Source organism: Nocardiopsis coralliicola (genome assembly GCF_054779695.1).
In genome coordinates, this window is sequence record NZ_BAAGXT010000030.1 from 1 (window position 1) to 57,671 (window position 57,671).

Below are 57,671 nucleotides of genomic sequence, written 5' to 3' on the forward strand. Positions count from 1 at the left end.
ACCCGCCGGCGGGCGCGGCGGGCCGCGCACCCCCTGCTGCGGGCGGGCAGCGGCCCGGGCCGCCGCCGGCTGCTCCGGGCGGATACGGGTACGGACCGGGCGGGCGTCCCGGCGGAAGGCTGCAGATGCTGCCGCCGAGCGGGGGCGGGGCTCCGCCGCCACCGCCGCCGAGCGCTCCACCGCCGCCGCCGGACGTGACGCGCGGGCTGCAGCGGCCGCACCCGGTGACGGTGCTGTTCCAGACGCTGCTGGCGGGGGTGCTGTTCCTGGCGCTGCCCGGGCCGTTCCTGCTGAGCTTCGGCGCGGGCTGGGTGTTCCTGCTCGCCGTGTCGGTGACGTTCGCCGGCGCCGCCTACGCGCTGGTGGCGTGGTGGAACAGCGGCTTCGAGATCCGCGGCGACCACCTCGTCGTGCACGGTGGGCTGATCCGCCGCTCCGCCCGCGAGGTACCGCTCAGCAGACTCCAGGCCGTCGACGTCGTACGGCCGCTCCTCGCCCAGGTCTTCCGCGTCGCCGAGCTGCGCATCGAACTCGCCGGCGGCGACGCCGGCGAAGTCCGGCTGCGCTACCTGTCCCGGCCCGCGGCCGAGCGGCTGCGGGCCGCGCTGCTCGCGCACGCCGCCGGCCTCGCCGGCACCACCCCGGAGGCGCCCGAGACGCCGCTGTACAAGCTGCCGTTCGGCCTGCTGCTCGGCGCGCTCGCCTTCCGGCTGCCGGTGATGGGCGCCTTCCTGCTGTTCATGGCGCTGATGGCGGCCGGCCTCGCGTTCTTCGAGCCGGGCGTGCTCGGCGGCGCGGTACCGGTCCTGCTCGGCCTGTTCCGCGGCTTCATCGGCCCGCTCGTCCGCTACACCGACTTCTACGCCTCGCTCTCGCCGGACGGGCTCCGGCTGCGCTACGGCGCCTTCCAGGCCCGGATGCAGACCGTGCCGCCCGGACGCGTGCAGGCCGTGCGCGTCGTCGAGCCGCTGCTGTGGCGGTCGCTCGGCGTGGCCCGGGTCGAAGCCAACGTCGCCGGCTACGTCGGCGAGCGCCAGATGGACTCCTCGACCCTGCTGCCCGTCGCGCCCCGAGCCCTGGCCTACGCCCTCGTCGACGAGCTCTTCGGCGGGGACGCGGCAGGCGTTGAGCTGCACCCCGCCCGAGGGCAGCGCGGTGCGGCGGCGGGCCACGGCGAGCGGCTCTTCGCCACCCGGCGCGGAGTGCTCTGCCGCACCACCGAGTACGTGCCGCTCGCCCGCGCGCAGAGCATCCGGATGACCGCCGGCCCGCTCGCCCGCCGCCGCGGCACCGCTGCCGTGGCCGTCGACACCCCGCCCGGGCCGATCCGCGCCCAGGCGCCCGGCCGGGCGGCCGGTTCGGCGCGCGCCGCAGTCGACGACATGGCGCGCCGCGGCCAGGAGCTCCGCAGCGCGGGGTCCGGCCCCGAGCGGTGGGCGACCCGCGCGGGTGAACGCCGACCCGGTCACGGTCGGTAAGCTGGGCCGACAGTGTCCGGTACCCGCCCCGGGACCGGAACCGGATTGCGCGAGGACTGCAGATGGGCGTACCCGAGGACACACGCCAGCGGCCGGCGCGGCTGGCCGTGGGCGTCATCGGGCCGGGACGCGTCGGCTCCGCGCTCGGCGCCGCACTTGAGCGGGCCGGGCACCGCGTGGTGGCGGCCACCGCCGTCTCCGAGGAGTCCCGCCGCAGGGCCGCCGAGCGGCTGCCCGAGGCCCGCATCACCGACGCCGCCGCCGTGGTGGACGCCGCCGACCTGGTGCTGCTCACCGTGCCCGACGACGCGCTCGGACCGCTGGTCCGCGGGCTCGTCGAGACCGGTGCGCCGGTGGAGGGCACGCTGCTCGCCCACACCAGCGGCAGCCACGGCTACGGCGTGCTGTGCACCGCCACCGCGGCGGGTGCGCTGCCGCTGGCACTGCACCCGGTGATGACCTTCACCGGCCGCGACGAAGACCTCGACCGCCTGGCCAGCTGCACCTTCGGCGTCACCGCGCCGGAGCCGCTGCGCACCGTCGCCGAGGCGCTCGTGGTGGAGATGGGCGCCGAGCCCGTCTGGATCGACGAGGAGCGCCGCAGCCTGTACCACGCGGCGCTCGCCGGCGGCGCCAACCACCTGGTCACCCTGGTGGCGGAGAGTGCGGCGCAGCTGCGCACGGCCGGGGTGGACGACCCCGGGCGAATGCTCGGTCCACTGCTCGGCGCGGCCCTGGACAACGCACTCCGGCTCGGCATCGACGGGCTGAGCGGACCGGTGCTGCGCGGCGACGCGGAGACGGTCGCCGGCCACCTGTCCGAGCTGCGCACCCATGCCCCGGAAGACGTTCCCGCCTACATCGCCCTGGCCCGGCTCACGGCCGGCCGGGCGATGGACGCCGGCCTGCTCAAGCCGCACGACGCGGAGCGCCTCCTCGACGTTCTCCGCGCGTAGCGGTGCCGCCGGGTGCAGGCGCCATGCCTCCGCCCCCGCCCCTCGGAGCCCCTGCCCGCCTGCCGGTGCTGCCGGAGGCAGCACGCAGGCGACCCGGATCCGCTCCTCCCCATCGGAAGCTCAAGCCGACTGAAGGGCATTCCCCAGATGACCCCACCCGCCCCGCGCGCCCCCGTCGTCGTCCGCACGCCCGCCGAGCTGGACCGGATCCGCGGCGAGCTGGGCAGCATCGCGCTCGTGCCGACCATGGGCGCGCTGCACGCGGGGCACCGCGCCCTCATCGCCGCCGCCCGCGAGCGGGCCGACTCCGCCGTGGTGAGCATCTTCGTCAACCCGCTCCAGTTCGGCCCCGGCGAGGACCTCGACCGCTATCCGCGCACCTTCGAGGCCGACCTGGAGGCGTGCGCCGAGGAGGGCGCCGCCGCGGTCTACGCACCCGCGGTGGAGACGGTGTACCCGGGCGTGCAGCGCGTCACCGTGGATCCGGGCCCGATCGGGGAGGTCCTCGAAGGCGCCTCCCGGCCGGGCCACTTCGCCGGCGTGCTGACCGTGGTCGCCAAGCTCTTCCACATGGTGGGCCCGGAAGCGGCGGTCTTCGGCCAGAAGGACGCCCAGCAGCTCGCCGCGGTCCGGCAGATGGTGCGCGACCTCGCGTTCGGCGTCGACGTGGAGGCGGTTCCCACGCTCCGCGACGCCGACGGGGTGGCCGTGTCCAGCCGCAACGTCTACCTCACCGCCCAGGAGCGGGCCTCGGCGCGTGCGCTCTCCCGCGCGCTGCTCGCCGGCGCCGACGCGGCGCTCACCGGCCCGGTCGGCATCCTCAGCGCCGCCGGCGGGGTGCTCGACGCCGCAGCGGCGGCCGATCCGCCGGTGGAACTGGACTACCTGGCGCTGGTCGACGCGCAAACCTTCGCCCCGGTCCCGGGCGACCACCGGGGCGACGCCGTCCTTGCGGTGGCCGCGCGCGTGGGCGCCACCCGCCTCATTGATAACGTTCCGCTCACACTGTAGAGCCCCCACGAGGAGACAGCGGTGCACACCTCCGCGATCCCCCACCCCCCGCTCCGCCTGGCCGCTCCGGAACCGGGCTGGACCGTCGACGCCGATGCGGTGATCGCGGGGTCCGGCGTCGCCGGGCTCAGCGCCGCACTCGGCCTGGCCCGCCGCGCGCCCCGGGCCCGCATCGTGCTGGTCACCAAGGACCTCCTCGCCACCGGGTCGACCCGGTGGGCCCAGGGCGGTGTCGCCGCGGCCCTCGCGCCCGGGGACACCCCCCTCGCCCACATGGTCGACACGGTCGAGGCGGGCGCCGGCCAGTGCGACCCGCTCGCCGTGCACGTCCTCGCCGAAGAGGGGCCCGGCGCGCTGCGCCGGCTGATCGGGGCGGGTGCCGCGTTCGACACCGGCGCCGGCGGCGACCTGGAGCTGACCCGGGAGGGCGGCCACCGCGCCGACCGGATCGCGCACGCCGGCGGCGACGCGACCGGCGCCGAGATCGAGCGGGCCCTCGTCGCCGCGGTGCGCGCCGAGCCGCGCATCGAGGTCATCGAGCACGCGCTGGCACTGGATGCGCTGCCCGCGCCCGGCTCAGGCGCAGGCGCCGGCGCGGGCCCCGCCCCGGTTGCCGGGGTGACGCTGCACGTCATGGGCGAGGGCGAACGCGACGGCGTCGGCGCGGTGCGCGCCCCCGCCGTGCTGCTGGCCACCGGCGGGTCCGGCCAGGTGTTCGCGACCACGACCAATCCGGAGGTCTCCACCGGGGACGGGACGGCACTTGCGCTGCGCGCCGGCGCCCGCCTCGCCGACATGGAGTTCATCCAGTTCCACCCCACCGTGCTCTGGCTCGGGCCGGGCCGCAGCGGCCGCCAGCCGCTGGTGTCCGAGGCGGTCCGGGGCGAGGGCGCGGTACTGACCGACCTGCGCGGCAACCGCATCATGGCCGGCGTGCACGAGCTGGGCGACCTGGCGCCGCGCGACGTCGTCGCGTCCGCCATCGCGGCCGCCATGGCGGACGGCGGCGACCACGTGCTGCTGGACGCCCGCCACTTCGGCGCCCAGAAGTGGGAGCGCCGCTTCCCGACGATCCTCGCCACCTGCCGCGAGCACGGGATCGACCCGGTCACCGAGCCGATCCCGGTGGCGCCCGCCGCGCACTACGCCTCCGGCGGCGTCGCCGTGGACGTGTGGGGCCGCACCGGGGTGCCCGGCCTCTACGCCGTCGGCGAGGCGGCCCGTACCGGAGTGCACGGCGCCAACCGCCTGGCGTCCAACTCCCTGCTGGAGGGCCTCGTCTTCGCCGAGCGCGCCGCGGCGGCCGTCGCCGACCAGCTCGCGGGCGGTGCTGCGGCGGGCGCCGCGGCCGGGTCTGCCTCCGCTGCCTCCGCTGCCGCCGCGGACCCCGGCCGCACCGCGGACCCCGCTGCACCCGGGCTCTTCGATCCCGGGGCCGTGCCCGAACTGCAGGCGCTCATGGCGCGGCACGCCGGCGTCCGGCGGGACGGCGCGGGCCTGGCCGGCGCGCAGCGCCGCCTCGCCGAGCTTGCACCGGATGCGCCCGGCGCGGTGCCGCCCGGGGTCGCCGCATGGGAGGCGACCAACCTGTTCACCGTCGCCGCCTGCATTCTCGCGGCCGCCCGCGCCCGCGAGGAGAGCCGCGGCGCGCACCGCCGCTCCGACCACCCCGGGCCCCGCCCGGAGCTGCGCCGCACGACCGTGACCGCAGCGCTGGGCGCTGCGGGCCTGGACATCGCCCGGGAGGGCCCCTCCGCCACCGTGCCGCCGCACCTCGCCGCCGCCCTGGAGGCGATCGCGGGGGTGCCCTACGGCACCGCCCCGGAGACCGACCGGACCGCGGCCGGGGCTGCGGCCGAGGGCCCCGCGGCCCGCACCGGCCTCGGCGCCGGCCCGGCGGCGGAGCACGCCGCCACCGTCCTGCGCGCCCTGGCCGAAGACCTCGCTCCGGAGGCACTGGGTACGGCCGCCCCTCCGGCGCCGCACACACTGGCCGACGTCACGACCGCCGCCACCGTCCCCGCCGCTCAGCTGGCGACGGCCGACGTGGTGGCCCGCCGGTCCGGCACGGTCGCCGGGCTGCCAGTGGCCGAACTGGTGTTCTGGCTGGTGGCCGAGGGCGCCGTGCAGGTCGAGGCGCACGCCGCCGACGGCGACCGGGTCGCGGCCGGCGACGTCCTGCTCACCGTGACCGGCCGCACCCGCGACCTGCTTACCGCGGAGCGGACCGCGCTCAACACCCTCACCCACCTGTCCGGGATCGCGACGGCCACCGCGGCCTGGGCCGATGCGCTCGCCGGCACCCGGGCGCGGGTGCGGGACAGCCGGAAGACGCACGCCGGGCTGCGGTCGCTGGAGAAGTACGCGGTGCGCTGCGGCGGCGGGGAGAACCACCGGTTCGGCCTCGCCGACGCGGCGCTGATCAAGGACAACCACGTCATCGCCGCCGGCGGTGTGGAGGAAGCGGTGCACGCGGTGCGCCGCGCCTTCCCGGGCGTGCCGCTGGAGGTGGAGGTCGACCGGATCGACCAGATCGAGCCCGCCCTGAAAGCCGGCGCCGAGGAGATCCTGCTGGACAACTTCACCCCCGCTGAGCTGCGTGAAGCCGTCGCTCTGGTGGCCGGCCGCGCGCGGCTGGAGTCGAGTGGAACGCTGACGCTGGACACGGCCGCCGACGTGGCGGCCACGGGAGTCGACTACCTTGCCGTCGGGGCACTGACGCACTCCAGCCCGGCGCTCGACATCGCGGTGGACCTCCGCCCATCCGGCTGAGTGGCACCGCGCCGCCCCGCCCGCGGGCAGGGCGGCCGCCGTCCGGCAGGACGGCTGCAGCGCCCCGGCCGCGGCACCCGCCCCGGCACCACCGATCGCGCCACCGGCGCGCCCGACCCCCTACGAGGACCGTGATGCTGCTCGCCATCGATGTCGGCAACTCCCACACCGTGCTGGGCCTCTTCGACGGCGACGACCTCGTCGAGCAGTGGCGTGTGGCCACCGAGGCCCGGCGCACCGCCGACGAGTGGACCGTCATGCTCACCGGGCTGACCGGCGGCGCCGGCGGGCCCGCCATCGGCGGTATCGCGCTGTGCTGCTCCGTGCCGGCTGTCCAGCACGAGATGCGCGAGATGTTCCGCCGCGCCTACGGCGACGTCCCCGCCGTCATCGTCGAGCCCGGCGTGCGGACCGGCGTGCCGGTCCGGATGGACAACCCCAAAGAGGTGGGCAGCGACCGGATCATCAACGCACTGGCCGCCTCCCAGCTCTACGGCGGGCCGTGTGTCGTCGTCGACTTCGGCACCGCCACCACCTTCGACGCCGTCAGCGCCAAGGGCGAGTACGTCGGCGGCGCCATCGCACCCGGCATCGACATCTCCGTCGAGGCGCTGTCCCGCCGCGGCGCGCAGCTGCACATGGTGGAGATCGCCCGGCCGCGCTCGGTCATCGCCAAGAACACCGCGGAAGCGCTGCGCTCCGGCATCGTCTACGGCTTCGCCGGCCAGGTCGACGGCATCGTCGACCGGATGGCCGCCGAACTCGCGGCCGGCGGTGCAGCGGCTGACGACGTCACCGTCGTCGCCACCGGCGGGCTGGCTCCGCTGGTGGTCGGCGAATGCGAGACCGTCGACGTCCACGAGCCCTGGCTCACCCTGATCGGGCTGCGGATGGTCTTCGAGCGGAACAGCGGCTGAGCGGCACCCGGCCCGGCTCCGCCGCGCTGCTGCCGGGCCGGCGCGGGGCGGGCGCGTCGCCGCAGCCATGGGGCCGTGCCGGGGCGCTGCGCGGCCGGACCGCTCTCCGCCGAACATGCCCTAGGATCGACGCCGTGAGTGACGTGCTGGACGATTCCTACGACGGCCTGCCCGAACAGATGCGGGTCCGGCGAGAGAAGCTGGACCGCATGCGCGCGGAAGGCATCGACCCCTACCCGGTCGGTTACCCGCGCACCGCCGGAATCGGCGACGTCCGGGAGAAACACGCCGGCCTCGAACCGGACACGGCGACCGGCGAGCGCGTCGCCGTCGCCGGGCGCGTCATGCTCTACCGCACCGGCGGCAAGCTCTGCTTCGCTACGCTGCGCGACGACTCCGGGGACATCCAGGTCATGATGTCCCTGGACAAGCTGGGCCCGGACGAGCTGGCCCGGTGGAAGAGCGACATCGACCTCGGCGACCACGTCGGCGTCGAGGGCGAGGTGATCACCTCGCGCCGCGGCGAGCTGTCCATCATGGCCGACGCCTGGACGCTGACCGCCAAGTGCCTGCGGCCGCTGCCGGAGAAGCACAAGGGCCTGACCGACCCGGAGGCCCGGGTCCGGCAGCGCTACCTCGACCTCATCGTCAACCCCGACGCACGCGAGATGCTGCGCCGCCGGTCGGCCGCGATCCGCTCGATGCGCTCCACGCTGGACCGGCGCGGCTACGTCGAGGTGGAGACCCCGATGCTGCAGCCGGTGCACGGCGGCGCCACGGCGCGGCCGTTCACCACCCACATCAACGCCTACGACCTCGACCTCTACCTGCGCATCGCGCCCGAGCTCTACCTGAAGCGGCTCGCGGTGGGCGGGATCGAGAAGGTCTTCGAGATCAACCGGAACTTCCGCAACGAGGGCGCGGACTCGACGCACAACCCCGAGTTCACGATGCTGGAGTTCTACCAGTCCTACGCGGACTACAACGTGATGGCCGAGGTCACCCGCGAGCTCATCCAGGACGCGGCCGTCGCCGCGTTCGGCTCGACCTCGGTTCCGCGCGGCGGCGAGGAGTTCGACCTCGGCGGCGAGTGGCCGCACGTCACGCTGTACGGCACCGTGTCCGAGGCGCTGGGCGCCGAGGTCACGCCGCGCACCCCGGTGGAGGAGGTGCGCGCGCTGGCCGACGCCCGCGGCGTCGAGTGGAGCCCTGACTGGGGCCCGGGCAAGCTCGTGGAGCACCTCTTCGAGGAGCTGGTGGAGCACACCATCGTGCAGCCCACCTTCGTCCGCGACTTCCCGGTGGAGACCAGTCCGCTCACCCGCCAGCACCGCGAGGACCCGCTGCTCACCGAGAAGTGGGACCTCATCGGCTTCGGCATGGAGCTGGGCACCGGGTTCTCCGAGCTCATCGACCCGGTGGAGGAGCGGCGCCGGCTCACCGGGCAGTCGCTGCTCGCGGCCGACGGCGACGCCGAGGCCATGCAGCTCGACGAGGACTTCCTCCGCGCGCTGGAGTACGGCATGCCGCCGACCGGAGGCGTCGGCGTCGGTATCGACCGGCTGCTGATGGCCTTCACCGGAAAGGGTATCCGGGAAACGATCCTCTTCCCCCTGGTGAAGCCCGAGTGACCTGCGCGGATCTCCGGCCGCAGCGCCGCGGCCGGAGACCGCTGCACCGGCCGATGTTGCCGGATCGTGACCAACTGCGGCCGAGAATGCTCTGGCCGGGCATGGCGTGAACCCCTTTGACCTGCGTAAATGCGCTGCAGGGGGAGGCCTTTTCCGCGTTCTGCCACGTCGGAGGGGCTGTGCTGGGCCCGCGGTCACGGTGAAGGTTCTTTGCGCAGGTCAGTCGCCTCGTCGAGAATTTGTACATCACGCCCTGGTGACGCAGACGAATTGTCATGTCACTCTGGGTGATTTAATTGGTCTTGACGGTCTTTGCCGTCCCGCCTAGCGTTTTCCTCGCGAGCGGAGAAATCCGCGCGCTCCGAGCAGCAGGTTCGTTCCACGACGAGTCGGGGATGGCCCCGCGGTCCGATGCCGCGGTTGTCATTCCCAGGCGTGCGCGTCCATGCGCGGTCTGTCCGTCCCAGACCGCCGCACGGGTCCGCCGCGCCGGAGGTGTGCCCCACGTGCCAGGGGAGCGCTCCTTCCGGTGCGCGGAAGCCCTCCGGGGCACCCGGCGCGCCCGCCGGGAGGCCAGTGGCCTCCGGTCGCCGCGGGCTGCTGCCACGGGTGATGTTCCGCGCTCACCAGAGGATGAGGGAGGACGGAGTGGAACAGGCAACGCTGATTCGCCGTACGGCAAAGGACCACACCAGCCACGGCGCTGCCGGTCTGCACGGGACCGGGCACCCCGCCGGGCACGGGGGCATGGTCCCCGCGTCGGCGATGCCCCGGGAGCCCGGGCCGGCGATCGCCCCGATCGGGCTGACCGAGGAAGAGATCCAGCTGCTCGCGGAGATCGCGACCGGCGTGACCACCGACGTCGCCGCCCGTCGGCTCGAGCTCAGCGCGCGCACGCTGCGCCGCCGGCTGCGCGCGATCTGCGACCAGCTCGGCGTGAACACGCCGATCGAGGCCGTCGTCTGGGCGGCGCGCAAGCAGCTCATCTGACGCAGCTCTCCCCGCAGCGGGCCGGGCGCCGCACCCGTCGGCGCCCGCCGCCCGCCCGCACCGAACCGCCCCGCCGCGGCAAGCGCCCGCGGTGGGGCGGCGTCGTGCCGGGGGCCGGTCGGCTACGCTGATCCGGACATGCACGACCCGGAGATCACGGTCCGCCGCGCCCGGACGCGCGACGTGAGCGCCGTCCGCGCCCTCGTGGACGCCTACAGCGGCCCCCGGCGGATGCTCGCCAAGAGCGCCGTGAACCTCTACGAAGACGTCCAGGAGTTCCTGGTCGCCGAGGCCCGGGGCGGCGGCGAGCGGCGCATCGTGGGCTGCGGGGCGCTGCATGTGCTCTGGGAGGACCTCGCCGAGGTGCGCACCGTCGCGGTCGCCGCCGAGGTGCAGGGGCTCGGCGTGGGCCACCGCCTCGTCGACGGGCTGCTCGACCGGGCCCGCGAGCTGGGCGTGCGGCGCGTCTTCTGCCTCACGTTCGCCACGCACTTCTTCGCCCGGCACGGCTTCGAGCCGATCCAGGGCACCCCGGTCGCTCCGCGCGTCTACGAGGAGCTGCTGCGCTCCTACGACGAGGGTGTCGCGGAGTTCCTCGACCTGGAGCGGGTCAAACCGAACACCCTCGGCAACACCCGCATGCTGGTCCACCTCGACGAGCCCGGAGCGCCCCGCTCCGCGTGAGCCGCGCGCTCTCCGGAGGGCGCCGGCGGCTTCCGTGCGGGTCCGCGCGTCCGCCATGGCGCCACTCCTCTCCTGCCCGCTGCCGCTCTCCGCGCCGGCGCCCGCGGTCCTGGCCCCGCTGCCCCAGAGCGCTGTCCGCGGGGTCCATCGGGCTGCGCCCGCCGCCGCGCGGCGGCTGCCCGGGCTGCGCCGGAGTGCCCTGCCATGCGGCCGGTTCCGTTCACACCGCTCTTCCCGCCGCGCGGCCTTCTATGCCGGATGCGCCCCTTTCCTGTTCTGACCTGGGCTCCCGGGGCGCGGCCTCCGGGGCCGTTCCGCCGCAGTGCCGCGCCAGCGCCGCCGCGGCGCGGCCGACGGAGGCCGCGCGCATTGACGCACCGCGGTTCTTCAGTGCTATGGTTCATTAGTCAAGTAAAGAACCAAGGAGCACCAGTGTTCGATGACCGCAGCCCGATCTACCGGCAGATCGCCGAGCGGATCCGGGCGGACATCCTCAACGGGGTGCTGGCGGCGGACGACCGCGTGATGTCCACCAACGAGTACGCGGCCTTCCACCGGATCAACCCCGCCACCGCGGCAAAAGCGTTCCAGGCCCTCGTGGACGAGGGCGTGCTCTACAAGCGCAGAGGGATCGGCATGTTCGTCAGCCCGGACGCCCGCGACCAGCTGGTCGCCCAGCACCGCGAGCGCTTCTTCACCGACGTGGTCGACCCGGTCGCCGACGAGGCGCAGGCGATCGGCGTCCCCCTCGACGCCGTCATCGACCGGCTGCGCACCCACACCGACCAGGGAGGCGCCCGATGACCGCGCCCGCCACCTCCGCCGGATCCCCGCCCGGGGCCCGGATGGACGGCGTCCGGCTGGACCTCGACGGCACGCCCGTGCTCCGCGGCACCGACCTCGACCTGCCCGGCGGTGCCATCCACGGCCTGCTCGGCCGCAACGGGGCCGGAAAGACCACGCTGCTGTCGGTCCTGGCCGGATTCGTCCGCGCTGACGCCGGCAGTGTCCTGGTCGGCGGCCGGCCGGTCTTCGAGAACGGATCCGTCACCCGCGACGTCTGCCTGGTCCGCGCCGACAGCGACCTGCCCGACGACATCGGCAGCGTGGACGACTTCCTGCGCAGCGCCCGGGCGCTGCGGACCGGTTGGAGCACCGCCTACGAGAAGCACCTCGCCGACCGGTTCGAGCTGCCCCGCAAGCGCGCCGTGAAGGCCCTCTCCCAGGGCCAGCGGGCCATGCTCGGCACCGTGTACGGGCTGGCGTCGCGCGCGCCGCTCACCCTGCTCGACGAGTGCCACCTCGGTATGGACGCGCACGCCCGCAAGGTGTTCACCGACGAACTGCTCGCCGACATCGCCGAGCATCCGCGCACCGTCGTCATCTCCTCGCACCTCATCGACGAGATGGGGCCGCTCTTCGCCGACGTGGCGATCGTCCACCGGGGGCGGATCCTGCTGCAGGACGACGCCGATGCGCTCCGCGCCCGCGGCGCCGCGGTCACCGGCCCGGCCGAGGCCGTTGAGCGTTTCACCGCGGGGGAGACCGTGCTCGGCGAGCGCCGCCTGGGCGGCACCGTCCAGGCCGTCGTCTACGGCGAACTGGACGAGGGGCGCCGCCGCGAGGCGGCCGCAGCAGGGCTCGAACTGGGGCCGATCGGCCTGCAGGAGCTCTTCGTCCACCTCACCACCGACGAAGCAGCCGGCCCCGAGGGCACGGCGGGCCGCGCTGGTACCGCGGGCGCGGGTGCCGGACCGGACCGCGCCGAAGGAGGGACCGACCGATGACCGCATCCACCGCTCCGAGCGGCGCGCCCGGGTCCGCAGCCCGCGAGCCGTCCGGGCGCCCCATCTTCACCTACCTGGTCTCCGGCTGGGCCGCCATCCTCGCCTGGTGCGCGGCGGCCCTCGTGCTGGTGGCCGCCGCGATCACCCTGCTGCTCTCCTGGCGCGTCGACGACTGGGGAGCCGAACCGGTGAGCATCCTGGGCGGCCTCGGCTGGGCGCCCCGGGTCTTCGCCCTGATCATCGGGCTGGGGCTGATCGCGGACCTGCGCCTGATGGTGGTGTTCGGCCGCACACGGCGCGCCTATGCGCGCCAGGCGCTGCTGTTCACCGCCGCCTCCTCCGCGGCGGTGGCGCTGCTCTACGTGCTGCTGGCGGTGGCCGAGGCGCAGCTCTACCAGCTGTTCGGCTGGGAGCCGGACCGGACCGCGGTCGAGGTCTTCGCGCTGCTGCCGAGCCTGTGGCCGACGCTGTGGGTGTGGACCGCGATCGGTGTCATCGGCGCTGCCCTCGCCTACACGCGCGGAACCTTGGGGGTGGTCGCCGCGATGGCGGGAGCGGCGATCGCCGTCGCGGTCGCCGAACTCGCCCTGGGCAGCATGTCCGGCGTGCTCGCCGGCCTGCTGGACCTGGCCGGGCCCTTCGGCCTCACCGAGCCGTCTGCCGCGGTCTCCATCCTGGTGCCCGCCGCCGTCGCTGCGCTCCTCGCGGCTCTGGCCCGCCCGCTGATGCACACCCTGCCCGTCCTGCCCGACTAGGGCGCCCGGCCGCGCCGGCGTCGGCGCGGCCGGGAGCGAGCCCTCCGATCCCCCGACAATCCCCCAACCGAGAGGGGTGAGCCCGCATGTCCGTCATCGATGTCCACCGGCTCCGCAAGCGCTACGGGAGCACCGTCGCCGTCGACGACGTCGGCTTCACCGTGGAGCGCGGCGAGATCTTCGGCATCCTCGGCCCGAACGGCGCCGGCAAGAGCACCACCGTCGAATGCCTCTCCGGCCTGCGCCGGCCGGACTCCGGCGAGGTCGCCGTACTCGGCTACGACCCGGTCCGGGACCGCGGCGCCGTCCGGGCGGTCCTCGGCGCCCAGCTGCAGGAGAGCCGGCTGCCGGACAAGATGCGCGCCGGCGAGGCCGTGGAGCTGTTCGCCGCGTTCTACGCCGATCCCGCCGACCCCGACCGGCTCCTCGGCGACCTCGGGCTGGAAGGCAGCCGGGACACCGCGTTCGAGAACCTGTCCGGCGGCCAGCAGCAGCGGCTCTCCATCGCGCTGGCGCTGGTCGGCCAGCCGCAGATCGCCGTGCTCGACGAGCTCACCACCGGACTCGACCCGCAGTCGCGCCGGGAGACCTGGGCGCTGATCGAAGCGGTCCGCGACACCGGCGTCACGGTCGTCCTGGTCACCCACTTCATGGAGGAGGCCGAGCGGCTCTGCGACCGGATCGCGGTGATCGACCGCGGCCGCGTGGCGGCGCTCGGCACCCCGGCCGAGCTCGTCGGCCAGGCGGGGGTGGGCGAGCGGGTCCGGCTCCGCGTCGACGCCCCGGTGGATGACGCCCTGGTGGCCGCGCTGAGTGCGCTGCCGGCCGTGGGAGCGGTACACCGCGAGGACGGCGGCGCGGTGTCGGTGGAGGGCAGCGGTGGCCGGCACGGACCGCTCGCCGCCGAAGTGGGCCGCGCGGTACACCGGCACGGCGCCGCCGTCACCGAACTCGTAGCCGAGCGCTCCGGGCTGGACGACGTCTTCCTCGCGCTCACCCGGGAGCACGGCGCCGCGGACGGCGCCACCGCAGGCAGCAGCACGAAGGAGGCCGCATGACCACCGCAACCCGCCCGGCACCCGCAGATGCCGGCCCCGCTCCGTCGCTCGGCGCGGCGGGGGCGCTGCGCGCCACCGGCAGGCTGGCCGCCTCCGAGGCGCGGCTGCTCACCCGCAACCTGCCCGATCTGCTGGTCCCGATCGCGATGCCGGTCGGGCTGATGCTGATCCTCGGGATGACCGGAACGGCCGACGGGCCCATCCCCGGGGAGGGCGGCATGTCGGCGATGGAGCTGTTCCTCATCCCCTCCGCCGTGACGATGATCGCCGCCATGATCGGCCTGCTCAACATGCCGGTCACGATGGTGGCCTACCGGCAGACCGGTGTGCTGCGGCGGCTCTCGGTCACCCCGGTCGGCCCCGGCCGGATGCTCGGGGTGCAGCTGGCCGTCAACGCAGTGCAGGCCCTGATCGGCACCGCGCTCGCGCTCACCGTGTTCGCGCTCGTCTTCGACGTGCGGATGCCGGCCGCACCGCTGCTCACCGCGGGCGCGATCCTGCTCGGAATCGCGGCGATGTACGGCATCGGACTGGTCATCGCGTCCTTCGCCCGGACCTACGGCGAGGCGCTCGGCGCGGGCATGGTCCTGTTCTTCGCGACGATGGGGATCGGCGGCGGCGTCACACCGACCGACAACCTGCCGGACTGGCTCGGTGCGATCGGGGAGCATCTGCCGTTCGGTGCCATGGTGAGCCTCGTCGAGGGGTCCTGGACCGACGGCTCGATCGCCGCGGCCCCGGTCGCCGTGCTCGCGATCGCGGCCCTGGCCGGCCCGGCCGTCGCCCGCCTCTTCTTCCGCTGGGAGTAGGCGGAGAAGGCAGGGCAGCAGTACGCTCCCGCGGCGCCCGGAGGACGGCCGGCCGCCGCGGGAGCATCGGTGCGCGGACGGGGGCGGGCGGAGGCGGCAAGGGCGGCGGCAGCCCGAGCTGCCGAGCACCGGAGGGCGGCTCGGTGCCCCCGGCGTCGCTTCCACGGCGGCTCCGCGCACGGTCAGTGCGCCGCCGGCGCCGGACGCCCCGCAGCCCCCGGAACCCGGCCGGGCCGGCCCGCCGACGCGGGCATCCGCAGCAGTGTCCGAGCGGGGCCGCTGCCGCAGCCGATCGCCGAGTCCGGACGCGCTCAGATGAGCCGCAGCTGGCGGTCCTTCGGGCGGCGGCGGGCGGCGGAATCGGCGTCGACCGGCATGGTCAGCTCGGCCGGCAGGTCGGCCAGGAAGGGCGACGGGGCGCGGTCGCGGCCGCCGTCGGGGCCGCGGCGCGCCGGGCGGGACAGGTACAGCCGGTCCTGGGCACGCGTCATCCCGACGAAGAACAGGCGCCGCTCCTCCTGTGCGCGCGCACCGTCGGCCGCGTCGGCGCCCGGCAACCGGAACGGCAGCGTGCCGTCGTCGCAGCCGACTAGGAAGACGACCGGGAACTCCAGGCCCTTCGCCGCGTGCAGCGTGAGCAGCGCGACGCGGTCAGCGCGCGGATCGAGCCCCTCCACCTCGGCCCCCAGCGCCAGTTCGGCGAGGAACGCGTCGAGATCGGCGCCGCACCGCTCGGCCAGCGGGCGCACCAGCGCGGCGGCAGTGCGCAGCGCAACGCGGTCCGCGCCGGCCCCGCTGCCGTCGCCGGAGTCGGCGCCGCCTCCCGATCCGGCCCGGGGAGCACGCGCGATCAGCCGCTGGACGGCGGCATCGACCCGGGCCGCCGCGTCCCGCCCGGGCACCATCGGCAGCTCCGCGGCGAGCGCCCGCACCCCGGGGCGGTCGGCGAGCCGGTCGTGCGTGCGCTTCGCGTAGGGCACCCCGGACGCATCGAGCGCCGCGGCCACCGCCTCGGCCTGGGCCGAGGTCCGGTACAGCACGGCGAAGTCGGCGAACGACAGGGGCGCACCGCCGCAGTCGGGGGCCAGGCCGGCCTCGGCGCCGGTGACCCGGCCGCTGTCCAGTGAGTGGTGCGACGTGCCGCCGAGGAGCCGGTCGATCGAGCGCGCGACGAACGCCGCCTCGCCGCGCGGGTCAGCCGCCGCGTGCAGGCCGATCCGCGGCGGGTCGGTGAAGTCGCCCACCGCGCGCAGCGCGCGTCCCGGCACCAGCGACGACGGTGCGATGGCCGCGATCGCCGCATCCACGATCGCCGCGTTGGACCGGTAGTTGCGGGTCAGCCGCACCTCGGCGGCGGCCGGCCGGTCCCGGGCGAACTCCAGGAAGAAGCCGACGTCGGACCCGCGGAAGGCGTAGATCGCCTGGTCGGGGTCGCCGATCGCGGTGAGGTTGCCGTCCGGCCCGCTCAGCAGGCGCAGCAGCGCGTACTGGTCGGCGTCGACGTCCTGGAACTCGTCCACGCTGACCCACGGCCAGCGCTGCCGGTAGTGCGCGGTGAGTGCGGTGTCGGCCGCCAGCAGCTCCACGGGCAGCCGGACGAGGTCGGCGAAGTCCACCAGGTCGAGCTCGCGCAGGCGCGCGGTGTAGCGCTCCTCGGTGTCGGGCGCCGCCCCGCCGCCGCGCGGTCGCCCGCGCGCGTCAAGGAGCTTGCGCGCCTCGGCCGCGGAGCCGGTCGCCTCCGCGGCCACCGCGAGTGCGCGGTCGGTTCCGGCGACCCCGAAGCCGGCGCTGAGCCCGGCACGCGCGTGCAGCTCGCGGAGGAGCAGCAGGCCGAGGCCGTGGAAGGTGGTGGCGGTGATGCGCTCCGCCGCGCCGCCGAGCAGCTCCGCCAACCGCTCGCGCAGCTCGCCGGCGGCCTTCCGGGTGAAGGTGAGCGCAAGGAACTGCTCTGCGGGCACACCGCGCTCGGCCTCCAGGTGCGCGATGCGGCGGGTGAGCGTGCGGGTCTTGCCCGTGCCGGGGCCGGCCACCACGAGCAGCGGGCCGCCGGGCGCGGAGGCGGCAGCGCGCTGCTCCGGGTCGAGCCCGTCCAGCAGCCGCGGCGCAGGGGAGGCCGCCGGAGCATCGGCGAACAGCGGGGGCTCCGCCCCGCCGGCCTCCGCCTCGGGCGCAGCGTCCGGACCGTCCCCCGGTGGCTCGGCGGGGCCGGCGCCGCCGGTCCCGTCAGCGGGATCGGAAGCGGTCCCGGCCGCCGCGGACGGCAGGGCAGGGCCGCCTGCGCCCTGTGCGCTGGCCGAGGGCCCGTCGGCCGGACCGCCCGCAGGCGGTCCGCCGGCGCCGGGCCCGCCATCCGGCCGGAAGAGGGGCTCCGGCGCGCTCGGGGGAGCGCTGCGGGCGGGAGCGGAAGCGGGGCTGTCCGGCCCGGGCCCGGGCCGGGGGGCCGAGGGTGCGGGGAGGTCGAAGAGCGGGGTGCCGCGGGAGGGCGCCGAGATCTCCTCCGGATCGAACATGCGGATGGTGCCGTACACGCCGTCGAAGCCGGCGTCGCGGCGCACTTCGCCGCGGCGCAGCCGGGCCACCGCCTCGCCGAGCAGTTCGCCGCCTGCGGCGCGGACCTCGGCTTCGGGCAGGTCGAGCAGGATCTCCAGCTCGGGGCCGAGCGCGCCGGCGAGCCGCTGGCATTCGGCCTGCACCCGCTTGCTCTTCGGCCCGACGCCGGCGATCTCGGACACGATCTCCGGGAGCGGCACCAGGTTGACGAAGCCCGCCCGGCCCGGCGGGCGGTACCCGGACGGCCGGTCGGCGAGGTCGGAGACGCGGTGTGCGGTGCCCACGGTCAGCGGGCGGCCGCAGACCGGGCAGCGGCCGCCCGCGGCGCGGGTGGCATCCGGGTCGCACCGGACATCGCAGGCCCGGTGCCCATCGGTGTGGTATTTCCCGTGTTCCGGAAAGAACTCCAGCGTTCCGGCGAAACCGTGCCCGGTCTCCAGTGCCCGGCGGATCGGCGTGAATCCCAGTTCCGCGGTGAACCGGGTGGCCTCGCGCGCCAGCATCGGCGGGGAATGCGCGTCGGAGTTGCTCACCTGGGTGTAGCGGTCGAGGGAGGACACCGTCCAGTTCATCGCGGGATCACTCGACAGCCCGGTCTCGATCGCGAACACGTGCTCGGCGAGATCGGCGTAGCAGTCGGCCACCCGGTCGAAGCCGGATTTCGAGCCGAGCACGGCGAACCACGGCGTCCACACGTGTGCCGGAACGAGATAGGAACCCGGATCGCTGTTGAGCGTGATCTCCAGCAGATCCCGCGAGTCCAGTCCGAGGATCGGTCGGCCGTCCGAGGCGAGATTGCCGATCCGGGCCAAATCGGCGGTGATGGCGTCGGCCGCCGCAAACGACGGCGCGTAGAGCAAATGGTGGACCTTTCGGGTCCGACCGTCGCGCTTATAGATGGTGGAGATCTCCACCGAGAGCATGAAGCGCGGCGGTTTCTGACAGGCTGGCGGCAGTGCGGCGAGCACCGGCCGCTCGATTTCCGGCGCGAGCCGGAACAGCCCCTCCTCGGCCGGAACCAGCTTCTCTCCGAGCTCCGCCCGCCATGCGGGGTGAGTGAAATCACCGGTGCCGACCAGGCCGATGCCCTTGCGGCCCGCCCACAGTGCGAGATGTTCCAGGTCGCAATCGCGGCTGCAGGCGCGCGAGTGCTTGGAGTGGATATGAAGGTCCGCGCGGAACTCCAACGGGCGAGTCCTTCCCAGCGACTTCCGAAGCCCGCGCGGAGAAGGAACTCCGCCTCGGCGGCCGCGGCCGGCGGGCGGCGGCCTTCGGCCCCGGTGCGGGGTGCGCGGGGGCGGGCGCCGTTGCGCCCGATGCCGCGACGCAGCATATGCCAACCTGAGTCGGGCTGCCGGAATGCCGCGGGTAATCTGAAGCCACGCCATGGAGAAGTCGGTCGTTCCGCGCGCCGCACCGGCGCGCGGAATCCTCTGGGAAGCCCGCGGTTAAGGGGGATCGGGAACATGCGGCGGTCTGTGCGGCGGCCCCGCCGCAACGCGGCACCGCGACAGTGCGGGTTCGCTTCCACTAGAGTGCCGGCGCAAATCTGCGGACACTATCGGGGCCGTACTGGAGCCGTAATGGATCTGCGCCCCTCGGTCGGACCATCCGGGTGCCGAAGGTGTCTATGATGTCGGAGTCCCCACCCGCATCCAGCGGGTTTCGCCGGATCGCCGGTACGGCGCCCTTCGGGGCGACCGCAGCGGGCCGCCGCCCCTCTCCGTGGGGTAATTGCTGCATAAAGTAACAACAAGGAAGGGTGTGCGCCTGATGGGTGATGTTTTGTCAGCGCTGATCCCGCCCGCTGTTGTCGCGGCGGTCTTCTGCACCTTCGTCGTGAAGCTGCTCCGCCACGAGATGGCGCCGCGGACGTCAGACGGACGGCGTGTCAGCGAAGCGCGCGAGGACGCGGCGGAAGCCGATGCGAACGGTTCGGGTGGGGAGAAGGGTTCCGGAGCGGCCGATACGGTCGGCTCCGCGCCGCGCGGCGGTGACGACGACGGCAATTGAGCGGCCCCTGCGGATGCTAATCCGGCGTGCTTTAGGGCGCGCTCCGGGTGCGTGCGCCCGGTGCGCCGACCGCGGTTCGGATCCGCGGCGGATATGCACCGCGCCGAGAATTGTCTTCCGTCGCGCATTCGGTTAGCTTTATATTCAGGTGCGCCGCACCTACTGCTGAAAGGTTCGCATCCATGGCACAAAAGGTTCAGGTGCTTCTCGTCGACGATCTCGACGGTGGCGAGGCCGACGAGACCGTTTCGTTCGGTGTCGACGGCACCACTTATGAAATCGACCTCAGCACCGACAACGCCTCGCAGCTGCGCGATGTGCTGGACCGCTACGTGAAGGCCGCCCGCAAGGCGCCGGCCAAGTCGGGCGGCCGCGGCCGCCGGCAGCAGCAGCGGAGCGCGCCCAGCCGCGAGCGCAGCGCCGAGATCCGCGCCTGGGCCAAGGCGCAGGGCAAGCAGGTCAACGAGCGCGGCCGTATCCCGGCCGCCATCGTCGCCGAGTACGAGGCCGCGCAGCGCTGATGCCGCGCTTGCCGCGCACGCGGGAGCCCGGCGCCGGCGGCGCCGCCGGGGCCGCCCGCCCGCCGCCGCGCCGGCGCCGGCCGCTGCGCCGGCAGGCCGTCCACGCTCGCTGAGCGCGGCCTGCCGTGCGCGGTGCCCGGCCCGCCCTTCCCCCTTCCGCCGTTTGCTCCCGGCACTCGCCTACCCCTCCCGGTGCACGGCCCGGCGGTTTGGCCCTTCTTCGCGGCGTTCCCCGGGCCTGGCGCGCGCAGATTGTGCGCAGCGCGGCCTGTTCGCTCAGAGTGAAATTGCAAGCAGGAATGCACGGTCCGCGGCCCCGCCACATTGCACGGGGCACGCGGACCGTTCGCTTGCGGCGTACTCGGAACACTGAAGGCCCGATTGGTAGTTGGATGAGGGTGAACGCCCTATCGTCGGGGAAAGTCTCTGGCAACGGAGTCGGAGGCAACCGGACGATGTGGGATGCGATCGCCGCACCACCGGACCACCGGCGGTGCGGTGGACCGGTGCGGCAGCGCCCGACGAGGGCTTTCACCCCCCGAAGGGCCGAATTGCGGAAAAGCGTGAGGGTCGGAACTCCCGTCCCTGCCTGACCGCTCTGTGAGGAGCGACGACATGTTCGAGAGGTTCACCGACCGCGCACGGCGCGTGGTGGTCCTGGCCCAGGAAGAGGCCAGGATGCTCAACCACAACTACATCGGCACCGAGCACATCCTGCTCGGCCTCATCCACGAGGGCGAAGGCGTCGCCGCGAAGGCACTGGAGAGCCTCGGGATCAGCCTCGAAGCCGTCCGCCAGCAGGTGGAGGAGATCATCGGCCAGGGCCAGCAGGCCCCGTCCGGCCACATCCCCTTCACGCCGCGGGCCAAGAAGGTCCTCGAGCTGTCCCTGCGCGAGGCGCTCCAGCTCGGCCACAACTACATCGGCACCGAGCACATCCTGCTCGGCCTCATCCGCGAGGGCGAGGGTGTCGCCGCCCAGGTGCTGGTGAAGCTCGGCGCCGACCTCAACCGGGTGCGCCAGCAGGTCATCCAGCTGCTCCACGGCTACCAGGGCAAGGAGCCCCAGGCCGCCGGCGCCTCCTCGGAGTCCACGCCGTCGACCTCCCTCGTGCTCGACCAGTTCGGCCGGAACCTCACGCAGGCCGCCCGGGAGAGCAAGCTCGACCCGGTGATCGGCCGCGACTCCGAGATCGAGCGGGTGATGCAGGTCCTGTCCCGCCGGACCAAGAACAACCCGGTCCTGATCGGCGAGCCCGGCGTCGGCAAGACCGCCGTCGTCGAGGGCCTCGCGCAGAAGATCGTCAAGGGCGAGATCCCGGAGACGCTGAAGGACAAGCAGCTCTACACGCTCGACCTGGGCGCGCTCGTCGCCGGCAGCCGCTACCGCGGCGACTTCGAGGAGCGCCTCAAGAAGGTGCTCAAGGAGATCCGCACCCGCGGCGACATCATCCTGTTCATCGACGAGCTGCACACGCTGGTCGGTGCGGGGGCGGCGGAAGGTGCCATAGACGCCGCTTCCATCCTGAAGCCCATGCTGGCCCGGGGTGAGCTGCAGACCATCGGCGCGACGACGCTGGACGAGTACCGCAAGCACCTGGAGAAGGACGCCGCCCTCGAGCGCCGCTTCCAGCCGATCCAGGTGGACGAGCCGAGCATCGGCCACACCATCGAGATCCTCAAGGGGCTGCGGGACCGCTACGAGGCGCACCACCGCGTCTCCATCACCGACTCCGCGCTGGTGGCCTCCGCGCAGCTCGCCGACCGCTACATCAGCGACCGGTTCCTGCCGGACAAGGCGATCGACCTCATCGACGAGGCCGGCTCGCGGATGCGCATCCGGCGCATGACCGCGCCGCCGGACCTGCGCGACTTCGACGAGAAGATCGCCGGCGTGCGCCGCGACAAGGAGTCCGCGATCGACGCGCAGGACTTCGAGAAGGCGGCGTCGCTGCGGGACGACGAGAAGCAGCTGCTCAACTCCAAGGCCCAGCGGGAGAAGGAGTGGAAGGCCGACGACATGGACGTCGTCGCCGAGGTGAACGAGGAGCTCATCGCCGAGGTCCTGGCCGCCTCCACCGGTATCCCGGTGGTGAAGCTGAGCGAGGAGGAGAGCTCCCGCCTGCTCCGCATGGAGGACGAGCTGCACAAGCGGGTCATCGGCCAGGAGGACGCCATCAAGGCGCTCTCCCAGGCGATCCGGCGCACCCGCGCCGGCCTGAAGGACCCGAAGCGGCCCGGCGGCTCGTTCATCTTCGCCGGCCCGTCCGGTGTCGGTAAGACCGAGCTGTCCAAGACGCTCGCCGAGTTCCTCTTCGGTGACGAGGACTCGCTGATCCAGCTGGACATGTCCGAGTTCATGGAGAAGCACACGGTCTCCCGGCTCTTCGGCTCGCCGCCCGGATACGTCGGCTACGAGGAGGGCGGCCAGCTCACCGAGAAGGTGCGCCGCAAGCCGTTCTCCGTGGTCCTCTTCGACGAGATCGAGAAGGCCCACACCGACATCTTCAACTCGCTGCTCCAGGTGCTGGAGGAAGGGCGGCTCACCGACGCCCAGGGTCGCAACGTCGACTTCAAGAACACGGTCATCATCATGACCACCAACCTCGGCACCCGGGACATCTCCAAGGGCGCGGCCATGGGCTTCGCCAAGGAGGACGACGAGAAGACCAACTACGACCGGATGAAGGCCAAGGTCCAGGAAGAGCTCAAGCAGAACTTCCGGCCCGAGTTCCTCAACCGCGTCGACGACGTCATCGTCTTCCACCAGCTGACCGAGAAGGAGATCATCGAGATCGTCGACCTGATGATCGCCTCGCTCGACACCCGGCTCAAGGACCGCGACATGGGCCTGGAGCTGCGGCCGGAGGCGAAGAAGGCGCTCGCCGAGCGCGGCTACGACCCGGTCCTGGGCGCGCGGCCGCTGCGCCGCACGATCCAGCGGGAGATCGAGGACGCGCTGTCCGAGAAGATCCTCTACGCCGAGCTCAAGCCCGGCCAGATCGTGGTGATCGACGTGGAGGGCGAGGGCAGCGACGCGAAGTTCACCTTCACCGGTGTGCCCAAGCCGGATGCGGTGCTGGAGACCCCGCAGGTCGAGACCGCGGCGGGCACCGGGGACTGACCGGCAGGACCCGGCCGCACCGCACCGCGGCCGGTCCGCCGATCGCATTCCGCGCAGTGGCGGGGGCGGCTCCCGAGAGGGGGCCGCCCCCGCCTGCTGTGTCCGGCCTCTGCCGTGCGGGTTGGTGGACCGGCGGGTCGGTGGGCCGGCAGGCCGGTCAGCCGGGCAGGGCGTAGCGGCCGTCGTCGAGCGGGTCGACGAGCCCGTCGGCAACCAGGGCGTCCAGTGCGCGCTCGCGCTGCACCGGCTCGTCCCAGACCGCGTCCAGCGCCGGCTTCGCGACCGGTCCGGCGGAGTCCCGCAGGACCGCGAGCAGGCGGCCGCGGACCTGCCGGTCGGTGCCGGCGTACTTCTGGCCCACCCGCGGCGGGCCCTGGTGCGGCGGATGCCCCGCGGCGCGCCAGGCGCACTGGTGCGCGATCGGGCAGGCGCCGCATTCCGGTGCGCGGGCGGTGCAGACAAGCGCGCCGAGCTCCATCGAGGCGGCGCCCCACCGCACCGCGGTGTCCGGATCCTCCGGCAGCAGCGCGTCGGCGAGCCGCCATTCCGCGCGGCTGGGGGCCTTCGGCGGGTACTGGACACCGGTGTGCGCCCGGGCCAGAACCCGGCGCACATTCGTGTCCAGAATCGAGTGCCGCTTCCCGAACGCGAAACCGGCGACGGCGGCCGCAGTGTAGTCGCCGATGCCGGGCAGGGCGCGGAGCTCCGCGTGCTCGGACGGCACCGCGCCGCCGTGCTGCTCAGTGATCGCGCGGGCGCACGCGTGCAGGTTCAGCGCGCGGCGGGGGTAGCCCAGCCGGTTCCACATGCGCACAGCCTCGCCGGGGGCCTCCGCGGCAAGGTCGGCCGGCGCGGGCCAGCGGGCCATCCACGCCTCCCACGCGGGCAGCACGCGCACCACCGGTGTCTGCTGCAGCATGATCTCGCTGACCAGGATCGACCAGGGGCTGGCATCAGGGTCACGCCAGGGCAGTTCCCGCGCGTTCGCCGCGAACCAGGCCAGAACGGGGGTGGAATAAGGGTTATGGATCATGCGCAATCGTGCTCGCGGAACGGCGGGTTGAGTAGGTGCCGGGCGGCGGAAACCGGAATACTACGCCCATGGCGTCAAGTGCTGGACACCCGGGACCGGTGAGCCCTGGGACGTATTGGAAGCGTCGGGTCTTCGTCCTCGTCGGCCTGCTGGCCATAGTGACGTTGATCGTGTATGCGTGCCGGCCGTCGGCCTCCGACGACGATCCGTCGGGCGCAGCGGGCTCCTCGCCCGCCGCCTCGCCGACCGCGGACGCTCCCTCCAGTGTGCCACCGTCAGCGTCTCCCGACCCCAGCCCGAGCGCAAGTCCGTCTCCCTCCGAGGAGGCGTCCGGCGAGGCCGGCGGCGGAGGCGGGGCCGGCGGCGACGGCGACGGCGGCGAGGACGGCGGCGAAGACGACTCGGGCGGCTCCGGCCGGGACGAGGGCTACCCGGAGCCGAAGAAGGCGAGCGACGAGTGCCGCCCGTCCGACATCGTGCTCACCGTGGACACCGACAAGGCCGACTACGCGTGGGACGGCAAGCCGAAGCTGGAGCTGAAGGCGGTCAACACCGGCGACCAGACCTGCACGCTCGACCTCGGCCCGGACACCGTGGAACTGCGCATCACCTCCGGCGATGACCGGGTGTTCTCCACCCGCGACTGCGCCGAGGCCGAGGACGCCGAGAAGACCGAGCTGGAGCGCGGGGTGCCGGCCGAGCACACGGTCACCTGGGACCGCAGCCGCTCCTGGGACGACTGCCGCGACTCCGGTGCCGAGGCCAAGCGCCCCGGGACCTACGTGGTGACCGCCAAGGGCGACTACGCCGCCGGTGAAAAGACCGAGCGGTCCGTCTTCCGCCTCAACTGACCCGCCGCCGCGCCCGGCATGCCGGGCGCGGCGGACGCCCGGCCCGGAACCCGGCTGCCGCTCGCGGGGGAGCCGCAGCGCGGTGGCCGCCCACGCGCATCGGCGGGGTGCTCCGCCGGCAGGACGGAGCGGGCAGCGGCCGTCCGCAGGCTCGGAGAGCGGCGGCGCCCGGCTTCCCGGCCCGCCGGCCCCCGGGCCGTCGCCGGGTGTGCACGGAAGACCCGGCCGGGGCCTGCCGGGGGCGCCGCGGACCCCCTAGCCGTCGGAGGGCGGGGACTTCTTGCGGCGGCGGGCGGGCAGGGCGAGCGCGATGGCTTCGGAGAGGTCGTCGACGCCGATGGCCTCGATGCCGGGGACCGGTTCCTCGCTGTTGCGCGGGACGACGGCCCGGGTGAAGCCGAGGCGCTGGGCCTCCATCAGGCGGCGGTTCACCGAGCCGACGGCGCGCACCTCCCCGGCCAGGCCGACTTCGCCGACCGCGATCATGCCGCGGGGCAGTGCGGCGTCCTTGGCCGAGCCGGCCACCGCGAGCGCCAGACCCAGGTCCACCGACGGCTCACCGAGGCGCACGCCGCCCACCGTGGAGGCGAACACGTCGGCGTTGGCCAGCCGCACGCCCGCGCGGCGCTCCAGCACCGCCATCACCATGTTCACCCGCGCCGTGTCCAGGCCGGAGGTGGCACGCCGCGGCTGCGGCAGCGGCGATGGCGCCACCAGAGCCTGGACCTCCGCGATGAGCGGCCGCCGGCCCTCCAGGGTGACCGTGACGCAGGTACCGGGCACCGGCTCGCTGCGGCGGGTGAGGAACAGGCCGCTGGGGTCGGGAAGGCCGATGATGCCGGACTCGCCCAGCTCGAAGCAGCCGATCTCGTCGGTGGGGCCGTACCGGTTCTTCACCGCGCGCAGCATCCGCAGCTGCGAGTGCCGGTCGCCCTCGAACTGGAGCACCACGTCCACCAGGTGCTCCAGCATGCGCGGACCCGCGATCGAGCCGTCCTTGGTGACGTGGCCGACGAGCACCGTGGCGATGCCGCGCTCCTTGGCGATCCGGATCAGCGCTCCGGCGACCTCGCGCACCTGGGTGACGCCCCCGGGCACGCCGGTGACGTCCGGTGCCGACAGCGTCTGCACCGAGTCCACGATGAGCAGTGCGGGCGCGATGGCGTCCACGTGCGCGGCCACCGCGCCGACGGTGGTCTCCGCAGCCAGGTAGAGCTTCGGGGAGAGGGCGCCGAGCCGCTCCGCGCGCAGCCGCACCTGGCCGGTGGACTCCTCGCCGGTGACGTAGAGCACCGGTCCGGCCTCGGCGCACAGCGCGGCGACCTCCAGGAGCAGCGTGGACTTGCCGACCCCGGGCTCGCCGGCCATGAGCAGCACGCCGCCGGGGACGATGCCGCCGCCCAGGACGCGGTCGAGCTCGTCCAGCCCGGTGGGCGCGGCGTGCGCCGCCTCCACGTCGATCTCGGTGATCGGCCGGGCCGCTGCCGTGACCGGGAGCGGCGCCACGGACGCGGCCGGGGCGCCCGCTTCCTCGACGGTGCCCCACGCCTGGCACTCGCCGCAGCGGCCGACCCACTTCAGCGCGGTCCACCCGCACTCGACGCACCGGAAGGTGGTTTTCGCGCTCTTCGCCATGCCCGCACGCTAGCGCTCGGTGACGACACCCGGAACACGACCTGGCTGCCTGTGGACGACTCCGGCGCACCGTGGGGAATCCGGGACAGCCGAAACCCGAGTGATTACACTACGTGGTGGAAACATTGCTGACCGGAGCTGGCCGGGTCCGTTGACCCTGCGCCGCCCACTGGACACATTCGAAGCGGCGGTTCCCGTTCGTCCCCTACCGCCGCCTTCCGCACCAGAGGAGACCCGCGTGCGCCCGCATCCCCCCGTCCGCCCCGCCCCTGCCCGCCGCGCCGCGCTGCGCGCCGGCGCCGGAGCCGCCGCCCTCGGCCTGGCCGGCGTGCTCTCCGCCGCGCCGGCAGCGGCCTACGAGGCAACTGCAACCGACCTCGCCGACCGCTACGTCGCGCTCGGCGACTCCTTCACCGCCGGCCCCTTCATCCCCGCCCAGGGCGGGGACCCGCTGATGTGCCTGCGGTCGGACAACAACTACGTGCAGCGCGTCGCCGAAGGGCTCGGTGCCGAAGCGGTCGACGTCAGCTGCTCCGGCGCGATCACCGACGACATGTCCGCGCCGCAGAGCCTGCCGCTCGGGCAGGAGAACCCGGCCCAGTTCGACGCGCTCACCCCGGACACCACGCTGGTGACCGTCGGCATCGGCGGAAACGACTTCGGCTTCGCCGACATCTTCCTCACCTGCGCCACCGAGAGCGTGTCGGATCCCGGCGGGGAGCCCTGCAAGGAGAGCTTCACCGACGAGGACGGCAACGACGAGCTGGCCGCCCGCGTGCCGGAGACCGGCGACAAGGTCGCCGAGGTCCTGGCCGGCATCCAGGAGCGCAGCCCGGACGCCACCATCGCCCTCGTGGGCTACCTGCAGCTGCTGCCCGCCGAGGGCGGCTGCTGGCCGGAGGTGCCCGTCGCCGAGGGCGACACCGCCTACCTGGACGGGGTCCAGAGCGCGCTCAACGCCGAGCTGGAGACCCGCGCGGCCGAGGCCGGGGCGGTCTTCGTCGACGTGGAGGAGCGCGGCCGCGACATGTGCGCCTCCTCCGGTGAGAAGTGGGTCGAGGGCATCTTCCCGAGCCGCCCGGCGGCCCCGGTGCACCCCAACCGGAGCGGCATGGACGAGGTCGGCGCGCGGGTCCTCGCCGCGCTCGGCGGCGGCGGAGCAGCCGACCAGGTCTGACCCTCCCCGCACCTTCCGCCCGGCCCGCGGCGCGGCACCCCACGGCAGGGGGCCGCGCCGCGGCGCGTTGCGCGGGTCCGGGCACGGGCACCGCAGGCGGGCCGGCGGTGCACCGGCGCACGGCCGGTGCGGGGGCGGGGCGGCGATCTCCCCCTCCTCGGCCGGAGGACGCCGCGAGGGGCGCGCCCGGGCGGTGCGCAGCTGGGAAGTAGCAGGGAAGTGGTCCGCCAGCTTGGGGAGCCGGTGGCCGAGGAGGAAGCAGCCGGGGGTGCGGCGAACGGGCGGCCCGGAAAGGAGCGCCCCTCCGGTGCCACCCCGAACCCCCGGTCCCACCCGTGACGGAACGAGTCCGATTTGCTGCAATCCGGAACCCGGTGCTCGATCTCGGAGTCCTACCGTGAGGGAGCGGCCCACGGCAGTGCCGTGCTTCCCGCCCCGCTCGGACCGCCAGACGAAGGATGCCCCGTGGTTCCCTCACCACTCACCGCCCCCCGTCCCCTGCGCCGTTTCCTGACCGCGCTCGCGTGTGCGGGCGCGCTGACCGCTGCGAGCGCGTGCGGCCCCATTCCCGCTCCGGTCCGCGAGGGTCCGCCCCCGGACGGGCGGGGCGCCGCCTCCGAAGAGCCCGGCACCTCCGAAGAGCCCGAAGAGGAGCAGAGCCCGAGCGAGCCGGAGAAGGACTACCGGACCGGCGCGGTTCCGTCCGCCGAACCCGAGTTCGACGAGAGCCAGCTGGGCCGGGCCCCGTCCGGCGGCGACTTCTCCGCGGCCGTCGAGTGGGAGATCAACCGCTTCGTCAACATGTTCTCCCTGGAGTACGACCCGGACTCGTCGGTGAGCTGCGAGGCGATCGAGCCGGTCAAGGACACCGAGGCCACCTGCGACTCCGTCTACAACGACTACTCCTCGGAGTTCACCGTCACGGTCACCGACGACGAGGGCTCGGTGGAGTACGAGACGGGCCGCCTGCCGGTCTCCCGGGACGCGGTGGAGGAGCGCTTCCGCTTCCACGCCGACGAGGGCGAGGTCCTCTGCGACATGTCCCGCTACCAGCTGGTGTCGGCCTCGGACAAGATCGACTGCGAGTCGGCCGGCGGTGTCCGGTCCCGCGTGGAGGTCGCCTCCGACGGCAGCGGGGTCACCTTCAACGACCGGTGACGCCCCTCGCGGCGTTCTCCTCTCCTCGACAGGAGAACCCGCCCTGACTCATTCGCCGGCCGTGCGGCGGGTGCACCGCCGACACCGCTCGCGACGGGCGCCGTTCACCCAACACGCCCTAGTAGCGGCGCCACCAGAGGTTGACGGCGTAGTCGACCTCGAGGCCGGTGTGCTCGGCGGTGATCGCGTCGGCGAGCCGCGCCGGGAACTCGATGCGCACCACCGCCTCCAGGTCGGCGCGGCGCTCGAACCGCCAGCGCATGTCGACCGGGACCCGGGTGAAGCCGTGCCGCGCCCAGAAGCGCTCCACCGCGGCCGGGTCGTAGCGCGGCAGGAACCGGCGGAACCAGCCGCCGAAGGTGCTGCGGGTCGCGTCGTTGTCGATCACGAACGCGGTGCCGCCGCGGCGCAGCACCCGGGCGAGCTCGGCCAGCCCGGGCTCGCAGCCCGGGCCGAAGAAGTACGCCCAGCGGGCGTGGGCGACGTCGACCGAGGCGTCGGGCAGCGGCAGGTCCTGGGCGGTACCGGTGTGCACGCCGACCCGGTCCAGGCCGGCGGTGCGCGCCCGCGCCGCCGCGGCGAGGGCGGCGTGCGGCTCGACCCCGGTGACCCGGTCCGCGGCGGCCGCGAAGTCCGGCAGGTGGTAGCCGGTGCCGCAGCCGACATCGAGCAGGTGCGCGCCGGCCAGCGGCTGGATCCGGTCCATTGCGGCGGCGAGGGCGCCGTCCGGGTCGACCGCCCGGTTCTCCAGCTCGTAGACAGCGGGACTGTTCCAGATGTTGGGGCTGGGCACGGCCCCCGGGAGTGCGGCGCGCATGCGGCGATCGTATGCGCCCCGCAGCCCCGCCGGCCCTTCCCCGGCCCGGCGCCGCCGCCCGGGGCCGGCCCCGGGCGGCGGCGCGGCACAGCGGGCGCCCGCCGCTACCGGTCCCGGACCGCCCTGGAACGCCTTCGGGCCACAGTGACCTGGGGCAGCCCTGCGCGGGCCGCCCGCGGCGCGGCGCGGCCGTCCGCGGCAGCGCCGCAGCACCGCATAGTCTTGTTCGGGTGAGCGCTATCGACGTCCCCGACGCGCCCGTGGTCCTGTCCACCGCCTCGGTCTACCCGGAGAAGACGCCGGCGGCCTTCGAGATCGCCGCCGAGCTCGGCTACGACGGCATCGAGGTCCTGGTCTCCACCGACCCGGTGAGTCAGGATCCGGACATGCTCCGCCGCCTCTCCGACTACCACGGTGTGCCGATCACCGCGATCCACTCGCCGTGCCTGATCTTCACGCAGCGCGTGTGGGGCAAGGATCCGTGGGAGAAGCTCGTCCGCTCCAAGGAGATGGCGGAGAAGGTCGGCGCTACGGCCATCGTCGTCCACCCCGCCTTCCGCTGGCAGCGCGAGTACGCCCGCGACTTCGAAACCGGCATCGCGCGCATGCAGGACGAGACCGACGTGGTCTTCGCCGTCGAGAACATGTACCCGGTGCACATGCGGGACCGCGAGGTGGTGCCGTACGCGCCGAGCTGGAACCCGCTGGACCGGGACTACCCCGACGTCACCCTGGACCTGTCGCACACCGCCATGTCCCGCTCGGACGCGATGGACATGGCGCGCAGCCTCGGCGGCCGCCTCTCCCACGTGCACCTGGCTGACGGCGTCGGCGGGCAGAACTTCGACGAGCACCTGATCCCCGGCCGCGGCGGACAGCCGGTGGCCGAGCTGCTGGAACACCTCGCGCGCACCCGCTACAGCGGGCAGCTCGTGCTGGAGGTCAACACCCGCAAGGCCGCCGACCGCGAGGCCCGCAAGCTGGACCTGGCCGAGGCGCTCGCCTTCACCCGGCTGAACTTCGTCGGCCCGCCCGCCCGCGCCGACCGCCGCGAGCGCGCCGCGCTGCGCCGGACCGCGGCCGCGCCGCCCCCGCGCACCTTCGCCGTCGACCCCGGCGGCACGGCCCGCGAAGACGACTGACCGGCGCCCCGCCGCCGCCCGCCGCCGAGCGCCCCCGATCCGGCGGGCTCCGTACCGCGGCGGACATCGCTGCTGCTCGCCGCCCCGGAGAGGGCGCCGGGCGGATACCGTGGAGGGACCGGAAAGGGTGAGACCATGATCGCGATCATCGGCGCAGGGAAAATGGGCGAAGCCCTCCTCGCCGGACTGCTGGCCACCGGGCACGACCCGGCCGACGTCGCCGTCACGGAGCCGCGCGCGGACCACGCCGCGGAGCTCCGCGAGCGCTACGGCGTGGCGACGCTGCCGGCGGCCGAGGCCGCCGCGGGCGCCGGAACCGTGGTGCTCGCCGTCAAGCCGCAGGACATGGTCGACCTCCTCGACGCCATCGCCCCGCACCTGGCCGCGGACGCGCTCGTCGTCTCCGTCGCCGCCGGGATCACCACCTCCGTCCTGGAGAAGCACCTCGGGGACGGCGCCGCCGTGGTCCGCGCCATGCCGAACACGCCCGCCCTCGCCGGCAAGGGCATGACCGTCCTCACCGGCGGCCGCGGCACCACCCCGGACCAGCTCGCCCACGCCGAGCAGCTGCTCAGCGCCGTCGGCGACGTGGTCGTCACCGACGAGCGGCACATGGACACCGCCACCGCCATCTCCGGCAGCGGGCCGGCCTACTTCTACTTCATCGCCGAGACCATGATCGAGGCCGGCGTCGCGATGGGGATGCCGCGCGCCACCGCGCAGCGGCTCGTGGACCAGACCATCATCGGCGCCTCCGCCATGCTCAACGGCGGTGAGCACCCGGTGGTGCTCCGCGAGGCCGTCACCTCGCCCGGCGGCACCACCGCGGCCGCCGTCCGCGAACTGGAGCGGCACGGCGTGCGCACCGCGTTCACCGACGCCATCGAGGCCGCGCGGGACCGCAGCCGCAGCCTGTCGGACGGCTGAGGGCGCCGCCGCGCGCAACCGCCGCCCCGCCCGCACCGGCCCGCGGCCCGGTGTGCTTGAGTTCATACGGACCCCGCCCCGGACCGGTGAGAGCCGGGGCCCGCCCCTCGGGAGTACCCATGGCCTGCTCGCTCCACGTCGCCTGGGACGACGCGCTGACCACCTACGACTTCGGCCCCGAGCACCCGCTCAACCCGGTCCGGGTCGAGTTGACCATGGCGCTCGCCCGCGAGCTCGGCGTGTTCGGCGCTCCCGCCCTCGAATTCGCCCCCGTCGAGCCGGCGACCGACGAGCAGCTGCAGCTCATCCACACCCCGGACTACATCGAGGCGGTCAAGCGCGCCGGGCAGACCCTGGAGCCCGACGACGCGCACTACCTCGGCACCGCCGACAACCCGGTGTTCCCGCGGATGCACGAGGCGGCGTCGCTCATCTCCGGTGCCTCCATCGCCGCAGCGCGCGCCGTATGGAGCGGCGACGCCGTGCACGCCGCGAACATCGCCGGCGGGCTGCACCACGCCATGCCCGGCCACGCCTGGGGCTTCTGCGTCTACAACGACGCGTCCATGGCGATCGCCTGGCTGCTGGAGCAGGGCGCCAAGCGGGTGGCCTACGTCGACGTCGACGTGCACCACGGCGACGGCGTCCAGGCGATGTTCTACGACGACCCGCGGGTCATGACGATCAGCCTGCACGAGTCGCCGCTCACCCTCTTCCCCGGCACCGGCCGGCCCGCCGAGACGGGCGGTCCCGGCGCCGAGGGCTACTCGGTGAACGTGGCGCTGCCCGCCGGCACCGACGACGCGCGCTGGCTGCGCGCCTTCGACGCGACGGTGCCGCCGCTGCTCCGCGAGTTCCAGCCGGAGGTGCTGGTCACCCAGCACGGTGCCGACGCGCACGCGCTCGACCCGCTGGCCAACCTCATGCTCTCGCTGGACGGCCAGCGCCGCACCTACCGCGCGCTGCACCGCCTCGCCCAGGAGACCGCGGGCGGCCGCTGGGTGGTGCTCGGCGGCGGCGGCTACGAGCTGGTGCAGGTCGTGCCGCGCGCCTGGACCCACCTGCTGGCCGAGGCCTCCGGCGTGGAGCTCGACCCGGAGGCCGCCACCCCGGAGGAGTGGCGGCGGTTCGTGCGCGAGCGCACCGCCGACGTCCCGCCGCTGTACATGACCGACGGGCGCACCGCGGAGTTCACCCCGTTCGAGGACGGCTTCGACCCCGCGGACCCGGTGGACCAGGCGATCCAGGCCACCCGCCGCGCGGTCTTCCCCAGCCAGGGCATCGACCCGACGCTGTGAGCCGCGCCGGCGGGCCGGCCCGCCGGCCGCCCGGCCGTGCAGCCCGGGCAGCCGGCCGGAGGCCGGTGCCGGGATCGTTATCGGCGCCGGTGTTGCTTCGCCGCGCGCGGGGGTAGGCGGATCACGAGCGGCCGAACGGCCGGGAAAGGGGAGTCGAACGGTGACGCCGCCCGCACGGGGCGAGCTCGTGACGCACCTCGTGCGCACCGGGATCGCCGGGCACGTGAACACGCCGCGCCAGGGCAATCTGCGCCACTACCGGAGGCTCGCCGAGCACGACCCCTACCACCGGTTCGGGCTGACATTCGCGCGCGAGTACACCGCCGACGACATCCTCGCCCTGATGGCGAAGCGGTGCGGTGTCGTCGCCGATCCGGCGCACACCTCCGGGGTCGACACGATCGACCCCGACCTCACCGTCGACGCCCTGGAGGCCCTCGCCGACCGGATGGCCCGCGCCGCGGCCGGCCGGGAGCGGGTCATGGTCGCCACCGGCCACCCCGACCACCTGCAGGGCCCCTACCGGGCCTGGAAGGACGCGCTCGCCGCGGCCGGCTGCCCGGTGGTGACCGGCGGCGCCGGCTTCACCTACTCGGTGTCGGCCGGCAACCTTCCGGGCCGCCGCCGGCTGGAGTGGCGCAGCGGCGTCGGGATGGTGGCCGACGCCGACGGCACGCCGCGGCACAGCCACCACCCGGACGCGATGGAGGCGGCGCTCGCCGACCTCGCCGAGCGCGGAGCGCCCTGGCCGCAGCTGGTCATCGCCGACCACGGTTTCGCCGGGGCCGCGGGGGAGGCCGGGGTGTCCGCGGTGGGGTTCGCCGACTGCAACGATCCCGCACTCTTCGTGGCCGAAGAAGAGGGAAAACTGCACGCGGCAGTGCCTCTGGACGACGGATACAGCGCTCAGGACTACCAGCCGCTGACGGAGTACGTGCTCCACCGGGCCGGCCTGGAGCCGGCCGGCGGGACCGCGCCCTGAGCGGCGGCGCCTTTTTATACCCACCCCCTAAACCTCACGGGACCCGTCGCCCTCGTGTAGCTGCAGCGATAGCAAAACCGACCTTTCAATGCCGTGACCCCGGATCTACCCTGAAAACGGACGTGTCAGCAGTGACTCAAACGACACCCCGGCAGGGGAAGGCACGGAACGACACCCCGGCAGGGGGAGGCAGGGACAGCGTCGCGCACGTCCGGAAGCGAGGGCATTGACGACCATGAACGGGAGTAAGGCTCCTCTGGAAGAGGTCAGGTTCCTGACCGTGGCGGAAGTCGCCACGATCATGCGTGTGTCCAAGATGACCGTCTATCGGATGGTCCATTCGGGAGTCCTGCCGGCGATCCGCGTCGGCCGTTCCTACCGGGTTCCCGAGCGCGCCGTCCACGACTACCTGCGCGAAGCGTTCGTCGAAGCGGGCTGATCGGCGAATGCGGAGTGCGGTGCGCCGTTGCAGCAGTACGGCGGTGCCCCCGGGGGCGGTGCGACCCCGCCCACCGCGCCCCGGGTGCTTCCGCCGCGCAGCGGATCCGCCCGCGCCCCGGTGATCCCTTCTGCCGCTGTGCGGCCGCAGCGGCGCGCCACCGGTGAGTACGTCCCGGTACCGCCGGCCCCCAGTCCAGCCTGGGCCCCGGCGGCGCCTCGGCCCGCGCGGACGCGTGCGCGCCCGGCAGGGCGGCCGCGCGCCGCGCCTTCTCTGCTGCCGCGCCCCGGTCCTGCCTTGCGCTGGCGCCGCCGACCTGGGCCGCGCACCGCCGGCGCTCCCGCCGGCGCCCCTCCCGCTGCCCGCTGCCCGGGCATCCGTGCGCCCAGCGCGACCGCCGCCCGCCCCGCAGGCACCGGGGCCGGCAGCCACGGGTGACCTGGCGCGCTGTGCGTGGGGCGGCGAAGGAGGGCGCGAGGCGTCTACTACACTTTGTCGTCGTTGACCTAGTGCCGCCCTCACCTGTGTGTTTCGAGGTTCCCGATGCCCTCTCGCCCCGACCGCGCTCCGCTGCGCGTGCGCGCTCTCGCGGCGGCTGCGGCGACCGCAGCGCTGCTCGCCGGCTGTGCGACCGATCCCGCGGAAACCGAGAACAGCGGCGAAGACGAACAGTTCATCTCCGGTGACGGCTCGGCCACCGTCTTCGAGCCCGGCGACCGCCTCTCCGCCGCCGACGTCTCCGGGGAGACCCTGGAGGGCGACGAGATCGCGCTCGCCGACTACCGCGGCGAGGTGCTGGTGCTCAACCTGTGGGCGAGCTGGTGCGGCCCCTGCCGGTCGGAGACCCCGGTCCTCAACGAGGTGGCCGCCGAGTACGCCGACCGGGGGGTGGAGTTCCTCGGGGTCAACATCAAGGACGACGCCACCGCCGCCCGCGCCTTCGAGCGCAAGCAGGAGGTGGAGTACCCCTCGCTCTACGACCAGCCGGGCGCGGTGCCGCAGGCGTTCCGGGACACCATTCCGCCGCAGGCCATCCCCACCACCCTGGTCATCGACCCGGACGGCGGGATCGCCGCCCGGGTGCTCGGCGAGACCAACTACGACCAGCTCAGCGGGCTGGTCGAAGACGTGGTCGCCGAGAGCGAGGGCGGCGAGGGCGGCGACAGCGCCGGAAGTGCCGCCGGCTCCGCTGCCGGGACCGGCGCGCCATGATCGCCGAGACGGTCCTCCAGGGCTCGCTCCTGCTGGCCATCCCGCTCGCCGCGGCGGCCGGGCTGGTCTCCTTCCTCTCGCCGTGCGTCCTGCCGCTGGTCCCCGGCTACCTCTCCTACGTGACCGGCCTCAGCGGCGCTGACCTCGCCGCCCGCGACCGTGCCGCGGACGCCGCCCGGAGCGGCGACGGCGGCGCCGGCGGCGGGGGCGCGGACCCGAGCGGCGCGGACGGCGGCGGGGCGCCGGCGGCGGTGCGCACCGCCGACGAGGAGCTCGCCGCCCGGCGCGGCACCATGCTGCTCGGCAGCATCCTGTTCATCGCCGGCTTCACCTTCGTCTTCGTCGCGGTCGGCGTGTTCATCGGCGGCATCGGCGGACTGCTGATCGACTACGCCGAGCCCATCACCCGGGTGCTCGGCGTCCTGACCATCCTGCTCGGCCTGGCGTTCATGGGGGTGCTGCCCGGCTTCGCGCGCGAGTTCCGGTTCCACCGGCTGCCCGGCGCCGGCCTGGCCGGCGCGCCGCTGCTCGGCGTCCTGTTCGGGCTCGGCTGGACGCCGTGCATCGGCCCGACCCTCGCCGCCGTGCAGACCCTCGCCTTCACCGAGGGCAGCGCAGGGCGCGGCGCGCTGCTGTCGCTGTTCTACTGCATCGGCCTGGGGCTGCCGTTCATCCTCGCCTCGCTCGCCTACCGGCGCGCGATCGGCGCGTTCACGGCGCTTAAGCGGCACTACCGGGCGATCACCATCGCCGGCGGCGCCATGCTGGTGGCGGTCGGCCTGCTGCTGGTCACCGGCGTCTGGACGGACATCACGGCCACCATGCAGGGGTGGACCAACAGCTATGTGACGGTGATCTGACCTTGGCCACCACCACCCGCACCCGCGCGGAGAAGTCCGGCGGCGGTTCCACCCCCGGCCGGCTGTCGGCGCTGGGCTGGGCCCGCTGGGCGTGGCGCATCCTCACGTCGATGCGCACCGCGCTCATCCTGCTCTTCCTGCTGGCGCTCGGCGCCATCCCCGGATCGATGCTGCCGCAGCGGGTGCAGAACCCCGACCAGGTGCGCAGCTACTACCTGGACAACCCCGAACTGGCGCCCTGGCTGGACCGGTTCTTCCTCTTCGACGTCTACTCCTCGCCCTGGTATGCGGCGATCTACCTGCTGCTGTTCGTCTCGCTGACCGGCTGCGTCATCCCGCGCGCCCTGGCGCACTGGCGGCTCTCCCGGGCGCAGCCGCCGAAGACGCCCCGCAACCTCGGCCGGATGCCCTACTCGGCCCGGTTCACCACCGGAGCGGAGCCCGACGCGGTGCTGGCCGAGGGGCGCGGCCTGCTGCGCCGGTACCGGATCCGCGAGGAGGGCGGCGCACTGTCGGCGGAGACCGGCTACCTGCGCGAGACGGGCAACGTCGTGTTCCACTTCGCGCTGCTCGGCCTGCTCCTGGCGCTGGGCGCCGGCTCGCTGCTCGGCTACCGCGGCAACATGGTCGTCGTCGAGGGCGACGGCTTCGCCAACACCCTCGCCTCCTACGACGCCTTCCACCCCGGGCCGATGGTCGACGCCGAGAAGCTCGAGCCGTTCGCCTTCACTCTGGACTCGCTGGACGCGGCCTTCTTGCAGGAGGGCACGCTGGCCGGCCAGGCCGACTCCTACAGCGGCGAGGTCACCTACACCGACGAGCCCGGCAGCCCCGAGCAGCAGCACACCCTCGAGGTGAACCACCCGCTCTCGGTGGCCGGCGTGCAGGTCTACCTGCTCGGCCACGGCTACGCTCCCGAGTTCACCGTCACCGACGGGGACGGCGAGCTCGTCTACGACCAGGCGGTGCCGTTCCTGCAGCGGGACGACGACCCGGCCGGCACGGCCGACGGCGTGGTCAAGGCGCCCGACGCGCTGCCCGACGGCCTCGGCTTCAGCGGCGTGTTCCTGCCGACCGTCAGCGACGCCGACGCCGAGGGCGACGGCGAGCTCACCTCCAGCTTCCCCGGCGCCGAGAACCCCGGCGTGGTCCTCACCGCCTACCGCGGGGACCTCGGCATGAACGAGCCGCAGTCGGTCTACCAGCTCGACACGTCGCGGATGGACGAGCTCGGCGAGTCCGAGGTGCTGCGGCCCGGCGACAGCTGGGAGCTGCCGGACGGCGCCGGCGAGGTGACCTTCGAGGGGGTCCGCGACTTCGGCAGCCTCCAGATGACCCACAACCCGTCCCGGGTGCCCGCCCTGCTGTTCTCGATCGCCGCCACGGTGGGCCTGCTCGGCACGCTGTTCGTCCGCCCGCGGCGCGTATGGGTCCGCGCCAGCGCCGGTGCGGACGGGCGTACCGTGGTCGAGGTCGCGGGGCTCGGCAAGACCGATTCGGCCGCCAACGGCCAGGAGTTCCACGGCATCGCCACCGCACTGCGGGACCGCCTGCGGCAGGGTGCCGGCACGACACACACGACCGACCCGGAGGACTAGCCGTGGTACACGACATCGCCGCAACGGCGAACGTCGACGAGGGCATGGCGGGGATCAGTGACGGCCTGATCATTGCGATGATCGTCGCCTACGCGATCGCCCTGTTCCTGTTCGCCCTGGAGGCCGCCTACGGCCGCCGGAAGGCGCTGAAGTCGGGCCGGATGGACGCCGTCACCGGGACCGCTCCGGTGCCGGCCGCGGCGGGCGCCGGCGGAACCGCGACCCTGGACCTGGACGCCGAGGCGCCGTCCGCCGGCGCCGCTGCGGGCGGCGCGGGAGGCGGCTCCGCGGATGCTCCCGCCGACGACATCGAAGTGAACGTCCGCGGCGATGAGCGGGCACCGTCGGCCGCGCGGAACCTCCTCGGCTCCGTCGGCCTGGTCGTGACCGTCATCGGCTTCGCGTTCAACGCCGGGCAGATCGTCACCCGCGGGCTGGCGGCCGACCGCTGGCCGTGGGGCAACATGTTCGAGTTCGTCGTCGCGATCTGCCTCTGCGCGGTCGGGGCGTTCCTCTACGCCGCATTCCGGTACCGCGCCCGCTACCTCGGCACCTTCGTCCTGCTGCCGGTGGTCCTGCTGCTCGGTATCGCCGCCCGCTGGCTCTACAGCGAGGCCGGGCCGGTCATCCCGGCGCTGCACTCCTACTGGATCGCCATCCACGTCTCCGCGGCGATCGTCGCCACCGGCGCGTTCATGGTGTCCGGGGCCGCCGGCATCACCTACCTGGTGGCCCAGCGCGCCGAGCTGAAGCGCGCGGCCGGCGAGAAGATCGCCGGTGTCGCCGCCAAGCTGCCCAGCCCCGAGCTGCTGGACCGCGTCTCGCACCGGTTCATCGTGATCGCGTTCCCGCTGTGGACGTTCGCGATCATCGCCGGCTCGATCTGGGCCGACGAGGCGTGGGGCCGCTTCTGGGGCTGGGACCCCAAGGAGGTCTGGTCGTTCATCACCTGGGTGGTCTACGCCGCCTACCTGCACGCGCGGGCGACCGCCGGGTGGCGCGGCAGCAAGGCCACCTGGATCGGCCTGGTCGGCTTCGCCTGCCTGATGTTCAACTTCTTCGGCGTGAACTACCTGTTCAGCGGCCTGCACAGCTACGCCTGAGCCGACTGCCGGAGGATGGGCCGGACGGCGCCGCCGCAGGGCGGCGCCGGGCCGCTGCACCAGGGCTACTGCACTCGCCACTGCACCGCCGCCGCAGCGGCCGCCCCCGGCACGTCAGCGGGGCCGCTCCCGTTCGGGAGCGGCCCCGCTCTGCTGTCTGCAGGAAGGAGCGCCGGCAGGGAGGGCCCCAGGCCGCTGGCGCTACTCCTCGTCGGGCTTGATGCGCTTGTCGAGGTCGCGGAGGAAGTCCGGGTCGTCGTCGGGGCCCTTGGGCGCGGAGCTCCCGCCGCTGGGGCGGAGCTGCTCGGGATCGATGTCGTCGGGGACGCCGGGGTCGGCCGGTCCCGGGCCGGCCGTGGCGGCGGCGCGGGGGCGGCCGAGCAGCAGCCAGAGCACGGGGCCGACCGGGACGAAAGCCACGATCGCGATGAGCCACAGCACCTTCGGCAGGGTCCGCACGTCGGCTGCGGGGGTGGTGAGCGCGTCGAAGAACGCGTAGACGCACACCACGATCGTCAGGAGCGTCATCAGACCAGCAAGCCACCACATGCGTTCAGCCTAGCGGCCATCGCGCGCCCCTGTGCGGGCGCGGCGCAGGGAGTGGACAGCGGCGGGCCGGTGGGCCGGGCGCGTGCGCGCAGGGGGAGCCGGGTGCCGGAGCGGCGGCCCGCCGGGACAGGCCCGGGGCAGGGGCTCGGCGGGTACTCGCGGGCGATCAGGGTGTGCGGGGCGGCGGTCGGTGCCGACAGTATGCGGTGGGGGTGCGAAGCGGGGCGCAGGCGGGCTGCGGGCGCTGCAGCGCAGGCGCTCAGCCCTCGTGGGCGAGCAGCGGCGGCCCGCAAGGGCAGCGGTGCGCAGTGCAGAGCAGCGGTGCCGCGGCGCCGGGCGGACGGGGCCCGGTGGCGCAGACCGTAGGCGGGCGCTGAGCGCTGCCTCCGACCGCCGGCGTACCTTCGGTGCCGGGGTCGGTGTTCGGAACCAGCGGTGCCGAGTGCACCGCAGCGGAGCGGTCGTGCTACCGCGCGAAAGGCGGCCGGACGTGCGGCCCCCTAGCCCGGTGTGCGGATCAGGGCGCGGTCTCGGTCGGTTCGCCGTGGAGCAGCGCGCGCACTTCCGACTCGCGGAAGCGGCGGTGCCCGCCGGGCGTGCGGATGCTGCTGATCCGGCCGGAGGCGGCCCAGCGAGTGACCGTCTTCGGGTCCACTCGGAAGAGCGACGCCACTTCTCCGGGGGTCAGCAGACGTTCGTTTCCTCTTTCCACCTTCAGGTTCCCCCTTCGGGAGCCCGCCGTGTGTCGTGGGGGAGGCGGGCGTTGTCTCCCCTAGTGTGCCGGATTAAGTCCGTTTCCTCCCTAGTTTTCGTAAAAACTGTCTGCCTCAGGGAGGTAATACGCGATCTGTGATTGGAACGTGACCTCGGGGCGGTTCGGTCGCATTCCCGGTGCGGCCGCAGAGCGCGCCGCTGCGCGGCCGCGGAGCTTGCCGGGGGGTGCGGGGGCGGCGCCGCCGACCGCCCTTACCCTGGTGGGAGCGGCCGGGCCGCGGGCGACCCCGCAGAGCCGTCCGACTCCGCAGCACCCACGATAGTGAACTGGACCACCCGTTGTGAGGCAGTTTCATGCGTAGCGTCCTCGCCTACACCGCCGCCCGCCTTCTGCTCTTCGGCGTCTCCTTCGCCGTGCTCTACCTGCTCGGAGCGCGCGGCCTGCTCGCGGCGTTCCTCGCAGTGCTGGTCAGCGGGCTGGTCAGCTACGTCCTGCTGTCCCGGCAGCGGGACGCCGTGTCGAGCGGCATCGCCGGCACCGTCGCGCGGATGCGCGGGATGGGGGACCGGCTCGAGCAGGGCGCCGCCCACGAAGACTCCGCGCAGCGCCCCGGCAGCGCTCCGGAGGCGCCGGAGTCGCTGCGCGACTTCTCCCGCCGCCGGGCGGGCGAGGGCGGCGCTGCCGCGGAGGACGGGGACGGCGCTGAGGGCGCTCCTGCGTCCGGCGCCGAGGCCGGCGGGCCCGACGCCGGCTCCGGAGCCGGCGCGGCCGACAGCGCCCCGGCCCGCGGCTAGGGAGTATTCGGTGAACGGCGTTCGTCCCGGCGCGTGATGCGGGCCCCGCTGCTGCCGCTGGACCCCCTGCGGCGCCGCTGCGCCGCCGCAGGCGGCGGCGGGGGTCCGGACGTGCCATCGGACGGGGGTTTCGGCCTGCTGGACGGCGCGGCGCCGGTGCACCCGCCCCCGTGCGGGCCCGGCGGTGCGGGCGGCCGCGCACCGGCCGTAGGGTGGGGGCCATGACCCGTGCCGACCTGGACAAGTCGCCGGCGGACGTCGCCGCCATGTTCGACAGCATCGCCCCCCGCTACGACCTGCTCAACGACGTGCTGTCGGTCGGGCAGGACCGGCAGTGGCGCAAGGCGGCCGTGCGCGCGGTCGAGGCGTACAGCGGCGAACTGGTGCTCGACCTGGCGGCCGGCACCGGCACCTCCTCGGAGTCCTTCACCGACCGCGGGGCCCGCGTCATCGCCTGCGACTTCTCCCAGGGGATGCTCCGCGTCGGAGCCCAGCAGCGGGGCGGCGCGACCGCCCGCGGAGTCAGCTGCGTCGCCGGCGACGCGCTGGCGCTGCCGTTCGCCGACGGCACGTTCGACGCGGTCACCATCTCCTTCGGCCTGCGCAACGTGCACGACACCGACCAGGCACTGGCCGAGCTCCTCCGGGTGACCCGGCCCGGCGGGCGGCTGGTGGTCTGCGAGTTCAGCCATATCCCGGTGCGGCCGGTGGACCGCGTCTACTCCGGCTACCTCATGGCCGCGCTGCCCCGGATCGCGCGGCTGTTCAGCGACAACACCGCGGCCTACGCCTACCTCTCCGAATCGATCATGGACTGGCCGGACCAGCCCGCGCTCGCCGCGCGCCTGCAGGGGGCCGGCTGGGAGCGCGTCGCCTGGCGCAACCTGACGTTCGGCGTCGTCGCCCTGCACCGCGGCTTCAAGCCCGAGTAGCGGCGCGAGGTCCCCAAGGGCGGCACCCGGCTGGTCCGGGGGCCGCCCTTTCGCGTGCCCGCGTGTGCCCGGCGCGGTGCGCTGCCCCGGCGGTGCCGGGGCGCCCGCGCCGCCGCCCCGCCGCGCACGCCGGTGCGGCTGCGGCCCGCTGCGCTCCTATTCACTCCAATCACTTCAGCAACATTGAGAACAAAGAGACATTTGAATGCCGTTCTCGATATCTAAGTCTGAAAGGTGATGAACAAGCATCAAACGGACGTAGGTTTACCTTATTCACCCTGGTGTGGCGCTCGATGCCCGGTTTGATGCTGAAAATGCACGAACAAGATGAATGGAGCCTGGGGGTCGCCCCCGGAACAGGAAAGGTCTAGACTGCGGAACCACGGCTTGTGAAGCCCTTCACAAGGCGGGTGGCTTTTCGCTTTACCGCGGGAATGGGCGGTCATCGCCGAAAACACCCGCGCAAAGAAGCCGAAAAGCGCCGACCGCGCACCCCCACAGCCGCAGGGAACACTCGTGAGCGCCACAGCACCGGCCCCGGACAACGATCGGGGCGCCGCAGACCTCCGTGCCGAATCCAACCTCTCCGGACCGGGCCGCGCCGAACTCGAGGCCGACGTCATCATCGTCGGTGCCGGTCCCGCCGGATCCACTGCAGCCTGCCACCTGGCCCGCGCCGGGCTGGACGTGATCGTCCTGGAGAAGACCGCCTTCCCGCGGGAGAAGGTCTGCGGCGACGGGCTGACCCCGCGCGCCGTCAAGCAGCTCGACGCCCTGGGCATCGGCCACGAGGGCGAGGGCTGGATCGAGAACAAGGGCCTGCGCATCATCGGCGGCGGCGTCCGCATCGAACTGCCCTGGCCCGAGCTCGCCGAGTACCCGGGCATCGGCCTGGTGCGCACCCGCTACGACTTCGACCAGATCCTCGCCGAAACGGCGCGCGCCGCCGGTGCCAAGATCCTGGAGCGCACCAACGTGCAGGCACCGCTGCTGGACGAGCGGACCGGCCGGGTGCAGGGCGTCACCGCAAAGAACGCCGACGGCGAGCGGGTCGCCTACCGGGCGCCGCTGGTGATGGCCGCCGACGGCAACTCCTCCCGGCTCTCGGTCGCCCTGGGCATCCGCAAGCGCGACGACCGCCCGATGGGCGTCGCCGTGCGCACCTACTTCACCAGCCCGCGTCACGACGACGACTACCTGGAGTCCTGGCTCGAGCTGTGGGACTCCAGCGGCGGCAAGCCCGTCCTGCTGCCCGGCTACGGGTGGGTGTTCGGTGTCGGCGACGGCACCAGCAACGTCGGCCTCGGCATCCTCAACTCCACCGCGTCCTTCCAGGACGTCGACTACCGGAAGCTCCTCCGCCGCTGGACGGAGTCGATGCCCGGCGAGTGGGGCTTCACCGAGGAGAACCGGACCGGCCCGGTGCGCGGCGCGGCGCTGCCGATGGGCTTCAACCGCACGCCGCACTACTCTCGCGGCCTGATGCTGGTCGGCGACGCGGGCGGCATGGTGAACCCGTTCAACGGCGAGGGCATCGCCTACGCGATGGAGGCCGGCGCGATCGCCGCCGACGTCGCCGTGTCGGCGCTCGCCCGCCCCACCGTGCAGACGCGCGAGCGCGCCCTGCACCGCTATCCCGACATCCTGGCCGACGTCTACGGCGGCTACTACACGCTCGGCCGCTACTTCGTGAAGCTCATCGGCCAGCCCGAGTTCATGAAGTACGCGACGAAGTACGGCCTGCCCCAGCGCACCCTGATGCAGTTCGCGCTGAAGATGCTGGCCAACCTCACCGAGCCGAGCCGCGGCGACGCCATGGACCGCGTGATCAACGGCCTGTCCCGGATGGCGCCGGCGGCGTGACGCGGCCCGGACCGGGGCGCCTCCGCGCGCCCGCCCCCGGGGCGGCGTGCGCAGCCACGGCACCAGGAGCGGGACCGGCAGCGGCGGCGCGCCGTCCGGGACCCGGCGCCCGAACCAACCGATAGCAAGGGAACGACCGACGATGGAGCTGTACACGCCCGTATTCGTGCTCGGCGCGATCGGCGCCGCGTTCGTGGTCCTGTCGATGGTCGTCGGCAGCATCGCCGGACCCAAGCGGTACAACCGGGCCAAACTCCAGGCGTACGAGTGCGGCATCGAGCCGACGCCGCAGCCCGCCGGCGGCGGCCGCTTCACCATCAAGTACTACCTGACGGCGATGCTCTTCATCGTCTTCGACATCGAGATCATCTTCCTCTACCCCTGGGCGGTCCACTTCGACGCGCTCGGGCTGTTCGGGCTGATCGCGATGGTCCTCTTCCTGGTGAACGTGTCGATCGCCTATGCCTACGAGTGGCGCCGAGGGGGCCTGGCATGGGACTGACGCTGCACGCCGCCCCGGCACCCCCGGTGCTCCGCGCAGCAGCCGCGCACCGCGCGGGCACCGCACCGCGGCCGCAGGCGCCGCCGCACCGCACACCTTCCCCGGCGCGGCCGCAGCCGGCCCCCGGGGCGCACGCGCACGGAACGAGGAATCGGAAAGGGGGGTCGCCGCATGGGGATTGAGGAGAAGCTCCCGAGCGGGGTCATGCTCGGCACCGTCGAGCAGGTCGCCGGCCTGGTCCGCAAGAGCTCGATGTGGCCGGCCACGTTCGGACTGGCCTGCTGCGCCATCGAGATGATGTCGGTCGGCGGTCCGCATTACGACCTGGCCAGGTTCGGCATGGAGAAGTTCGGCGCGACGCCCCGCCAGGCCGACCTGATGATCGTGGCCGGGCGGGTCAGCCAGAAGATGGCGCCCGTCCTGCGCCAGATCTACGACCAGATGCCCGAGCCCAAGTGGGTCATCGCCATGGGCGTCTGCGCCTCCAGCGGCGGCATGTTCAACAACTACGCAGTGGTGCAGGGGGTCGACCACGTGGTCCCGGTCGACATGTACCTGCCCGGCTGCCCGCCGCGGCCCGAGATGCTCATCGACGCGATCCTGAAGCTGCACGACAAGGTGCAGCACACCAAGCTCGGCGCGCACCGCACCCGCGAGATCGGCGAGCTGGAGGAGCGGGCGCTGCGCCGGCCGCTGCCGCTGATCGAGACCACCGCCGGCGAAGGGGGCACCCGATGAACCTCGGAGCCCCCGAGGGCGGCGGCGAAGGGGAGGAGAACCTCCCCGAGCGCGCCGGACGCGAGCAGCTGGCCCGCCCCGTCGCCCGCACCGGCATGTTCGGCGCCGGCGGCACCGGCGACACCTCCGGCTACGGCCGGCTGCAGGTGCGCCGCCCCGTGCAGGCCGACGCCGAGCGGCCCTACACCGACCCGGACCAGCCGGCCACGGCCCGGTTCGACGCCGCCGCCGACGCACTCGAAGAGGCCCTGCAGGAGGGGCCGTCCTACGCCGAGGCCGTCGAGCGCGTCGTCATCGACCGCGGCGAGATGACGCTGCACGTCCGCCGCGAGCACCTGCTCGCGCTGGTGCGCACGCTGCGCGACGATCCGGCGCTCCGCTACGAGCTCTGCCTCGGCGTGACCGGAGTGCACTACCCCGAGGACACCGGCCGGGAGCTGCACGCCGTGTACGTGTTCCGGTCGATCACCCACAACACCCGGGTGCGGGTGGAGACGACCTGCCCCGACGGCGACCCGCGGATCCCGTCGATCGTGGCGGTCTACCCCACCGACGACTGGCACGAGCGCGAGGCCTGGGACTTCTACGGCATCGTCTTCGAGGGCCACCCCGCGCTCACCCGCATCGAGATGCCCGACGACTGGCACGGCCACCCCCAGCGCAAGGACTACCCGCTGGGCGGCATCCCGGTCGAGTACCGCGGTGCGACCATTCCGCCGCCGGACGACCGGAGGTCCTACGCATGACCGCGCCAGCCACGGCCCGGAAGGGGCGAGACGTTCGAGAGGGGGGTCCGCTGTGACCGCGCAGGTGACCGAGGACCACATCGACGCCTCGGGGGGCGACTGGGACGAGGTCGTCGCCGCCGCGCAGGCGTCCAGTGCCGAGCGGCTCGTCGTCAACATGGGCCCGCAGCACCCGTCCACGCACGGCGTGCTCCGGCTGATCCTCACCCTCGACGGCGAGACGGTGACCGAGGCCCGCGTCGGCATCGGCTACCTGCACACCGGCATCGAGAAGAACATGGAGTACCGGACGTGGACCCAGGGGACCACGTTCGTGACCCGCATGGACTACCTCACGCCGATCTTCAACGAGACGGCGTACTGCCTGGCAGTGGAGCAGCTGCTCGGCCTCACCGGCGAGGTGCCCGACCGCGCCAGCGTGATCCGGGTGCTCATGATGGAGCTCAACCGGATGTCCTCGCACTTCGTGGCGATGGCGACGTTCGGCATGGAGCTCGGCGCGACCACCATCATGACCAACGGGTTCCGCGAGCGGGAGATGGTGCTCGACATCTTCGAGCTCATCACCGGCCTGCGGATGAACCACGCCTACATCCGGCCGGGCGGCGTCTCCCAGGACCTGCCCTCCGGGGCGGTCGGCAAGCTCAAGGAGCTGCTGAAGGAGATGCCCAAGCGCATCGACACGATGCGCAAGCTCCTCGACGCCAACCCGCTCTACCTGGCGCGCACCCGCGAGGTCGCCCACCTCGGGCTGCCCGGATGCATGGCGCTGGGCATCACCGGCCCGCTGCTGCGCGCCTCCGGCCTCGGCTGGGACCTGCGCAAGGCCCAGCCCTACTGCGGCTATGAGAACTACGAGTTCGACGTGCCGGTCTCCGAGGGCGGCGACGTCTACGCCCGCTACCGGGTCCGCGTCGCCGAGCTCACCGAGTCGCTGCGCATCATCGAGCAGTGCCTCGACCGGCTGGAGCCCGGCCCGGTCATGGTGGACGACCCCAAGGTGGGCTGGCCGGCGAAGCTCGCCCTGGGCTCGGACGGCCTGGGCAACTCGCCCGACCACATCGCGCACATCATGGGCGGCTCCATGGAAGCCCTGATCCACCACTTCAAGATCGTCACCGAGGGCTTCCGGGTGCCCGCCGGGCAGGTCTACGCGGCGGTGGAGAGCGCCAAGGGCGAGCTCGGCTGCCACGCCGTGAGCGACGGCGGCACCCGCCCGTACCGGGTGCACTTCCGCGACCCCTCGTTCACGCACCTCCAGGCGGTCGCGGCCATGTGCGAAGGCGGCACGGTGGCCGACGTCATCGCCGCCGTGGCGAGTATCGACCCCGTGATGGGAGGCGTGGACCGGTGAGGCGAGGAGCCAGCTGCCAGAGCTGCCAGACGAGGGGAGCGCTGTCATGAGCGACGCTGCACAGACCGGCGCGGGCGCCGCGGCCTCCGCGGGCGGCTTCGACGCCGCCACCCGGTCCCGGCTCGAGGTCGAGGCCAAGGAGGTCATCGGCCGCTATCCGCGGGCGCGTTCGGCGCTGCTGCCGCTGCTGCACTTGGTGCAGGCGGAGGAGGGCTACGTCAGCAAGGCCGGCGTCGCCTTCTGCGCCGAGCAGCTCGCGATCACCGAGGCCGAGGTCACCGGGGTCGTCACCTTCTACACGATGTACAAGCGCCGGCCGGTGGGCGACTACCACGTCGGCGTCTGCACCAACACGCTGTGCGCCGTGCTCGGCGGCGACGAGATCTTCGCCGGGCTCAAGGAGCACCTGGACGTCGGCAACGACGAGACCACCGCCGACGGCAAGGTCACCCTGGAGCACGTCGAGTGCAACGCGGCCTGCGACTTCGCGCCGGTCGTGATGGTCAACTGGGAGTTCTTCGACAACCAGACGCCGCAGAGCGCCCGCGAGCTCGTCGACGCGCTGCGCGCCGGCGAGGACGTGGTGCCCACCCGCGGCGCCGGGTCGGTCTGCACCTGGCGCGAGTCCGCGCGGGTACTGGCCGGGTTCGACGACGGCCGCGCCGGCGAGGGCACCCAGGCGGCCGGACCGTCCCTGGAGGGGCTGCGGCTCGCCCGCGCACGCAACTGGACGGCACCGGCGCCCCAGCAGGGCGGCGCTGCCGGCGGGGAGGACGCCCAGTGACCGCGACGACGCTCACCCCGATCCTGTCCGCCGACTGGGACCGCCCCGACCTGCCCACCCTGGACGGCTACCGGGCCACCGGCGGCTACAGCGCGCTGCGCACGGCACTGTCCATGGAGCCCTCGGCAATCGTCGACCTGGTCAAGGGCGCCGGCCTGCGCGGCCGCGGCGGCGCCGGGTTCCCCACCGGCATGAAGTGGGGCTTCCTGCCGGCCGACAACCCCAACCCGCGCTACCTCGTCGTCAACGCCGACGAGTCCGAGCCCGGGACGTGCAAGGACGTCCCGCTGATGCTGGCCAACCCGCACGCCCTGGTCGAGGGCGTCATCATCGCGGCCTACGCCATCAACAGCCACCAGGCGTTCATCTACGTCCGCGGCGAGGTCCTGCACGTGATCCGCCGGATGCGCCGCGCCGTCGAGGAGGCCCGTGAAGCCGGCCTGATCGGCACGGACATCCTCGGCAGCGGCTTCGACCTGGACGTCGTCGTGCACGCCGGCGCCGGCGCCTACATCTGCGGCGAGGAGACGGCGCTGCTCGACTCGCTGGAGGGCTACCGCGGGCAGCCCCGGCTCAAGCCGCCGTTCCCGGCGGTCGCCGGCCTGTACTCCTCGCCCACGGTGGTCAACAACGTCGAATCGATCGCCAGCGTCCCGCCGATCGTCGCCAACGGCGCGGAGTGGTTCACCTCGATGGGCACCGAGAAGTCCGCCGGGTTCGGCTTCTTCTCGCTGTCCGGGCACGTGGCCCGGCCGGGCCAGTACGAGGCGCCGCTCGGCATCACGCTGCGCGAACTCCTCGACATGGCCGGCGGTATCCGCGACGGCCGCCAGCTGAAGTTCTGGACCCCGGGCGGCTCGTCGACGCCGATCTTCACCGACGAGCACCTCGACGTCCCGCTCGACTTCGAGTCGGTGGGCGCCGCGGGCTCCATGCTGGGCACCCGCGCCCTGCAGATCTTCGACGACACGACCTGCGTCGTTCGCGCGGTGGGCCGCTGGATCTCCTTCTACGCCCACGAGTCCTGCGGCAAGTGCACGCCCTGCCGCGAGGGCAACTTCTGGATGGTGCAGGTCCTCGACCGGCTGGAGAGCGGCAGCGGCACCGAAGCCGACGTCGAGAAGCTCCTCGACATCTGCGACAACCTGCTCGGCCGCGCCTTCTGCGCCCTCGGCGACGGTGCGGCCAGCCCGGTCATGTCCTCCGTCAAGCACTTCCGAGACGAATACGTGGCCCACATGGAGAACAAGGGCTGCCCCTTCGACCACAGCAAGTCCACGGTCTGGGGAGGTGCGGCATGACTCTCGACGCCAACGTCAGCCCCTCGGGGGGCGCGGGGGGTCGTCCTCCCGCTCATGGCGGCACTGCGACGGTCTGGGGAGGTGCGGCATGACCTTCTACGCCAACGGCCACCGCTTCGGGGGGCCGGGGGGTCGTCCCCCCGAAGGGACACAGGGCGCGGGGGGTCGTCCTCCCGCTCATGGCGGCACTGCGACGGTCTGGGGAGGTGCGGCATGACGGCCACCACTGACGCCGCTTCGGGCGGCGTGCCCGCCGTTCCGCCGGAGGACCTGGTCACCGTCACCATCGACGGCTTCCAGCTGCAGGTGCCCAAGGGCACGCTGGTGATCCGGGCGGCGGAGCTGCTGGGCATCCAGATCCCGCGGTTCTGCGACCATCCGCTGCTCGACCCGGTCGGCGCCTGCCGCCAGTGCCTGGTGGAGATCCCCGATGCGGGCAACGGCCGGCCGATGCCGAAGCCGCAGGCGTCCTGCACCATCACGGTGATGGAGGGCATGGTCGTCAAGACCCAGCTGACCTCCGCGGTCGCCGAGAAGGCCCAGCGCGGGATCATGGAGTTCCTGCTCATCAACCACCCGCTGGACTGCCCGGTCTGCGACAAGGGCGGCGAGTGCCCGCTGCAGAACCAGGCGATGGCCAACGGGCAAGGCGAGACGCAGTTCGTCGACGTCAAGCGCACCTTCCCCAAGCCGGTGCCGCTGTCGACGGAGGTGCTGCTCGACCGCGAGCGGTGCATCCAGTGCGCCCGCTGCACCCGCTTCTCCAGCCAGATCGCCGGCGACCCGTTCATCGAGCTGCTGGAGCGCGGCGCCAACGAGCAGGTCGGTATCGCCGAGGGCGAGCCGTTCCAGTCCTACTTCTCCGGCAACACGGTGCAGATCTGCCCGGTGGGCGCGCTGACCGGCGCCGCCTACCGGTTCCGGTCGCGCCCGTTCGACCTGGTGTCGACGCCGAGCGCGTGCGAGCACTGCGCGGCCGGCTGCGCCCAGCGCACCGACCACCGGCGCGGCACCGTGATGCGCCGCCTCGCCGGCGACGACCCGCAGGTCAACGAGGAGTGGAACTGCGACAAGGGCCGGTGGGCGTTCACCTACGCGACTCAGCCGGACCGGCTCGACCGGCCGCTGGTGCGCCGGGACGACACCCGCGCCCTCGATTTCGCGTCCTGGCCCGAGGCGGTCGCCGAGGCCGCCCGCGGCCTGTCCGGGGCGCGCCGCACCGCGGTCCTCACCGGCGGCCGGCTCACCCGCGAGGACGCCTACGCCTACGCGAAGTTCGCGCGGCTGGCACTGCGCACCAACGACATCGACCTGCGCGCCCGGGCGCACAGCGCGGAAGAGGCCGAGTTCCTCGCCGCGCGGGTGGCCGGGACCGGGCTCGGCGTCACCTACGGCGACCTGGAGAAGGCGCCCGCGGTGCTGCTCGCCGGCTTCGAGCCGGAGGACGAGTCGCCGATCGTGTTCCTGCGGCTGCGCAAGGCGTCCCGGACCGGACAGCAGCTCTTCTCGGTGGCGCCGTTCGCCAGCAGAGGCCTGCACAAGGCCGGCGGCACGCTAGTCCCCGCAGCCCCCGGCGACGAGGCCCGGGTGCTGGACGGCCTCTCCGGCACCGCGCCGGAGGCCGCCGAAGCGCTGCGCACTGACGGCGCGGTCCTGCTGGCCGGTGAGCGCCTCGCGCAGACGCCGGGCGCGCTCTCCGCGCTCGCCCGGCTCGCCGACCGGACCGGCGCCCGCATCGCCTGGGTGCCGCGCCGCGGCGGCGAGCGCGGCGCGATCGACGCCGGTGCGCTGCCGACGCTGCTGCCGGGCGGACGCCCGGTGGCCGACGCCCGGGCCCGCGCCGAAGCCGCCCGGGCCTGGTCGGTCGCCGACCTGCCGGAGCAGGAGGGCCGCGACACCGCGGCGATCCTGCAGGCCGCGGCCGACGGCGAGCTGGACGCGCTGGTGATCGCCGGCGTGGAGCTGGACGACCTGCCCGACCCGGAGGCGGCCCGCGCCGCACTCGACCGGGTGCCGTTCACGGTGGCGCTCGAACTGCGTGCCTCCGACGCCACCGACCGGGCCGACGTGGTCCTCCCGGTGGCGGCGGTCGCGGAGAAGTCCGGCACCTTCACCGACTGGGAGGGCCGCAACCGCACGTTCGGCGCCGCACTCAAGGTGCCCGGCGCGCTGTCCGACCTGCGGGTGCTCTCCGCCGTCGCCGACGCGATGGACGTGCACCTCGGGCTGCCGGACGCCGCGGCCGCGGCCCGCGAGCTCGACGCGCTCGGCCCGTGGGCCGGCGAGCGGGTACCGGATCCGCTCACCATGCCGCGCCCGGCGGAGCCGGCCCAGGCGGCCGGGGCCGGGGTCCCGGCGCAGTCCGGCTCGGCCGAAGTGCGCCTGGCCACCTGGAAGCAGCTGCTCGGCAGCGGCCGGATGGAGGACGGCGAGCCCTACCTCGCCGGTACCGCCCGGCCCGCACTGGCCCGGGTAGGCCGGGCCACGGCCGCCGCGCTCGGTATCGCCGACGGCGGCCTGGCCGAGGTCTCCGGGCCGGCCGGCTCGGTGCGGCTGCCGGCCGTCGTCACCCCCGGAATGGCCGAGGGCACCGTCTGGCTGCCGACCGCGGCCGCCGACTGCGACGTCCGCCGCGACCTGGGCGCCGCGGCCGGGTCCGCCGTGCGGCTGCGCCCCGCTGCCGCGGGCGGCGCGGACGCCGCCGGCGGTGCAACAGCGAACGACCCTGCGAGTGCTGGGAGCGCCGAGTGATGTCCGTCCCCTGGCCGGAGAGCGGGGCGGCCGTGCCGGTCGCCCTCGCCTCCACCGCCGAACCAGGGCTGGAGGCCTTCGGCGGTGATCCGTGGTGGATCACCCTTATCAAGGCCCTGGTGATCTTCGTCTTCCTGATGGTCTGCGTGCTCATGATGATCATGGCGGACCGGAAGGTGATGGGCCGCATGCAGCAGCGGCACGGCCCGAACCGGTTCGGGCCGTGGGGGCTGCTGCAGTCCCTGGCCGACGGCGTGAAGCTGTCGCTGAAAGAGGACGTGATCCCGCGCAGCGTGGACCGGCTGGTCTACATCGCGGCGCCGATGATCGCGGCGGTGCCCGCGTTCATCGCGTTCTCGATCATCCCGGTGGGGCCCGAGGTGTCGATGTTCGGCGTCACCACCCCGCTCCAGCTCACCGACCTGCCGATCGCGGCGCTGCTGGTGCTCGCCACCGCCGCGGTCGGCGTCTACGGCATCGTGCTCGGCGGCTGGGCCTCCCAGTCGCCCTACGCGCTGCTCGGCGGGCTCCGCGCGTCCGCCCAGGTGATCAGCTACGAGATCGCGATGGGGCTCAGCTTCGTCGCCGTCTTCATGTTCTCCGGGACGCTCACCACCTCGGGCATCGTCGCCGCGCAGGCCGACCTGTGGTTCGCGGTGCTGCTTCTGCCGTCGTTCCTCATCTACCTGGTCACCATGGTCGGCGAGACGAACCGGCTGCCGTTCGACCTCGCCGAGGGCGAGGGCGAGATCGTCGGCGGGTTCATGACCGAGTACGGGTCGATGAAGTTCACCATGTTCTTCCTCGCCGAGTACGTGAACATGGTGACCGTCGCCGCGGTCTCGGTGACGTTCTTCCTCGGCGGCTGGATGGCCCCGCCCCCGATCACCTCGTTCTTCCCCGGCGCCAACGAGGGCTGGTGGCCCGTCCTCTGGTGGCTGCTGAAGTTCATGGCGGTCATGTTCCTGTTCATCTGGACCCGCGGCTCGCTGCCCCGCATCCGCTACGACCAGCTGATGGCGTTCGGCTGGAAGCTGCTCATCCCGATCCAGCTGGTCTGGATCACCGCGGTGGCCGTCGTGAAGCTCATGGTCGACTCCGGCGCGCCCATCGGCGCCGTCGTCGCCGTCTCCGTCGGGTTCGCCGGCGCCTCGATCGCCGCGTTCGCCGCCTACGTCTCGGCGGCGCGCAAGGCGAAGGAGCGGGAGCGGGCCGTCCGCGCCGAGCAGGCCCGCGACGAGCACGACGACCCGGAGTACGGCGGGTTCCCGGTGCCGCCCAAGACCGCCCCGCACTACGGCTCGTCCATGGACGCCGAGGCGCCGCCGCGCCGCGGCGTGCCGGGCACTGCCGCGGTGGTCCGGGGCCCGAGCAGCGGCGGCCGGGCCGACCGCAGCGAGGAGGACTGATGCTGGACTGGCTCAACCCCGTGAAGGGGTTCGGCGTCACCTTCCACACCATGTTCACGAAGGTGCCCACGGTCGAGTACCCGGAGGTGCAGCGCCCCACCGCGCCGCGCTTCCACGGCCGGCACCAGCTGAACCGGTGGCCGGACGGCCTGGAGAAGTGCATCGGGTGCGAGCTGTGCGCCTGGGCCTGCCCGGCCGACGCCATCTACGTGGAGGGCGGCGACAACACCGACGAGGAGCGGTACTCGCCCGGCGAGCGGTACGGCCGCGTGTACCAGATCAACTACCTGCGGTGCATCCTGTGCGGGCTGTGCGTGGAGGCGTGCCCCACCCGCGCGCTCACCATGACCAACGAGTACGAGCTCGCCGACGACTCGCGGGAGAGCCTCATCTACACCAAGGAGCAGCTCCTGGTGGGGCTCCGCGAGGACATGGAGGCGCCGCCGCACCCGATGCGGCTCGGCGACAGCGAGAAGGACTACTACCGCTCCGGCTCCTCCGACGGCGCGCGCCAGCCCGAGGGCGAGGTGGCGCGATGATCACCGGAGCCGAGGCCACGGCGTTCTGGATCCTGGGCGGCGCTGTGCTGCTCGCCGCCGTCGGCGTGGTGTTCTCCCGCAAGGCCGTGCACTCGGCGATGCTGATGGCCGCGGTGATGCTGGGGCTGGCCGTGTTCTACGGCATCAACGAGGCCCCCTTCCTGATGGTCGTGCAGATCGTCGTCTACACCGGTGCGGTCCTCATGCTGTTCCTGTTCGTGCTGATGCTCGTCGGCGTCAGCTCGGCGGACTCCCTGGTGGAGACGATCCGCGGGCAGCGGGTGCTCGCCACCGCCGTCGCGATCTGCTTCCTGCTGGCCCTCGGCTCGGGCGTCACCCGCATGGCGGTGGGCGAGCCGGCCGGGCTAGCCGCCGGAACCGCGCTGGCCGGCGGCAACGTGCCGTGGATCGCCGGCGAGGTCATCTTCCGCTACATCATCGCGTTCGAGGCGACCGGCGCACTGCTGATCACCGCCGTGCTCGGAGCGCTGGTGCTGGCGCACTCGGCCCGCACCAAGCCGCGCCGCACCCAGCGGGACCTCGCGCGCGAGCGGGTGCTCAGCAAGCAGGTCACCCCGCTGCCAGGGCCGGGCACCTACGCCCGGCACAACGCCATCGACATGCCGGCCCTGCTGCCGGACGGCTCGGTCTCGAAGCTGTCGCTCAACCCGGTGCTCGCGGCACGCGACCCCGGGGTGCAGTCGCAGGTGCCCGAGGACTTCCGGCTCCGCACCGTGCCGCACCCCGGCGGTGCGTCGGACTCGGCCTCCTCCAAGGAGGCCGGCGTGCTGGGCACCGGCGCCCCCGCGGACACCGAGGGCGCCGAAGGCGCTGAGGGCGCTGCGGGCGCCGGCGGTGCCCGGGACGGCGGCGCGGACTCCGCGGACTCCGCTGACGGCGGCTCCGGCCGGGCCGACGGAGAGGAGGCCGAGCGCTCGTGGACCCGATGAACTACATCGTGCTCGCCGCGCTGCTGTTCACCATCGGCGCCGTCGGCGTGCTGGTGCGGCGCAACGCGATCATCGTCTTCATGTGCGTCGAGCTGATGCTCAACGCGTGCAACCTCGCGTTCGTCGCGTTCGCGCGGATGCACGGCGACATCGAGGGGCAGGTCATCGCGTTCTTCGTGATGGTCGTCGCCGCAGCCGAGGTCGTCGTGGGGCTCGCGATCATCATGCAGATCTTCCGCACCCGCAGGTCGGCGTCGATCGATGACGCCAACCTGCTCAAGTACTAGGGCGTGTGATGACTGAACGATTCCTCGCCGCCGGAGCGCTGACCCCCGCACCCGCCGACGGCGCGGTGCTGGGCAACGCCTGGATGCTCATCGCCCTGCCGCTGTTCGGGGCCGCTGTGCTGCTCCTCGGCGGCCGCCGCACCGACGGGTGGGGCCACTGGCTCGCCACCGCGCTGCCCATCGGCAGCTTCGTCTGGGCCGTGCTGGCGCTGTTCCAGCTGCTCGCCCTGGAGCCGGACGCGCGCAGCGTGTCCGTGCCCGTCTACACCTGGTTCCAGTCGGGCTCCCTGGAAGTCGGGGCGAACCTGCTGCTGGACCCGCTGTCCATCAGCTTCGTCCTGCTGATCACCGGCGTCGGATCGCTGATCCACGTCTACTCGGTGGGCTACATGGCGCACGACGAGCGCCGGCGCCGCTTCTTCGCCTATCTCAACCTGTTCGTCGCGGCGATGCTGGTGCTCGTCCTCGCCGACAACTTCGCGCTGCTCTTCCTCGGCTGGGAGGGCGTGGGCCTCGCCTCCTACCTCCTCATCGGGTTCTGGCAGCACAAGCCGTCGGCCGCGGTCGCCGCCAAGAAGGCGTTCCTGGTCAACCGGGTCGGCGACCTCGGCCTGCTGATCGCGATCATGCTGCTGTTCAGCACGTTCGGCACGCTCGCCTTCACCGAGGTGCTGCCGCGCACCGGCGAGGCCAGCCAGGCGGTGCTCACCGCGACCGGCCTGCTGCTGCTCCTCGGCGCCTGCGGCAAGTCGGCGCAGCTGCCGCTGCAGTCCTGGCTGCTGGACGCCATGGAGGGCCCGACCCCGGTCTCCGCGCTCATCCACGCGGCGACCATGGTCACCGCCGGCGTCTACCTCATCGTGCGGGCCGGCCCGATCTTCGAGGCGGCCCCGGTCGCGCAGACCACGGTGGCCGTCGTCGGCGCCGCGACGCTGCTCGCCGGCGCCGTCATCGGATGCGCCAAGGACGACATCAAGAAGGCGCTCGCCGGCTCCACCATGAGCCAGATCGGCTACATGACGCTGGCCGCCGGGCTCGGCCCGGCCGGGTACGCAGTCGCGATCGCGCACCTGGTGACGCACGGCTTCTTCAAGGCCGGGCTGTTCCTCGGCGCCGGCTCGGTCATGCACGGCATGGCCGAGGAGGTCGACATGCGCCGCTACGGCGCGCTGCGCAAGGCCATGCCGGTCACCTTCGCCACCTTCGGCCTGGGCTACCTCGCCATCATCGGCTTCCCGCTGATGTCGGGCTGGTGGACCAAGGAGGGCATCATCGAGGCGGCGTTCGCCTCCGGCGGGACCGCCGGGCAGCTGCTCGGCACCGCCGCGCTGGTCGGTGCCGGGCTCACCGCCTTCTACATGACCCGCGTCATGCTCATGACGTTCTTCGGGGAGAAGCGGTGGGCGGAGGGCGTGCACCCGCACGAGTCGCCGAAGTCGATGACCGGGCCCATGGTGCTGCTCGCCATCGGCTCGGTGTTCCTCGGCGCGGCGCTCGTCTACGGCTACCGCTTCGCGCACTTCCTGGAGCCGGCCGTCGGCGCGCCGCCGGAGCACCACGCCTTCGACCTGGCCACCTTCTTCACCAAGCCGCCGGCGCTGGCCGCGCTGGCCCTGATGGTCGGCGGCGCCGCCGTCGCCTGGGCGATGTACGGCCGCCGCCCGGTGCCGGTCACCGCGCCCACCGGCGGCTTCATCACGGTGGCCGCGCGCAACGAGCTCTACGGCAACCAGATCAACGAGGGCCTGTTCATGCGCCCCGGCCAGGTGCTCACCCAGGCGCTCGCGGCCATCGACACCCACGTCGTCAACGGCGCGGTCTACGGCCTGGCCGACTCGGTGCGGGGCAGCTCCCAGGGGCTGCGCCGGGTGCAGACCGGCTTCGCCCGCACCTACGCGCTGACCATGCTGTTCGGCGCCGCCATCGTCGTCGCAACGCTGGCTGTGAGGATTTAGATGACCGAGATCCCCTGGCTCACCCTGGCCATCGCGCTCCCCGCGATCGGCGCACTGGCCGTGGCGCTCACGCCGGTGGAGCGCGCGGACGCCGCGAAGCGGGCGGCGTTCGCCGTGTCGATCGCGGTCCTCGCGATCATCGGCGTCGTGGCGCTGCGCTTCGACACCCTCGCCACGGGGCTGCAGTTCGAAGAGGTCCACGCGTGGATCCCGCG

50 protein-coding genes (1 of these 50 running past the window's edge) are annotated in these 57,671 nt (G+C 73.6%); 44 read left to right on the forward strand and 6 right to left on the reverse strand.

The features are described 5' to 3' along the window. The first annotated feature begins 125 nt into the window (after positions 1-125). From ACYVGT_RS19175 to ACYVGT_RS19235, 13 genes are all read left to right on the forward strand, one after another. Entirely contained in the window at positions 126-1,478 is a 1,353-nt protein-coding gene (locus tag ACYVGT_RS19175) for a PH domain-containing protein (protein WP_460860303.1), read from the forward strand. A 62-nt stretch (positions 1,479-1,540) separates the two neighbouring features. Next, positions 1,541-2,434, forward strand: coding sequence for a Rossmann-like and DUF2520 domain-containing protein (locus ACYVGT_RS19180; RefSeq protein WP_460860305.1), 894 nt, complete (start codon positions 1,541-1,543; stop codon positions 2,432-2,434). A gap of 138 nt (positions 2,435-2,572) precedes the next feature. Then, a complete protein-coding gene (gene panC, locus ACYVGT_RS19185; RefSeq protein ID WP_460860429.1) occupies positions 2,573-3,445 on the forward strand; it encodes a pantoate--beta-alanine ligase in 873 nt (290 codons plus the stop codon). A 21-nt stretch (positions 3,446-3,466) separates the two neighbouring features. Beyond that, positions 3,467-6,217 carry an L-aspartate oxidase gene (locus tag ACYVGT_RS19190; RefSeq protein ID WP_460860307.1) on the forward strand — a complete coding sequence of 917 codons (2,751 nt, stop codon included), beginning with the start codon at positions 3,467-3,469 and terminating at the stop codon, positions 6,215-6,217. Positions 6,218-6,351: 134 nt separating this feature from the next. After that, positions 6,352-7,134, forward strand: coding sequence for a type III pantothenate kinase (locus tag ACYVGT_RS19195; protein WP_460860309.1), 783 nt, complete (start codon positions 6,352-6,354; stop codon positions 7,132-7,134). Between the two features lie 134 nt (positions 7,135-7,268). Then, the gene (gene lysX, locus ACYVGT_RS19200; protein WP_460860310.1) at positions 7,269-8,765 is read left to right on the forward strand and encodes a bifunctional lysylphosphatidylglycerol synthetase/lysine--tRNA ligase LysX; all 1,497 of its coding nucleotides are present in this window, start codon (positions 7,269-7,271) and stop codon (positions 8,763-8,765) included. A gap of 612 nt (positions 8,766-9,377) precedes the next feature. Then, positions 9,378-9,755 carry a LuxR C-terminal-related transcriptional regulator gene (locus ACYVGT_RS19205; RefSeq protein WP_460860312.1) on the forward strand — a complete coding sequence of 126 codons (378 nt, stop codon included), beginning with the start codon at positions 9,378-9,380 and terminating at the stop codon, positions 9,753-9,755. A 138-nt stretch (positions 9,756-9,893) separates the two neighbouring features. Beyond that, entirely contained in the window at positions 9,894-10,439 is a 546-nt protein-coding gene (locus tag ACYVGT_RS19210) for an amino-acid N-acetyltransferase (RefSeq protein WP_460860314.1), read from the forward strand. Between the two features lie 432 nt (positions 10,440-10,871). After that, positions 10,872-11,243, forward strand: a complete 372-nt coding sequence (locus ACYVGT_RS19215) for a GntR family transcriptional regulator (RefSeq protein WP_460860317.1) — start codon at positions 10,872-10,874, stop codon at positions 11,241-11,243. Continuing rightward, positions 11,240-12,226: an ATP-binding cassette domain-containing protein gene (locus ACYVGT_RS19220; RefSeq protein ID WP_460860320.1), complete on the forward strand. Its 987-nt coding sequence runs from the start codon at positions 11,240-11,242 to the stop codon at positions 12,224-12,226. Before ACYVGT_RS19215 ends, ACYVGT_RS19220 begins: the two co-directional genes overlap by 4 nt. Then, positions 12,223-12,981, forward strand: a complete 759-nt coding sequence (locus tag ACYVGT_RS19225; protein WP_460860322.1) for a hypothetical protein — start codon at positions 12,223-12,225, stop codon at positions 12,979-12,981. Before ACYVGT_RS19220 ends, ACYVGT_RS19225 begins: the two co-directional genes overlap by 4 nt. 86 nt (positions 12,982-13,067) lie before the next feature. Next, positions 13,068-14,039: an ABC transporter ATP-binding protein gene (locus ACYVGT_RS19230; RefSeq protein WP_460860324.1), complete on the forward strand. Its 972-nt coding sequence runs from the start codon at positions 13,068-13,070 to the stop codon at positions 14,037-14,039. After that, positions 14,036-14,848, forward strand: coding sequence for an ABC transporter permease (locus tag ACYVGT_RS19235; RefSeq protein WP_460860327.1), 813 nt, complete (start codon positions 14,036-14,038; stop codon positions 14,846-14,848). The genes ACYVGT_RS19230 and ACYVGT_RS19235 overlap by 4 nt, the downstream gene beginning before the upstream one ends. A 311-nt stretch (positions 14,849-15,159) precedes the next feature. Here ACYVGT_RS19235 and ACYVGT_RS19240 read toward each other — a convergent pair whose 3' ends face one another. Further along, the gene (locus tag ACYVGT_RS19240) at positions 15,160-18,585 is read right to left on the reverse strand and encodes a UvrD-helicase domain-containing protein (protein WP_460860329.1); all 3,426 of its coding nucleotides are present in this window, start codon (positions 18,583-18,585) and stop codon (positions 15,160-15,162) included. A gap of 586 nt (positions 18,586-19,171) precedes the next feature. Between ACYVGT_RS19240 and ACYVGT_RS19245 the strand changes: the two genes are divergently transcribed. The 3 genes from ACYVGT_RS19245 (at position 19,172) to ACYVGT_RS19255 (ending at position 23,055) form a co-directional block, all read left to right on the forward strand. Further along, positions 19,172-19,411: a hypothetical protein gene (locus ACYVGT_RS19245; RefSeq protein ID WP_460860431.1), complete on the forward strand. Its 240-nt coding sequence runs from the start codon at positions 19,172-19,174 to the stop codon at positions 19,409-19,411. A gap of 182 nt (positions 19,412-19,593) precedes the next feature. Beyond that, positions 19,594-19,932 (forward strand): histone-like nucleoid-structuring protein Lsr2, encoded by a 339-nt coding sequence (locus tag ACYVGT_RS19250; protein ID WP_460860331.1) that lies wholly within the window; start codon positions 19,594-19,596, stop codon positions 19,930-19,932. A 615-nt stretch (positions 19,933-20,547) separates the two neighbouring features. After that, complete coding sequence (locus ACYVGT_RS19255; RefSeq protein ID WP_460860333.1) at positions 20,548-23,055, forward strand: ATP-dependent Clp protease ATP-binding subunit; 2,508 nt, start codon at positions 20,548-20,550, stop codon at positions 23,053-23,055. Between the two features lie 157 nt (positions 23,056-23,212). Here the strand turns inward: ACYVGT_RS19255 and ACYVGT_RS19260 are convergent, their stop codons facing one another. After that, positions 23,213-24,088, reverse strand: a complete 876-nt coding sequence (locus tag ACYVGT_RS19260; RefSeq protein WP_460860336.1) for an HhH-GPD family protein — start codon at positions 24,086-24,088, stop codon at positions 23,213-23,215. Between the two features lie 98 nt (positions 24,089-24,186). On the opposite strand from ACYVGT_RS19260, the gene ACYVGT_RS19265 reads away from it, so the two are divergent. Next, a complete protein-coding gene (locus ACYVGT_RS19265) occupies positions 24,187-24,939 on the forward strand; it encodes a hypothetical protein (RefSeq protein WP_460860340.1) in 753 nt (250 codons plus the stop codon). Positions 24,940-25,194: 255 nt separating this feature from the next. On the opposite strand, the gene radA is transcribed toward ACYVGT_RS19265, so the two are convergent. Then, positions 25,195-26,574, reverse strand: coding sequence for a DNA repair protein RadA (radA, locus tag ACYVGT_RS19270; RefSeq protein ID WP_460860344.1), 1,380 nt, complete (start codon positions 26,572-26,574; stop codon positions 25,195-25,197). Between the two features lie 238 nt (positions 26,575-26,812). Between radA and ACYVGT_RS19275 the strand changes: the two genes are divergently transcribed. Together ACYVGT_RS19275 and ACYVGT_RS19280 are read left to right on the forward strand one after the other, a co-directional pair. Next, positions 26,813-27,751 (forward strand): SGNH/GDSL hydrolase family protein, encoded by a 939-nt coding sequence (locus tag ACYVGT_RS19275; protein WP_460860347.1) that lies wholly within the window; start codon positions 26,813-26,815, stop codon positions 27,749-27,751. A gap of 465 nt (positions 27,752-28,216) precedes the next feature. After that, positions 28,217-28,909, forward strand: coding sequence for a hypothetical protein (locus ACYVGT_RS19280; protein ID WP_460860349.1), 693 nt, complete (start codon positions 28,217-28,219; stop codon positions 28,907-28,909). Between the two features lie 118 nt (positions 28,910-29,027). On the opposite strand, the gene ACYVGT_RS19285 is transcribed toward ACYVGT_RS19280, so the two are convergent. Next, positions 29,028-29,726 carry a class I SAM-dependent methyltransferase gene (locus ACYVGT_RS19285; RefSeq protein ID WP_460860351.1) on the reverse strand — a complete coding sequence of 233 codons (699 nt, stop codon included), beginning with the start codon at positions 29,724-29,726 and terminating at the stop codon, positions 29,028-29,030. A gap of 230 nt (positions 29,727-29,956) precedes the next feature. Here ACYVGT_RS19285 and ACYVGT_RS19290 point away from each other — a divergent pair, with 230 nt between their 5' ends. The 9 genes from ACYVGT_RS19290 (at position 29,957) to ccsB (ending at position 39,287) form a co-directional block, all read left to right on the forward strand. Next, positions 29,957-30,868, forward strand: a complete 912-nt coding sequence (locus ACYVGT_RS19290; protein ID WP_460860355.1) for a sugar phosphate isomerase/epimerase family protein — start codon at positions 29,957-29,959, stop codon at positions 30,866-30,868. A 135-nt stretch (positions 30,869-31,003) separates the two neighbouring features. Continuing rightward, positions 31,004-31,795 carry a pyrroline-5-carboxylate reductase gene (proC, locus tag ACYVGT_RS19295; protein WP_460860357.1) on the forward strand — a complete coding sequence of 264 codons (792 nt, stop codon included), beginning with the start codon at positions 31,004-31,006 and terminating at the stop codon, positions 31,793-31,795. A 119-nt stretch (positions 31,796-31,914) separates the two neighbouring features. Next, a complete protein-coding gene (locus ACYVGT_RS19300; RefSeq protein ID WP_460860358.1) occupies positions 31,915-33,093 on the forward strand; it encodes an acetoin utilization protein AcuC in 1,179 nt (392 codons plus the stop codon). Positions 33,094-33,253: 160 nt separating this feature from the next. Beyond that, the gene (locus ACYVGT_RS19305) at positions 33,254-34,075 is read left to right on the forward strand and encodes a phosphatase (RefSeq protein ID WP_460860360.1); all 822 of its coding nucleotides are present in this window, start codon (positions 33,254-33,256) and stop codon (positions 34,073-34,075) included. A gap of 235 nt (positions 34,076-34,310) precedes the next feature. Further along, positions 34,311-34,514 carry a helix-turn-helix domain-containing protein gene (locus ACYVGT_RS19310; RefSeq protein WP_017593285.1) on the forward strand — a complete coding sequence of 68 codons (204 nt, stop codon included), beginning with the start codon at positions 34,311-34,313 and terminating at the stop codon, positions 34,512-34,514. Positions 34,515-35,057: 543 nt separating this feature from the next. Then, entirely contained in the window at positions 35,058-35,726 is a 669-nt protein-coding gene (locus ACYVGT_RS19315) for a TlpA family protein disulfide reductase (protein ID WP_460860362.1), read from the forward strand. Beyond that, complete coding sequence (locus ACYVGT_RS19320; RefSeq protein WP_460860364.1) at positions 35,723-36,586, forward strand: cytochrome c biogenesis CcdA family protein; 864 nt, start codon at positions 35,723-35,725, stop codon at positions 36,584-36,586. The genes ACYVGT_RS19315 and ACYVGT_RS19320 overlap by 4 nt, the downstream gene beginning before the upstream one ends. Before the next feature lie 2 nt (positions 36,587-36,588). Beyond that, positions 36,589-38,184 (forward strand): cytochrome c biogenesis protein ResB, encoded by a 1,596-nt coding sequence (gene resB, locus ACYVGT_RS19325; protein ID WP_460860434.1) that lies wholly within the window; start codon positions 36,589-36,591, stop codon positions 38,182-38,184. Positions 38,185-38,186: 2 nt separating this feature from the next. Further along, complete coding sequence (gene ccsB, locus ACYVGT_RS19330) at positions 38,187-39,287, forward strand: c-type cytochrome biogenesis protein CcsB (RefSeq protein WP_460860366.1); 1,101 nt, start codon at positions 38,187-38,189, stop codon at positions 39,285-39,287. A gap of 201 nt (positions 39,288-39,488) precedes the next feature. Here the strand turns inward: ccsB and ACYVGT_RS19335 are convergent, their stop codons facing one another. Further along, the gene (locus tag ACYVGT_RS19335) at positions 39,489-39,836 is read right to left on the reverse strand and encodes a PLD nuclease N-terminal domain-containing protein (protein WP_460860368.1); all 348 of its coding nucleotides are present in this window, start codon (positions 39,834-39,836) and stop codon (positions 39,489-39,491) included. Positions 39,837-40,353: 517 nt separating this feature from the next. Then, positions 40,354-40,554, reverse strand: coding sequence for a BldC family transcriptional regulator (locus tag ACYVGT_RS19340; RefSeq protein ID WP_460860437.1), 201 nt, complete (start codon positions 40,552-40,554; stop codon positions 40,354-40,356). A gap of 350 nt (positions 40,555-40,904) precedes the next feature. Between ACYVGT_RS19340 and ACYVGT_RS19345 the strand changes: the two genes are divergently transcribed. The 16 genes from ACYVGT_RS19345 to ACYVGT_RS19420 all read left to right on the forward strand — a co-directional run. Then, on the forward strand, positions 40,905-41,345 hold the full coding sequence (locus tag ACYVGT_RS19345) for a DUF4229 domain-containing protein (RefSeq protein WP_460860370.1): 441 nt from the start codon (positions 40,905-40,907) through the stop codon (positions 41,343-41,345). Between the two features lie 221 nt (positions 41,346-41,566). After that, a complete protein-coding gene (locus ACYVGT_RS19350; RefSeq protein ID WP_460860372.1) occupies positions 41,567-42,277 on the forward strand; it encodes a demethylmenaquinone methyltransferase in 711 nt (236 codons plus the stop codon). Positions 42,278-42,793: 516 nt separating this feature from the next. Beyond that, a complete protein-coding gene (locus ACYVGT_RS19355; protein WP_460860374.1) occupies positions 42,794-44,140 on the forward strand; it encodes a geranylgeranyl reductase family protein in 1,347 nt (448 codons plus the stop codon). Positions 44,141-44,282: 142 nt separating this feature from the next. After that, positions 44,283-44,642 (forward strand): NADH-quinone oxidoreductase subunit A, encoded by a 360-nt coding sequence (locus tag ACYVGT_RS19360; protein WP_460860375.1) that lies wholly within the window; start codon positions 44,283-44,285, stop codon positions 44,640-44,642. Positions 44,643-44,813: 171 nt separating this feature from the next. Next, complete coding sequence (locus tag ACYVGT_RS19365) at positions 44,814-45,380, forward strand: NuoB/complex I 20 kDa subunit family protein (protein ID WP_460860377.1); 567 nt, start codon at positions 44,814-44,816, stop codon at positions 45,378-45,380. Next, complete coding sequence (locus ACYVGT_RS19370) at positions 45,377-46,126, forward strand: NADH-quinone oxidoreductase subunit C (protein WP_460860379.1); 750 nt, start codon at positions 45,377-45,379, stop codon at positions 46,124-46,126. The genes ACYVGT_RS19365 and ACYVGT_RS19370 overlap by 4 nt, the downstream gene beginning before the upstream one ends. 52 nt (positions 46,127-46,178) lie before the next feature. After that, a complete protein-coding gene (locus tag ACYVGT_RS19375; protein ID WP_460860382.1) occupies positions 46,179-47,480 on the forward strand; it encodes an NADH-quinone oxidoreductase subunit D in 1,302 nt (433 codons plus the stop codon). 46 nt (positions 47,481-47,526) lie between these two features. After that, positions 47,527-48,264, forward strand: coding sequence for an NADH-quinone oxidoreductase subunit NuoE (gene nuoE, locus ACYVGT_RS19380; protein ID WP_460860384.1), 738 nt, complete (start codon positions 47,527-47,529; stop codon positions 48,262-48,264). Further along, on the forward strand, positions 48,261-49,565 hold the full coding sequence (gene nuoF / locus ACYVGT_RS19385; protein WP_460860386.1) for an NADH-quinone oxidoreductase subunit NuoF: 1,305 nt from the start codon (positions 48,261-48,263) through the stop codon (positions 49,563-49,565). The genes nuoE and nuoF overlap by 4 nt, the downstream gene beginning before the upstream one ends. 213 nt (positions 49,566-49,778) lie before the next feature. After that, on the forward strand, positions 49,779-52,316 hold the full coding sequence (locus ACYVGT_RS19390; protein ID WP_460860388.1) for an NADH-quinone oxidoreductase subunit G: 2,538 nt from the start codon (positions 49,779-49,781) through the stop codon (positions 52,314-52,316). After that, positions 52,316-53,725, forward strand: coding sequence for an NADH-quinone oxidoreductase subunit NuoH (nuoH, locus tag ACYVGT_RS19395; protein WP_460860390.1), 1,410 nt, complete (start codon positions 52,316-52,318; stop codon positions 53,723-53,725). Before ACYVGT_RS19390 ends, nuoH begins: the two co-directional genes overlap by 1 nt. After that, the gene (gene nuoI, locus ACYVGT_RS19400; protein ID WP_460860392.1) at positions 53,725-54,264 is read left to right on the forward strand and encodes an NADH-quinone oxidoreductase subunit NuoI; all 540 of its coding nucleotides are present in this window, start codon (positions 53,725-53,727) and stop codon (positions 54,262-54,264) included. Before nuoH ends, nuoI begins: the two co-directional genes overlap by 1 nt. Next, positions 54,261-55,214, forward strand: coding sequence for an NADH-quinone oxidoreductase subunit J (locus ACYVGT_RS19405; RefSeq protein ID WP_460860394.1), 954 nt, complete (start codon positions 54,261-54,263; stop codon positions 55,212-55,214). The genes nuoI and ACYVGT_RS19405 overlap by 4 nt, the downstream gene beginning before the upstream one ends. Further along, positions 55,202-55,501: an NADH-quinone oxidoreductase subunit NuoK gene (gene nuoK, locus ACYVGT_RS19410; protein ID WP_460860397.1), complete on the forward strand. Its 300-nt coding sequence runs from the start codon at positions 55,202-55,204 to the stop codon at positions 55,499-55,501. The genes ACYVGT_RS19405 and nuoK overlap by 13 nt, the downstream gene beginning before the upstream one ends. A gap of 8 nt (positions 55,502-55,509) precedes the next feature. Next, positions 55,510-57,456 (forward strand): NADH-quinone oxidoreductase subunit L, encoded by a 1,947-nt coding sequence (gene nuoL / locus ACYVGT_RS19415; RefSeq protein ID WP_460860400.1) that lies wholly within the window; start codon positions 55,510-55,512, stop codon positions 57,454-57,456. Further along, positions 57,457-57,671, forward strand: partial view of an NADH-quinone oxidoreductase subunit M gene (locus tag ACYVGT_RS19420; protein WP_460860404.1) — the 5' portion only. The gene runs 1,324 nt beyond the window's last position; 215 of the gene's 1,539 nt are visible here — the first part of the coding sequence; it begins with the start codon at positions 57,457-57,459; the stop codon falls past the right edge of the window.

Bases quoted from the DNA above. Each gene is read 5' to 3' on its own strand.
- ACYVGT_RS19175 (WP_460860303.1), top strand. From the start codon at position 126: ATGCTGCCGCCGAGCGGGGGCGGGGCTCCGCCGCCACCGCCGCCGAGC.
- ACYVGT_RS19405 (WP_460860394.1), top strand. From the start codon at position 54,261: ATGATCACCGGAGCCGAGGCCACGGCGTTCTGGATCCTGGGCGGCGCT.
- proC (WP_460860357.1), top strand. From the start codon at position 31,004: ATGATCGCGATCATCGGCGCAGGGAAAATGGGCGAAGCCCTCCTCGCC.
- ACYVGT_RS19285 (WP_460860351.1), bottom strand. From the start codon at position 29,726: ATGCGCGCCGCACTCCCGGGGGCCGTGCCCAGCCCCAACATCTGGAAC.
- ACYVGT_RS19260 (WP_460860336.1), bottom strand. From the start codon at position 24,088: ATGATCCATAACCCTTATTCCACCCCCGTTCTGGCCTGGTTCGCGGCG.
- ACYVGT_RS19365 (WP_460860377.1), top strand. From the start codon at position 44,814: ATGGGGATTGAGGAGAAGCTCCCGAGCGGGGTCATGCTCGGCACCGTC.
- ACYVGT_RS19345 (WP_460860370.1), top strand. From the start codon at position 40,905: ATGCGTAGCGTCCTCGCCTACACCGCCGCCCGCCTTCTGCTCTTCGGC.
- ACYVGT_RS19255 (WP_460860333.1), top strand. From the start codon at position 20,548: ATGTTCGAGAGGTTCACCGACCGCGCACGGCGCGTGGTGGTCCTGGCC.
- radA (WP_460860344.1), bottom strand. From the start codon at position 26,574: ATGGCGAAGAGCGCGAAAACCACCTTCCGGTGCGTCGAGTGCGGGTGG.
- ACYVGT_RS19220 (WP_460860320.1), top strand. From the start codon at position 11,240: ATGACCGCGCCCGCCACCTCCGCCGGATCCCCGCCCGGGGCCCGGATG.
- ACYVGT_RS19350 (WP_460860372.1), top strand. From the start codon at position 41,567: ATGACCCGTGCCGACCTGGACAAGTCGCCGGCGGACGTCGCCGCCATG.
- ACYVGT_RS19180 (WP_460860305.1), top strand. From the start codon at position 1,541: ATGGGCGTACCCGAGGACACACGCCAGCGGCCGGCGCGGCTGGCCGTG.
- ACYVGT_RS19245 (WP_460860431.1), top strand. From the start codon at position 19,172: ATGGGTGATGTTTTGTCAGCGCTGATCCCGCCCGCTGTTGTCGCGGCG.
- nuoI (WP_460860392.1), top strand. From the start codon at position 53,725: ATGCTGGACTGGCTCAACCCCGTGAAGGGGTTCGGCGTCACCTTCCAC.
- ACYVGT_RS19210 (WP_460860314.1), top strand. From the start codon at position 9,894: ATGCACGACCCGGAGATCACGGTCCGCCGCGCCCGGACGCGCGACGTG.
- ACYVGT_RS19360 (WP_460860375.1), top strand. From the start codon at position 44,283: ATGGAGCTGTACACGCCCGTATTCGTGCTCGGCGCGATCGGCGCCGCG.
- ACYVGT_RS19335 (WP_460860368.1), bottom strand. From the start codon at position 39,836: ATGTGGTGGCTTGCTGGTCTGATGACGCTCCTGACGATCGTGGTGTGC.
- ACYVGT_RS19205 (WP_460860312.1), top strand. From the start codon at position 9,378: ATGTTCCGCGCTCACCAGAGGATGAGGGAGGACGGAGTGGAACAGGCA.
- ACYVGT_RS19300 (WP_460860358.1), top strand. From the start codon at position 31,915: ATGGCCTGCTCGCTCCACGTCGCCTGGGACGACGCGCTGACCACCTAC.
- ACYVGT_RS19195 (WP_460860309.1), top strand. From the start codon at position 6,352: ATGCTGCTCGCCATCGATGTCGGCAACTCCCACACCGTGCTGGGCCTC.
- nuoE (WP_460860384.1), top strand. From the start codon at position 47,527: ATGAGCGACGCTGCACAGACCGGCGCGGGCGCCGCGGCCTCCGCGGGC.
- ACYVGT_RS19230 (WP_460860324.1), top strand. From the start codon at position 13,068: ATGTCCGTCATCGATGTCCACCGGCTCCGCAAGCGCTACGGGAGCACC.
- ACYVGT_RS19250 (WP_460860331.1), top strand. From the start codon at position 19,594: ATGGCACAAAAGGTTCAGGTGCTTCTCGTCGACGATCTCGACGGTGGC.
- ACYVGT_RS19225 (WP_460860322.1), top strand. From the start codon at position 12,223: ATGACCGCATCCACCGCTCCGAGCGGCGCGCCCGGGTCCGCAGCCCGC.
- ACYVGT_RS19310 (WP_017593285.1), top strand. From the start codon at position 34,311: ATGAACGGGAGTAAGGCTCCTCTGGAAGAGGTCAGGTTCCTGACCGTG.
- ACYVGT_RS19235 (WP_460860327.1), top strand. From the start codon at position 14,036: ATGACCACCGCAACCCGCCCGGCACCCGCAGATGCCGGCCCCGCTCCG.
- nuoH (WP_460860390.1), top strand. From the start codon at position 52,316: ATGTCCGTCCCCTGGCCGGAGAGCGGGGCGGCCGTGCCGGTCGCCCTC.
- ACYVGT_RS19320 (WP_460860364.1), top strand. From the start codon at position 35,723: ATGATCGCCGAGACGGTCCTCCAGGGCTCGCTCCTGCTGGCCATCCCG.
- ACYVGT_RS19370 (WP_460860379.1), top strand. From the start codon at position 45,377: ATGAACCTCGGAGCCCCCGAGGGCGGCGGCGAAGGGGAGGAGAACCTC.
- ACYVGT_RS19390 (WP_460860388.1), top strand. From the start codon at position 49,779: ATGACGGCCACCACTGACGCCGCTTCGGGCGGCGTGCCCGCCGTTCCG.
- nuoL (WP_460860400.1), top strand. From the start codon at position 55,510: ATGACTGAACGATTCCTCGCCGCCGGAGCGCTGACCCCCGCACCCGCC.
- ACYVGT_RS19315 (WP_460860362.1), top strand. From the start codon at position 35,058: ATGCCCTCTCGCCCCGACCGCGCTCCGCTGCGCGTGCGCGCTCTCGCG.